38 protein-coding genes and 1 tRNA gene are annotated in these 52101 nt (G+C 44.8%); 21 read left to right on the forward strand and 18 right to left on the reverse strand.

What is annotated here, in order from left to right:
- Positions 1-75 precede the first annotated feature (75 nt).
- From KAH81_02295 to KAH81_02310, 4 genes are all read left to right on the forward strand, one after another.
- Positions 76-642 carry a uracil-DNA glycosylase gene (locus tag KAH81_02295; GenBank protein ID MCK5832476.1) on the forward strand — a complete coding sequence of 189 codons (567 nt, stop codon included), beginning with the start codon at positions 76-78 and terminating at the stop codon, positions 640-642.
- Between the two features lie 6 nt (positions 643-648).
- Positions 649-2058, forward strand: a complete 1410-nt coding sequence (dnaB, locus tag KAH81_02300; protein MCK5832477.1) for a replicative DNA helicase — start codon at positions 649-651, stop codon at positions 2056-2058.
- A complete protein-coding gene (locus KAH81_02305) occupies positions 2045-2584 on the forward strand; it encodes a hypothetical protein (protein ID MCK5832478.1) in 540 nt (179 codons plus the stop codon). Before dnaB ends, KAH81_02305 begins: the two co-directional genes overlap by 14 nt.
- Before the next feature lie 142 nt (positions 2585-2726).
- Positions 2727-4064, forward strand: a complete 1338-nt coding sequence (locus tag KAH81_02310) for a hypothetical protein (protein ID MCK5832479.1) — start codon at positions 2727-2729, stop codon at positions 4062-4064.
- 81 nt (positions 4065-4145) lie between these two features.
- Here KAH81_02310 and KAH81_02315 read toward each other — a convergent pair whose 3' ends face one another.
- Positions 4146-4715: a flavin reductase family protein gene (locus KAH81_02315; protein MCK5832480.1), complete on the reverse strand. Its 570-nt coding sequence runs from the start codon at positions 4713-4715 to the stop codon at positions 4146-4148.
- A 238-nt stretch (positions 4716-4953) separates the two neighbouring features.
- On the opposite strand from KAH81_02315, the gene KAH81_02320 reads away from it, so the two are divergent.
- On the forward strand, positions 4954-10380 hold the full coding sequence (locus KAH81_02320) for a T9SS type A sorting domain-containing protein (protein ID MCK5832481.1): 5427 nt from the start codon (positions 4954-4956) through the stop codon (positions 10378-10380).
- A gap of 88 nt (positions 10381-10468) precedes the next feature.
- Positions 10469-10780 (forward strand): DUF59 domain-containing protein, encoded by a 312-nt coding sequence (locus KAH81_02325; protein MCK5832482.1) that lies wholly within the window; start codon positions 10469-10471, stop codon positions 10778-10780.
- 306 nt (positions 10781-11086) lie between these two features.
- Here KAH81_02325 and sppA read toward each other — a convergent pair whose 3' ends face one another.
- Positions 11087-12826: a signal peptide peptidase SppA gene (sppA, locus tag KAH81_02330; GenBank protein ID MCK5832483.1), complete on the reverse strand. Its 1740-nt coding sequence runs from the start codon at positions 12824-12826 to the stop codon at positions 11087-11089.
- Between the two features lie 350 nt (positions 12827-13176).
- Here sppA and KAH81_02335 point away from each other — a divergent pair.
- Positions 13177-13249 (forward strand) — tRNA-Lys (locus KAH81_02335).
- 75 nt (positions 13250-13324) lie between these two features.
- On the opposite strand, the gene KAH81_02340 is transcribed toward KAH81_02335, so the two are convergent.
- Positions 13325-13609, reverse strand: a complete 285-nt coding sequence (locus tag KAH81_02340) for a hypothetical protein (GenBank protein MCK5832484.1) — start codon at positions 13607-13609, stop codon at positions 13325-13327.
- Positions 13610-13646: 37 nt separating this feature from the next.
- On the opposite strand from KAH81_02340, the gene KAH81_02345 reads away from it, so the two are divergent.
- Entirely contained in the window at positions 13647-13844 is a 198-nt protein-coding gene (locus KAH81_02345) for a hypothetical protein (protein ID MCK5832485.1), read from the forward strand.
- 77 nt (positions 13845-13921) lie between these two features.
- Complete coding sequence (locus KAH81_02350; protein MCK5832486.1) at positions 13922-16051, forward strand: T9SS type A sorting domain-containing protein; 2130 nt, start codon at positions 13922-13924, stop codon at positions 16049-16051.
- Positions 16052-16579: 528 nt separating this feature from the next.
- On the opposite strand, the gene KAH81_02355 is transcribed toward KAH81_02350, so the two are convergent.
- The 3 genes from KAH81_02355 to KAH81_02365 all read right to left on the reverse strand — a co-directional run bounded on the left by KAH81_02355 (position 16580) and on the right by KAH81_02365 (position 18995).
- On the reverse strand, positions 16580-17278 hold the full coding sequence (locus KAH81_02355) for a rubredoxin (GenBank protein MCK5832487.1): 699 nt from the start codon (positions 17276-17278) through the stop codon (positions 16580-16582).
- Positions 17279-17280: 2 nt separating this feature from the next.
- Positions 17281-17553 (reverse strand): tautomerase family protein, encoded by a 273-nt coding sequence (locus KAH81_02360; GenBank protein MCK5832488.1) that lies wholly within the window; start codon positions 17551-17553, stop codon positions 17281-17283.
- Between the two features lie 236 nt (positions 17554-17789).
- Positions 17790-18995, reverse strand: coding sequence for an FprA family A-type flavoprotein (locus KAH81_02365; protein MCK5832489.1), 1206 nt, complete (start codon positions 18993-18995; stop codon positions 17790-17792).
- 426 nt (positions 18996-19421) lie between these two features.
- On the opposite strand from KAH81_02365, the gene kbl reads away from it, so the two are divergent.
- The 5 genes from kbl to KAH81_02390 all read left to right on the forward strand — a co-directional run bounded on the left by kbl (position 19422) and on the right by KAH81_02390 (position 28551).
- On the forward strand, positions 19422-20615 hold the full coding sequence (gene kbl, locus KAH81_02370; protein MCK5832490.1) for a glycine C-acetyltransferase: 1194 nt from the start codon (positions 19422-19424) through the stop codon (positions 20613-20615).
- 60 nt (positions 20616-20675) lie between these two features.
- Positions 20676-23540: a S8 family serine peptidase gene (locus tag KAH81_02375; protein MCK5832491.1), complete on the forward strand. Its 2865-nt coding sequence runs from the start codon at positions 20676-20678 to the stop codon at positions 23538-23540.
- Positions 23541-23568: 28 nt separating this feature from the next.
- Entirely contained in the window at positions 23569-24153 is a 585-nt protein-coding gene (locus KAH81_02380) for an indolepyruvate oxidoreductase subunit beta (GenBank protein MCK5832492.1), read from the forward strand.
- A 202-nt stretch (positions 24154-24355) separates the two neighbouring features.
- Positions 24356-25552, forward strand: coding sequence for an exonuclease SbcCD subunit D (locus KAH81_02385; protein ID MCK5832493.1), 1197 nt, complete (start codon positions 24356-24358; stop codon positions 25550-25552).
- Entirely contained in the window at positions 25549-28551 is a 3003-nt protein-coding gene (locus KAH81_02390) for an SMC family ATPase (GenBank protein MCK5832494.1), read from the forward strand. Before KAH81_02385 ends, KAH81_02390 begins: the two co-directional genes overlap by 4 nt.
- Positions 28552-28625: 74 nt before the next feature.
- Here KAH81_02390 and KAH81_02395 read toward each other — a convergent pair whose 3' ends face one another.
- The 4 genes from KAH81_02395 to hypE form a co-directional block, all read right to left on the reverse strand.
- A complete protein-coding gene (locus tag KAH81_02395) occupies positions 28626-29021 on the reverse strand; it encodes a PTS sugar transporter subunit IIA (protein MCK5832495.1) in 396 nt (131 codons plus the stop codon).
- 136 nt (positions 29022-29157) lie between these two features.
- Complete coding sequence (locus KAH81_02400; GenBank protein ID MCK5832496.1) at positions 29158-30405, reverse strand: divergent polysaccharide deacetylase family protein; 1248 nt, start codon at positions 30403-30405, stop codon at positions 29158-29160.
- A 407-nt stretch (positions 30406-30812) separates the two neighbouring features.
- Positions 30813-31454, reverse strand: a complete 642-nt coding sequence (locus KAH81_02405) for a 4Fe-4S binding protein (protein MCK5832497.1) — start codon at positions 31452-31454, stop codon at positions 30813-30815.
- 110 nt (positions 31455-31564) lie between these two features.
- On the reverse strand, positions 31565-32569 hold the full coding sequence (gene hypE / locus KAH81_02410) for a hydrogenase expression/formation protein HypE (protein MCK5832498.1): 1005 nt from the start codon (positions 32567-32569) through the stop codon (positions 31565-31567).
- Between the two features lie 457 nt (positions 32570-33026).
- Between hypE and KAH81_02415 the strand changes: the two genes are divergently transcribed.
- The 7 genes from KAH81_02415 to KAH81_02445 all read left to right on the forward strand — a co-directional run bounded on the left by KAH81_02415 (position 33027) and on the right by KAH81_02445 (position 45954).
- A complete protein-coding gene (locus KAH81_02415; GenBank protein MCK5832499.1) occupies positions 33027-35042 on the forward strand; it encodes a hypothetical protein in 2016 nt (671 codons plus the stop codon).
- Positions 35026-35982, forward strand: a complete 957-nt coding sequence (dusB, locus tag KAH81_02420; GenBank protein MCK5832500.1) for a tRNA dihydrouridine synthase DusB — start codon at positions 35026-35028, stop codon at positions 35980-35982. The genes KAH81_02415 and dusB overlap by 17 nt, the downstream gene beginning before the upstream one ends.
- The gene (locus KAH81_02425; GenBank protein MCK5832501.1) at positions 35972-36742 is read left to right on the forward strand and encodes a dihydroorotate dehydrogenase electron transfer subunit; all 771 of its coding nucleotides are present in this window, start codon (positions 35972-35974) and stop codon (positions 36740-36742) included. Before dusB ends, KAH81_02425 begins: the two co-directional genes overlap by 11 nt.
- Complete coding sequence (locus tag KAH81_02430; protein MCK5832502.1) at positions 36726-37643, forward strand: dihydroorotate dehydrogenase; 918 nt, start codon at positions 36726-36728, stop codon at positions 37641-37643. The genes KAH81_02425 and KAH81_02430 overlap by 17 nt, the downstream gene beginning before the upstream one ends.
- Positions 37644-38072: a septal ring lytic transglycosylase RlpA family protein gene (locus KAH81_02435; GenBank protein ID MCK5832503.1), complete on the forward strand. Its 429-nt coding sequence runs from the start codon at positions 37644-37646 to the stop codon at positions 38070-38072.
- A gap of 165 nt (positions 38073-38237) precedes the next feature.
- On the forward strand, positions 38238-41255 hold the full coding sequence (locus KAH81_02440; protein ID MCK5832504.1) for a type IX secretion system membrane protein PorP/SprF: 3018 nt from the start codon (positions 38238-38240) through the stop codon (positions 41253-41255).
- Positions 41256-41484: 229 nt separating this feature from the next.
- Positions 41485-45954 (forward strand): T9SS type A sorting domain-containing protein, encoded by a 4470-nt coding sequence (locus tag KAH81_02445; GenBank protein ID MCK5832505.1) that lies wholly within the window; start codon positions 41485-41487, stop codon positions 45952-45954.
- A 397-nt stretch (positions 45955-46351) separates the two neighbouring features.
- On the opposite strand, the gene KAH81_02450 is transcribed toward KAH81_02445, so the two are convergent.
- From KAH81_02450 to trxA, 8 genes are all read right to left on the reverse strand, one after another.
- The gene (locus KAH81_02450; protein ID MCK5832506.1) at positions 46352-47200 is read right to left on the reverse strand and encodes a hypothetical protein; all 849 of its coding nucleotides are present in this window, start codon (positions 47198-47200) and stop codon (positions 46352-46354) included.
- 112 nt (positions 47201-47312) lie between these two features.
- Positions 47313-48089 (reverse strand): hypothetical protein, encoded by a 777-nt coding sequence (locus KAH81_02455; GenBank protein MCK5832507.1) that lies wholly within the window; start codon positions 48087-48089, stop codon positions 47313-47315.
- An 18-nt stretch (positions 48090-48107) separates the two neighbouring features.
- Positions 48108-48431: a hypothetical protein gene (locus KAH81_02460; GenBank protein ID MCK5832508.1), complete on the reverse strand. Its 324-nt coding sequence runs from the start codon at positions 48429-48431 to the stop codon at positions 48108-48110.
- Between the two features lie 80 nt (positions 48432-48511).
- The gene (locus tag KAH81_02465; protein MCK5832509.1) at positions 48512-49474 is read right to left on the reverse strand and encodes an aminopeptidase; all 963 of its coding nucleotides are present in this window, start codon (positions 49472-49474) and stop codon (positions 48512-48514) included.
- Positions 49475-49491: 17 nt separating this feature from the next.
- Positions 49492-50343 (reverse strand): prohibitin family protein, encoded by an 852-nt coding sequence (locus KAH81_02470; protein ID MCK5832510.1) that lies wholly within the window; start codon positions 50341-50343, stop codon positions 49492-49494.
- An 85-nt stretch (positions 50344-50428) separates the two neighbouring features.
- Entirely contained in the window at positions 50429-50881 is a 453-nt protein-coding gene (locus tag KAH81_02475; protein ID MCK5832511.1) for an OsmC family protein, read from the reverse strand.
- Positions 50882-50883: 2 nt separating this feature from the next.
- A complete protein-coding gene (locus tag KAH81_02480) occupies positions 50884-51564 on the reverse strand; it encodes a TlpA family protein disulfide reductase (protein ID MCK5832512.1) in 681 nt (226 codons plus the stop codon).
- A gap of 2 nt (positions 51565-51566) precedes the next feature.
- The gene (gene trxA, locus KAH81_02485; protein MCK5832513.1) at positions 51567-51890 is read right to left on the reverse strand and encodes a thioredoxin; all 324 of its coding nucleotides are present in this window, start codon (positions 51888-51890) and stop codon (positions 51567-51569) included.
- Positions 51891-52101 lie beyond the last annotated feature (211 nt).

The following is a 52101-nucleotide window of genomic DNA, read 5'->3' on the forward strand; positions in this document are numbered from 1 at the left end:
TATAGTCGAAAGAGCGAGAAGAGCTGCACTCCCGAAAGTTCTGGCGGCTCTAATAGCGCAATCGCTCTGGCCGAGATGAAGTCGAGAATGGCCGAATGTTCTCTGTGTAAACTTGCTTCTCAACGAAATAAGATTGTTTTTGGTGCCGGTGATCCATCTGCGCGTATTATTTTTATTGGTGAAGCACCCGGTGCCGATGAAGACCGTCTCGGCGAACCATTTGTTGGGAGAGCCGGGCAGCTTCTCGATAAAATTTTTGCAGCAATGGGGCTTTCGAGGGATAAAGGTATCTACATCGCCAATATACTGAAGTGCAGACCTCCTCGTAACCGCGACCCACAACCCGACGAGGTTGAGATGTGTATTCCTTTCCTGATGGAACAATTAAGGATAATTCGTCCGAAAGTGATATGTTGTCTCGGTAGAATCGCCGCTCAGAATCTTCTTAAAACAGATGCCACCCTCGGGAGATTGAGGGGGAGAACTCATTATTTTAAAATAGATGAGGAAACCGAAGATATCCCTATGATAGTGACCTATCATCCGGCATATCTTCTTCGAAATTCTGCCGGAAAAAAGCCTGTTTGGGAAGACATGAAACGACTTATGGAAATAGCTGAACTCGATATACCCAAGAAGTGAGGATAGATGGTCGAAGAGAGAATAGCACCACAGAATATTGAGGTTGAGATGGCGGTTTTAGGCGCGATGATGCTCGAGAGCGAGGCACTCGACCGCGGTCTCGAGATGTTGGATCAAAACGCGTTTTATCGCAACAGTCATCGATATATTTTCGAGGCGATGCACCGTCTCGCTGAAAACGATATGCCAGTCGATATAATGACTTTGTCAGAAGAATTGAATCGCACGAACGAGCTAGAGAAGGTTGGAGGACGAAGCTATATTACCTCATTGATGGCCTCGGTAGTGACATCGGGTAATCTCACATATCACGCAGAGATAATCCGTGAAAAGGCGATTATGAGAAGTCTAATCCATGCCGGAAGCGATATCGTTACGAGTGCCTATACAGAGAATCAGAATGTCGAGGAGCTTCTCGATTCAGTTGAACAGACCATATTTAATATCAGCGAAAAGCGCCTTAAAGGCGATTTTTCCTCGCTTGCCGATATAATTCCTCAAACCTATGATCATCTCGATGAATTACGAAAGAATAAGCATTCTGTTACCGGTTTAGCGACCGGATATTATAAACTCGATGAGCTTACCAGCGGAATGCATCCATCGGATTATATAATTATTGCCGCGCGGCCATCTGTGGGAAAAACAGCTCTCTCTTTAGGAATGGTTCTTAATGCGGCACTGGAGGAAAAAAAGGGCGTCGCGCTATTTTCTTTAGAAATGGCTAAAGATCAGCTTGTTATGCGTATTATGTCTAGCAAGTTCAAGGTTGATGCTCAGCGGCTCAGGACAGGCACGCTCAACAAAAAGGATTTCAAACGCATTGGAAATAGTCTCAATACTCTTTCCAGCGCTCAAATCTTCATAGATGACACCCCTAACCTCACGGTTTTGGATATGCGTGCGAAGGTCCGAAGGTTGATGCGTAGAACCGATATAGGTCTTATAGTTGTGGATTATCTTCAGCTTATAACCGCAGGTGGTCGCGGTGGTGAGAATAGACAACAGGAAATTTCCAAGATTTCTCGACAGCTTAAAGCGTTAGCTCGAGAGATGAGTGTTCCGCTTATAGCGCTTTCCCAGCTTTCACGGCAAGTCGAGTCCAGGGATAATAAAAGGCCTGTTCTCGCGGACCTCCGCGAGTCTGGTGCTATCGAGCAGGACGCCGATGTAGTGATGTTTATTTATCGTCCAGAGATGTATGGTTTTAAGCAAGTGAAAATTATGGGAACGGATTACCCAAGCTATGGAATAGCTCAGATTATTGTAGCGAAACAGCGAAACGGCCCTATCGATGATGTTTTCCTTAGCTTCAAACGAGAATATGTAGCATTTGAAAATCTCTCCCTCGAACATGTTGAACCTTATGCAGGAGAGGAAGCACCGTATGTAGATAAGGACTATGGTGGAACCTAGAAAGAACGGTGTAGGTCAATCCTTTAATGCTCCTTTCGATCAACCTGCACAAATAGCTACTATGTTAGCTATTGTTATAATGTTAGGGTCGGGAGTAGCTATTAATTCCATTTTGCCGGCTTCAATAATAAGTATCTCCGGTAAGATATATTTTTTAATCATGATTTTCTTCGTTGTTGTAGGATGGGGTTTAACAGTCCGTTCTTATGAATTCGAAGAAGACGAATTAGTTATATCGAGTTTGTTCGGAAAAACTTCGATAGAATACTCAAAAATAACCTCTTTCGAGCTTATTACTTCGCTTTCGCACGGTGATATCCATGGTCGCGCTGGCATATCGGGCGTTTTTGGTTATCGGGGAAAGCACAATACAGATACTCATGATGGAAGTTTTAAGGTGTTATGCAACCGCTTCGATCCTGGAGTGTTGATTTTATCGGTAGATGGGTCAGTTTTTATCTCGCCGGATAAGCCAGAGGAATTATGCGAGATGTTATCATCCTATCTGGCCGATTCCATAAATTGATGTTCCTATAGGGACACTCAATATACAATGCAGAACATCTTAAATATTTTTCAATAGTTAACTCATTGCAATTCAAAGAGATAGTTTTTGGCATTTATCCTGCAGCTATTCGAAGCGATAGAGTTTGTTTTGGAGGTATATTATGTTTAGTGGAAACTTAAAAAGGTTCGAAGATACAGTTTTCGGGATTGTATTTGCCTCGCTACCATTTTTGGTATTTTTTGGCTTGTTTTTTCTCGCTGGCTCGACCTTCGGGACGCCATCGGTTAATGTCGAATACGAGCTTAATCTCACAGATGAGATTATCATGCGTGTCGAAGAGAATATGCTTTCTGAGCCGCCGCAAATTATAATCGACAATATGAGTATCGTGACGGATATGCAGTCCGATGCATGGCACTCGTATGAAGATAATCAGCAAATGCTGGCGTTGAATATGACTCGTCAGGCCCGAGAGATAGCGTTGCGTGTCGAGAGGATGCCCCAATATCGCGCCGATGTTGACGAGGAAGATGATGGGCATGAAATAGTTTTGCGTGTTCTCGAGCAAAACACCGAGACTATCGAAGAGCTTGCTCCTGCGGTAGATGAATTTGGCGATGAGATAATTCGCGAGGATTTTGCTGCTGTAGTAGAGATGCAGAATCGAGCTTGGGAGATGTATTCATCCGAAAGCTATGTTATTTCGGGAGAATTAGCTCAATTAGTTCGCGACCGTCTTCAACAGATACGGCGCGCCACTATCGAGGCGGAACAACGCTTTGGTCCGGAAAGGCTGGATGCCGCAATCGAGCGAGCACGCGAGATGATATTTTATGCAGAGAACATGGTTTTCCCCGAGGCTATTGAGGCGGTTGAGTTATTATCTACGTCCATCGACATACTTGGAGAGGCTGAATTTTATTATTTGAATGGCAAACCACGTGAGGCGAAAAAGCTTATAGATGAAACAATCCAGCTTTCCCAGAGATCGATCGAGATTGCCCGCCATGGCGGGCTCGCAATCGAGCGAATGGAGGATGAGTTCTCGCGAACCGAGGAGCTTATTGCTTTTGCAGAGGAAAGTATTAATTCAAAAACACGACCCGAGGTTAAAGAAATGATCTCTCGGGCTACTGAGCTTTTAATTGAAGCTCAATCCTCTCTAGGCAATGGTTCTGTCGATAAGGCTCAGAAATTGGTTATTGAGGCACGTCGGATGGCCGATTTAGCGAAAAGGTCTGCTATAGAGTCTGGAGATATAAATAAATGGAATGTCGAGAAAGCTCTCGACAATACAGACAACATTATCGAGCATTCAAGAACTGCGATTGAGGATTCGAATTCTCCTGAAGCCATGGATTTATTGGAAAGAGCTATTGAGGTGCAAGCTAAAGCGCGCGAGCATTTCGAGGCGGAAGAATATAAGGAGGCGTTAAGTTCGAGCCGTGCCTCGGCAGATGTCGCCAATCAGGCTATGAAAACAGCTAAAATGGATTAAATCTCACCGGGGGAAAATAAAAAGATTGTGCTCCCCACAATCCCTCGGATTTAGCCCCCCTTCGAGGGGGGCTTTTTTTATTCACTTTTTTGAGAAGCCATACCGGCCCAGAGGGCTCTTATTCTCCAAGGCAAAATATTTTCCTATTTTTGGGATGTATGCCGGAGGAGAAAATAGTTCCATTTTTAGTGAGCCGTCGATAAATACATCTTCATTTACATGCGTGGCGACAACCTCTCCAATAAACAGTTCATGAGAGCCAAGAATTAGACTTTCGATTACCCTACACTCGAGATTAATCGGGAATTCTCTGATGATTGGGACCGAAATGATAGACGCACGGTCTTTTGTTAAGCCAGAAACGCTCCATTTGTCAATTTTGTTTCCGTGAAGCACGCCGCAAGAATCGACAGCGCGTGTATTTTCTTTCTGAGCAATATTGACTGTAAATTCGGGGTTTTCATGGATAATGTGATAGCTATGTCTATGATCACGCCGGATGGCAATGGAAATACAGGGTGGTTCGGAGCAGGCTACTCCTATCCATGCAAGCGTGATGAGATTATCTCCACTTTTTTCCGAACTCACTGCAATAACCGATGCTGGGATGGGTGCGATAAGAGGATATGGTTCGGCGAGAATAATTTTCATAAATAACCCTTTTTTTTTTCACTTTTCTAATTATCTTAGACAATATAAATGGATTCGCGTTTTTCAAGTAGCCTTGAAAACGCACATCATTATTCGGTTTTGTTAGGGAATCGAAGTTATTTGAATATTATATTGCTTTTCAAAAATGCCTTGACATTGATGGTAAGGCCAAGTATTTTTCTACAAATTGTAAAATATGGAGAATTAGTATTTTTAAAATCAAGAAGGAGGATTTAGAATGAAGCCTAAGGCTATGCTCTTTTTAGGGATGATGTTGCTTGCTCTGTGCGTTTTTGCGCAAACAGAGGTCGAGTTGTTCCCCTTTGAGACATTCGATTCATGGGTAACACCCGCCACTCCGCCTACCGCTTGGACTCGTATTGTCGGAGGCGATGAAGCAACGCCGCTTGAAAATGGTAACGATTGGCATCCCTTTTCAGGCGCCAGTGAAGGTGGGACCTGGTCAACGCTACCGGTTGCAAGGATTCACTGGAGTCCGGAAGAAGTGGCTGATGATTATCTCGTCACGCCGTCTTTCGATCCAACAACTGCAACATTTGATTCAGTAGTTCTAGAATATGAAACCGATTATTCATGGTGGGATGTTGATCCGGGAACTGGTGATAATTATGTGCTTCTATCGATTGATGGTGGGACAACCTGGCCGGAAAGTCTTTATACCTATGGTATATCTTCCGGAATAATCCACGAAACCCGCCGTATAGATATTACATCGCTAGTTGGTGGGCACGCCGATTGCAAAGTGGCTTTTTGGGAACGCAGAAACACAACCAACGAGGTATGGTGGTCGATAGATAATATAGTCGTTTATGGCTATGAAGCTCCTGCGGAACCAAGCCCTCCTTTGTTCTATTACACATGCGAAACTACTCTTCCGGGTGGGACTTCTTCACACACCTTCGAGGTTAACATTGATGATGTTACGGGTGTTAATCCAAGCACGGCGGAGTTCTGTTATAGTATAAATGGCACTGCGACTACTTGCGCTGTAATGACTTATGTTACAGGAGCTGGGGATGGTCTTGGAGATTACAGCTACAACCTTGCTGGACTTAACGACTGGGACCAAGTAGTCTATTATTTTCAGGCGACAGATACATATACTCCGTCAACGCCTGGAACCAGTGATCCTTGTACCGTTTCAGTTCTCGGAGATTATTACGTTTACGAAGATGGCACCGGACTTCCGATGAGCCCCGACCCAACTTGGATCGATTGCTCTTCCGGCTTCGAGCTTACCGCCTGGGAAGCCGACGACGTTTATGGTTCTGTTACCGGGATGGTTTTCAACCCTGTGTTCTATGGTGTTGAACACGCTATGGTTTGGCTTTCTTCAAATGGATGGATGCATCTCGGAACTACGAGCCCCGGTGGTTCGTATCGTACTCCCGAGGATATCCCGACAGCCGGAGGTTCCCTGGATGGAATGCTGGCTTTTCTTTGGAGTGACCTGATTGGTTCGGATGCAATTTCTGCTTGCTATTATGATGATGATCTAAGTGGTGATTATTTCTTGCTATCATTTGATAATTGGAGAGTTTTTGGATATACCGGAACTTATTTCAATGTTCAAATACAGGTTTGGCATCCAGATGTTATAGTTTGTCCGGGTGGCAATTGCGCTATAGATGTTCGTTTCAATGTTCTTCCACCGGTTCTCGATGAATTCTCGATGGGAGTCGAGAATTACGATGGCTCTGTTGGAGCGCCATATATGTATGTTGGTGGTGCAATGGCAAGTCCGGATTATTTCGGTCTTACAACAGCTACGAGGACTATCCGTTATTGCACAGTTCCGCCTCCTGAAGGTGGCGAGCTTTACGGTTATGTGACTCTTTCTGGAAGATCTGATCATTCAGGTGCCACAGTAGGAATTGTTGGAACAGGATTGTCCGGCACAACCGATGCTTCAGGCTATTATGAAGTTTCGCGTGTTCCTGAGGGCACGAATGATGTGTATTGCACGCATCCGGCTTTCTTCGAGGATACGGCATTTGGTCTTATTTTCGTCGAAGGATCGAGAACGCGCCAAGACTTCACGCTTGACCCGCGTCCGACCGGTTATATTGCCGGTTATGCCGACCTTACCGATACTCCGGGCGCCGATATTAACATCGCATGCGAGGGGCTAGGCACGGTTGTAAACGATCTAACCGATGTAACAGGCTTGTTTGTCCTCGATGGCGTCGATGTTGGCGATAATCAGGTTGTTGCTCAATATGCTGGATACGATATTGCATGGTCGCCGATGACCGCAGTTGCGCCCGGCGAAACAACTTGGATAGATACGATTTTCCTTAATCCCATACCGGTCGATAGCCTCGAAGATGATGGTGACGGCGGCGTTCCTGATCCGCTTGCAGGTGGATGGGAATGGGGAACACCTACTGTTGTTGGGCCAACTGCAGCTTATTCAGGTGCTAATTGTTGGGGAACCGATCTCGAAGCAGCATATGCAGTTAATGCTCACTGGAAGTTAGATGTAGAGATTCCTTTCCCATCTATGGAATTCAGTTGGTGGCAGTGGATTGACATGGAAGATGGGTTTTCTGTGGCTTATGACGGCGGAAATATGAAGGTTTCGACCGATGACGGACTTACCTGGACAATCGCCGCTCCGCTCGATACAGCTTATAACTTCCCATTCTCAATCCTTAATCCATATCTCTACGGCGAAGATTGCTGGTCTGATGACGATGGAGTTTGGGATGAATGGATTAAACAGAGTATCGCTTTAACCCCCAATGTTACTCATGTGAGATTCGATTTCGCTTCCGATGCTTCTCTATCGCGTGATGGTTGGTATGTGGATGATTTCTCATTTATGGTTTCACCGACAGGTATGTTGCAGGTCTTTGTCTATGATTGCAATACCTATGAGACTATCGAGGGAGCTTTAGTTTATGCTCCGGGCAATAGCGGTTATACCGGCCCTGATGGAAGTGTTATGTTGGATAATATTCAATATGGCGACGTAACCGTAAATGCAGGCATACCCGGCTACTGGCCCAACCACAAAGAGGCTTTAGTTTTCATAGATGAAGTTACGACGCTTCTTCTTCCTATTTGCCCGATCGATGTAGATGAGATTACTGGTCAACTCGATCAAACCGAGGAAGATTCGCTTTTATTCGAGCTTTGCAACCCGACGGAAGATACTGTATGGTATCACTTCACCGGGGTTCCCGGTTCGATTGGTGGTGCCCGCGCTCGTGTCGAGAGACCGATTGAAGAGGCAAAGCCTGGTTTTATCGAAGACTCGGCAGCTAAGTTTGCGATGAATTGTGCTACCAGCACTTCGATAGACCGTTCCGAGTCGAGAATGCGTCCTTCGGATGTTGGAGCTGTTATCGATTCTTACTCTATCCCTGAAACCAACCTCCCGTGGGGATTCGGTATCGAGGGAAGACTCAATATAGATAGAGTTTGGGTTAGTGAACGCCATGAAATTGGCGGGACGATCACTCAAGTTCAGAACATGGCATGGAATTACCCGGCTTGGGCTTATTCGGGTATAGTATGGGATATAGGTCGCATACATTGGCCTGATCTTGCTCCCGATATAGCCTGGTTTGTCGATATGGCTTGGGATGCTAATCGCAATGTGATGTGGCAAATTGAATCTGATACAACATATAAGATTTATGCTTGGGATCCCAATACTGGTGAAATTGTAGATTCTCTAGGAGGTCCTTGGGCAGCAAATTGGCAAAGAGGACTCGGCTATGATTTTGCACGCGATGTGTTCTACATTGGTAGTTGGTCAACTAATGTAATTTACGAAGTAATGGGTCCCTCATGGGATACTCCAGGCGAAATCCTCAATGTATTCGCTGCTCCTGCCTGTGGTGGAATAGCTTTCGATCCAGGTAGAAGGACTATCTGGTATGCTGATGCTGGAGCTGTTGGTCTTATTTATGAGATTGACCCTTCGACAGGTGATATAATCAATACTATTGCTGCTCCGCACTCCGAACTTGGCGGTCTTGCTGGTCTTGATATGGACTATCAAGGTAGGCTTTGGGTTATGAACTTTGCTATTCCTCGTATCTATGTTATCGAGGCTCCTGCAAGTGTTCTACCCGGTGGCATGTATGTCGATCCCATCAGCGGTTATATAGCGCCGGGCGAATGCCAGACATTTGCACTTGTTAATCCGGCTTATGCTAATCCTGCTGGTGACTATGATTTCGATGCTTATTTCTATCCAGATCCAAATCTTGAGCCTACTCTCATCCCGGTTAGTGTTCAGATTTTACCCAAGGCCCCGAGGGGTTGGAGTTTGATCTCTGTTCCGGTTATAGCTAATCCGAACGATCCGTTCATTCAGTTCATGGATGACATTACTCCGTTCGATGTTGACCACACCGTTTCCAATATCTGGGGATGGAATCAGGATGCTGGCATCTACGAGATGCCCACAGGATTCAATCGCGGGCGTGGTTATTATCTAAAGACATGGCTCGAGGGAACGTTCTGGGATGTTTACGGTGCTCCGTATGCTTCTGGAGATTTCACCTATCCGGTTTATTATCCGGAAGAAAGCCCCAGTTGGGGTTGGTGGCTAATTGGAAACCCGTATAATAAGCGTGTCGATTGGGATGCTGTTTATGCGGCTACCGACTTCACTTACATACACCCTGAATACTGGACCTGGTCACAGAAAGAGGGATTCAAGTCTTACAGCCCGATTCTTGGTGGCCACGGTGAGGATAATCTAATCGATTCTTGGGTTGGTTATTTCATCGATGTTCTTCCTGGAAATCCGATGACATATACAAACATCATTTATCCAGAAGACGGAACGATGGAGACCTTCACCGCTAAGATTCGTCCCACAGTAAAGAAGGTTAAGACAGCAAACCCGGAGGAATTTGCTCTCCGAGTCTCTGTCAGTGCAATTAATAGCTCCGACAGGCGCTATGACACATATAATTATATCAGTGTGAATAACCTTGCTATCGATGGTTATGGTGATTATGACATTCGCGAACCTTCTGTTGTCCCACCGAGTGGTGCGATAAAGGCTTTCTTCGAGAATAGCGGTCTCAGGCTCATGAGAAACACCAAAGAGAACTTTAACCTGGAGTTCAAAGACTGGGACTTCGTGGTTAGGGATCTTCCGGCGGGCATGACAGTTACACTGACATGGCCGAAGGATCGTGTTCCTTCCTCGGATGATGTTTCTTGTGGTGTCGATAATCTCGATAGAAGATGGAATCTTCAAATGACAGATATTTCTACCGGAACAACAATAGATATGCGAGAGGTATATTCTTACACCTTCACAAGCACGAGTGGTGCTCGTAGGTTTACGATGACTCTCGGCGATGTTCCGTTGAATATCGATGATGCTAAGCTTCCGACCGAATATGCGCTTTCGGCCAATAAGCCGAATCCGTTCAATGCTACGACTGAATTCACTGTTGCCCTTCCAGAGAAGGCCCATGTGAAGGTCGAGGTGTTTAATCTTCTCGGTAAGAAGGTTAACACTATAGTCGATAGCGAAAAGGAAGCGGGCTACCAGAGGGTTATCTGGAATGGCAGAGATGCTCAGGGTCGCGATGTCCCGAGTGGGCTTTACCTTTATAAGGTTTCCGCCGGTGATTTCCGTCAGACTCGCAAGATGACGCTCATCAAGTAGCTTAGAGTAAATGAGTGCCCCAAATGGGGTTTTAGAGGCCGGGGGATTAACTCCGGCCTCTTTTATAAAGAGGAGGAGGAGAGTTAGTATGGTGACAAAAGAACAGATTATCGAAGGTTTAAAAAATGTTTATGATCCCGAAATACCTGTAAATATTGTTGATCTGGGATTCATTTATGATGTTCGCATTGATGAGAATAGAGTAGAAGTTGATATGACATTGACAACTCCTGGATGTCCAATGCACCAGATACTAACTAAGATGGCCGAGGAGGCTATTTTGGCTGTAGAGGGGATAGAAGGTGCTAAAGTAAACCTCACTTTCGAGCCTAGATGGTCGGTTGAAAAGATTACTGAAGATGGTAAGATCAAGCTTAGAGGGTTAGGATATAATATTTAAGAGGGATAGATTGAGGGTAGAGGCGTAATAAGGAATTAGGTTGTGGCCTGAAGACGTTACTTTTTTACTTTCGTTTTGTCGCTGTCACGATTTTTGCTTTTCCGATAATTTAACTTTATTAGTATTTTGATATCGAGCAAAAATCTCGCTCCCCACCTTGTTGTCACGAAATTTGCAGAGGGGGCAAATTTCGCGCTATCGCCTTACCTGCGCCATCGGCGGAGATTTTGTATAAGACTGAAAATTAGATAGAAAAAAACCGGTGGTTTTGAAACCACCGGTTTTTTATTTAATTTTAATATATATTTAGTTTTCGCCTTCGATCACTCTAACAGGCATAAGCGTAAGCGGCTCCGGATATCTATATAAGGATACAAGGTCGATATATGGTTGGAAGGCGTTTTCGATTTCTTTTGGGAGTTCCAGTTTTCCGACGGCTGAGCCGGAATAAATCTCGAATGCCATTTTGAAAAAACTTTTTTCTTTAGGATACACGACGATTCCCAACTCTTCTTCCGGGATAGAAACCATATTTGCGGCGATATCAATAACTTCGGATAAGGAGGCTATTCTATCAGCGAGGTGGTTTGCTACAGCCTGGTTGCCTGTCCAGATTCGTCCTTCGGCGAGTTTAAGTAGAGAATCGAGTTCGAGGCCTCTGCCTGCTGCAGCCTTAGAGGTGAAATCGCTGTAGATCGCGAGTGTTGACCTTCGAAAAGCGTCGTAGGCTTCGGGGTCCATCGGTTTGTGCAGGGAGAAATCGTCAGCTAGCGAGCCTCGTGTGATTGTATCTACGGTAATGCCGACCTTTGTCATAAGTTCTTCAATATTAAATTTCATGAAAATGACACCGATAGAACCGGTTATTGTTCCTTCAGAACAGAAAATTGAATCTGCGGGCATACTAATGTAGTATCCACCGCTTGCGGCAACACCTCCCATACTGACCAATACGGGTTTTTTCTCCTTTGCATCGATAATGGATTTCCATAAGAAATCACTAGCGAGGGCGCTTCCTCCGGGCGAATTTACTCGAAGCACAATAGCTTCGATATTGTCGTCATCAGCAGCGTCATCGATAGCTTCCATAAAGGTTTCATCGCCGATAGAGAAATTGCTTTTAAAGGGATTGTCTTTTGATTCGCCGGAATGGATATTGCCGAGGCAATATATGACAGCGATTTTTTGTTTGCCGGACAGAAAGCTTTTTGAGGATTTATATCTGGATACTGACACTATTCTCTCGTCGTTATCCTCGACTAATGAAAGCATTTTATCTTTGTATTCCTGTGGGTAGAGGATTCCATCGATAAGTCCTATTTCGAATCCTTCTTCGGCTTCGAAGGTTCCTTTATCGACGATAGCTCTGAGTTGTTCTTGGGTAATATCTCTGCGTTGGGCGACTTTTACGATCCAATTTTGGTAAAGGTCATCGAGCAGAGATGTATAGTTTTCGCGAAGTGGTGGTGTAAAGCCTTTTTGAGTGAACATCTCTGCTGCGCCTTTATAGTCACCAATCTGGATTACATCGAAACCGACGCCGACTTTTTCTGCTGTTCCGGCATAGAACATCGGCATTATAGCCATTCCAAGTAAAATGAAATCGCTCGGAGGGGGCATGAATACGCTATCAGCAAGTGAAGAAGCAAGAAGGCCCTTCATTCCTGCAGATGGCATAAAGGCATAGACGGGTTTTCCACTGTCTTTAAACTCCTCGACCGCTTTTGAAAATTCATCGAGTTGAGACCTGGAGAGTGATACACCATTGATCTTGAGTGATAAAGCAATAATGTCCTCATCCTCGGCGGCAGTTTCTATGGTTTTTATCAGACTAAGAAAATTTGAGTCTTTCTTGAAGCTGAAACCTGAGAAGTTGTATGTGCTTCTTTCTGGATAGGGTTTAGAAAGGTTGACGCTTAATATTGAAGCCTTGTCAATCGATGCAGCGCTTTTTCCAGATATCCCAGAAAGGGTTTTAACCGCAAACAAAACTACCAAGAATAAAACAATCAAAACAACAGAAATAATTATAAGAGCTTTTTTCACTTTTCCTCCAACGGTTTGTTTAAAATACAATCTATATAAAAACCAGTCGGGTTTCAAGTTATAAGAGATGGCTTGGAGCTAGAACTATTTTCGGGGGGCGTCGGCCGTTGTGCCGATAGGCACAACGGAACAAGCAGGTCGCAAGGAATTTTGCTTCGATTTGACTATTTTAAAGCGACCTGCTTGTAAGCTTCTGCTCGAAAGGTCGAGGATATATTTTTGGGAGGAAAACTGTGCTCCTTTCGAGCAGGAGCTTACGACGTCCCCTTTTGGGTTAAACACGCAAGAATCCTTTTTCAATAAAAACCTTGACATAAACCTTTGCTATAGATATTTTAATCAGACTCTTCGAGGGTGTAGCTCAGTAGGTAGAGCACCGGCCTTTTAAGCCGGTTGTCGTGGGTTCGAAACCCCCCACCCTCATTGTTATATTTCCTAATAAGGATTAGTATAAAAAGGCGGCCTCTCGGCCGCCTTTGTTTTTATATGAATAATTTGCTATTTCATTAAGACTGCACGACGCACGAAGGTTTTATCTGTGTATGTTGCCTTGATGAAGTAGATTCCACTGGGGCTCGAGCTACAATCCCAAGTGAAGTTATGATTCCCTTTTTTTACAGTAGAATTATTTATTGTAGCGGTGATGCCATTGATGACAGAGCTTGTGGTATCAGTTACAAGGCAATTTATCGAGAAAGGATTTGGAGAATAGTTATTGCTAATAGAATCGACTATTAAAGTAAGGGGTGCAGTGATGTTAAGCGTTAGCTCGCCGGTTGCCACACTTACCGCACCGATACCATTATAGTGTTGCTAACTTATGGGTTGTCCATGGGGCGAGGTTTACTGGATTTCACCACAGAAGCACAGCCGAGTCGTCATAAGAACCGGTTCCGCTGCTGAAGAAACTACACTCAAAGCCAATAAAAACAGGATAATAGTTCTTTCATTTAATCTCTTTAGAGCAATGAATATTTGCAGAATTCATCGAGTTTGGATTTATCGTTATTTTGGATGATTGAAATTATTTTAAGAAACTTGCAATACTGTTGAGAATTCTTAAAATTGGAATGAGATTAAAATTAGGAGGTTTTTATGAAGAAAATAACAATCCTGTTTTTACTCACAGTCCTTTGTTTCAGTTCGTTTGCTGAAATAAATCTCCGCGAGATTCATCGAATAGATATTAATCCAGTGGGTGCGGTCGATGCCGATGGTCAGGTTGTTTATGCCGGAGTCGGTGGGGCATTGAATGTTTATAACATTTACCACAAGGATTTTCCTCAGTTCATATCCACGATTGACGATAGGTCAAGCTTGGTGAAAGCTATTCGGATCGAAGGGGATATTCTTTGGGTTATGTGGGAAAAAGAGGGTCTTCAGGCTTTCGATATTACGGATAGGTATTCGCCAAGGTTTATTGGTGAGCTCGAAGGTGGCCTCGATCAAAAATTCGGGAAATTCACTTCGATGGACATCGAAGGCGACCTTGCATTCGTTTCTGGAGAGAATTTTTTGGTTTCCGTTGATATTTCCGATCCTTTGAATCCCGAAGTGCTGAATTTTGCTACTCTCAACGGTGCTCCTTTGAGGATAGATTATTTTAATAATCGCCTTTATATTGCAGGAGGCAATTTAGGCCTCGCAGCGCTTTTTGTTCCAGACCCAAAGCAGTTTTTTCTCATTGGGACCCAGAAGGGCATTTATACTACTGTAAAAGCCTACGGCTCGAATGTTGTTTATGGCCGGCTTGATGAGCCTAAACCCAATGAAGAGAAGCTTTTCCGGGATCACCTTTTCACAATGCCCTTTCGTTCGCCGATGGTTGTCGATGTTTGCGGGGATTATCTTTTTGCCGGAGGCGCCGCAAATTTCTCGATTTATCAAATGCCACCGGTTGGAGGAAATCCGCGCTTAATTTGGGATCTTCCGGACATGCCAACTTACGACTGCGCGCTTCATGGCGATGTTGTCTATTTAGCCAATCTTCATAAGGGCCTGTCTGTCTTTGATATTCATACTCCCTCTCGCCCGAACGAAATCGGTCGCCTTGTAACGCATGATTTCCCTAGAAGGAGCCTGATCCACGATTATAAAATGTATGTTGCTGCTGGTGTTTCCGGAGTTCTGGTTTATGATATTGGAAATCCAGACTATCCGCGCCTTGTCGATACGCTTGCTTCAGATAAGCTCGAACTTGTATGGGATGTCGTGATCGAGGGCGATTATATTTATATTCTTGGCGCGCGGGAAAGTATATCTGACAATATCTTTATTGAGCAATACCACCTCGACGGCGAATTCTCCGCAGAATACCCCATCGAGCGCGTCGATAGACTTGACCCCATCGGCGAGATGGTTTTTGACAGCGGGCGTATTGCTATAAGTCTCGGTATAGGCGGAATTGCAGTTTGTGATTTTACAGATAATAGAATCAGCGTTCGCTATATGATAACTGATCGCTCGCGCCAGTTTTGTGATCTCGAGTTTGTGGGAAAAAACCTCATAGCCTCCGATTTTCACGGCGGATACCACATTTTCGCGCTAGATAGAGGCATACCTCCAACAATAGGCTATATCAAGACAAGCGATGAGGGCGGCAACGGCATCGCTGTTGTCAGCGATTATTTGCTTGGTGCCGACGGCCCAAACGGACTGGTTGTTATCGATATTAGTGATCCTGCGCGCCCGAGTCTTGTAGGTGGTTATTCAACAACTTGGGCTACGGATATCGCTATTGACGGTGATCTGGCTTATCTGGCCGATGGTCAGGGCGCACTTAAGATTTTCGATATCAGCAATTTACCCATTATCGACCTAGTTGCGGAGCTACCCTCCGGCGGTTATTGGACTGGGGTCATGCTTGATGATGGTTATCTTTTTGGCATCGATCGCTATATTGGCATCCATGTTTATGAGATTCAGAAAACAGTTATCGCTAAAGGCCCGGCTGAGAAACCCCTCGAAGCGGCCTTTATTGACGTTTTTCCGAACCCGTTCAACTCGCGAGTCTCAATATCAATCGATATTCCGAAACGCACCGAAGTGGATCTTGCGATTTACGACATTTCTGGGCGCAAGGTCACAACTATAATTGACGATGTGCTTCCTGCAGGGCGTTACAATCTTGCTTGGCGTGCCGACGATCAGGCCTCGGGAACCTATTTCGCGGTTCTCCGCGCCAGCGGAAGAGAGCTTAAGAAGAAGCTTTTACTTGTTAAGTAGGTTTTCAGTTTTAGGTTTTATATAGGGCGGTTTTTTGACCGCCCTTTTTTTTGGTAATTGCTGAGGGTTAAGTGAATGAAGTGGGTGTATTGTCTATGTGCCTTTTGTTGATACATTTTCCCGCCTACCGGCCGTCACGCTCCGTGCGAGTGTCCAACCGAGCTGGGCATAGCCATTTTCTTGTGCACGGACTCCCCCGGAGCCCCGCCATTCCACCCTCGCGCCGGCCTAAGCCGACGTCAATCAAATGGGAGCGCTGGCGCGTGTGCATCTTCAGGGCTGGAGGGTTTAAGTCTAAATCCCGTTCGGTTTCGAACAGGCAATCATTCGCGTTTCATGCACAGGCGACAGCTTTTTTATGGCGGGCAAGCTTTTACTTGAGCATGATGGAGTGATATGAGGGGTCAATCACATATCGGATATTCAATCGGAAGTGCATTTGGTTTTCTCTTCACAGTGGAAGAAAAAGGTTCACCAGTGAGCTAGTTGTTGCGAAGTAGGGGCGATCCGCTTGATCGCCCGATGCAATCATGCTGGGGTAAACTGGTCTTTGGTCGCACCGCAGACCGGGCATGTCCAGTCGTCCGGAATATCCTCGAATGCAGTTCCTGCGGCAACGCCGTTGTCAGGATCGCCGGTCTCGGGGTCGTATTCCCAGCTGCAGATATCACATACATATTTCATCTTATTCTCCTTCGGTTTTTCTTTTTGATCGCCTCTAAAGGTCGGTGCGTTGGCCTGTGCTTTGCCTTTGAGGACAGTGTGGTAATATTTGTAAGTCATTGGTTTTTTGTTAGAAAGCACCTTCCCTCCGATAATCTCGGCGATGAAAATCGTGTGCGTGCCGACATCGAGGGAGTCCACAACTTTGCCCTCGATAGTTGAGACTGTGTGGTCGGTGACCACTGGGCAACCGTTGTTCCCTAGGCGATGGATGCACTGCGACATCTTGTCGGTGTCCCTTCCGGATCGGAAACCGAAGAGGCCGATCATAGTCATCGGTGTTTCCTCGTCGAGGATAGATATCGAAAGCAGGTGCGATTTATCGATGAACGAGTGAGTTAGGGTATTTTTATTAAGTGCTACCGCGATTTTCGGTGGTTCGGCGGTCACCTGAATGATCGCGTTGGCTATCTGGCCGTTATTACGCGTCCCATCGGTCGAGGAAACCACATAAAGGCCATAGGACAGATTCCAAAGGGCGCTCAAGTCTAGTGCATTAGTCATAGTTATTCTCCGAAGGTTTTTGAGTTCCAGCCCCAGTTATCCCGGTCATATTCGGCGAAAGTAACATAGATTCTATCCGCGCTTATGTCAGTGATTTCTGTGACTAGACAGGTTATTTGGGATGTTATTTCGTTTTTTTGTTTTTTAGATAACTCGCCAAGCAATCGAATATCGCAGAATGTGCAATTTCCTTTATTCCCACCGAAGAAGAGGTTTTCGCCGCAGGAGATGTCTATCATCACATATTTTTTGCTTTTACCAGCCGTTTCTTCCATTATCTTTTCGAAACCACTCTTTAACCTCGAACAATCTTCTTCAACCAAAATCTTCGAAATTCGGCAATCAATAAAGGGCATCCTTATCCTTTCGGTTGTTAAATACTTCAAAACTTTTTACTACAATGCCCTGCGTCGCAGTTTATATTGGACCGCATTGAGGTCTTTCAAACGCGGAGCGGTTGAGGCCACGTTCCGACAGGGAACCTTGGGATAAAAATTAAAATAACAGCGCACTACTCGATTTTCTCGGCCATATCGGCAGCAACCTTAAGGCCTAATTCACGGCACTTCATAAGGTCGCTGTTAGTGGGGACATATTTAATCTTTATGCTTTCCTGAGTTCGCCCGACCTTCATCTCGTCGAGGTTTTTCTCCAAAATGCCCACCGACTCACCACTCCAGCCGTAGCTCCCGAATGCTGTGCCGATAAGGTTTTGCGGCTTTAAGCCCTTTATATATGTCATCACATCGGCAACAGTAGGGAAAATGCCGTTGTTAAGGGTCGGCGAGCCGACCAACAGCGCACCAGCATCAAGGAGTTCTGTGGCAACCTCGCTTCGTGGACTCTGGTGAAGGTTGATAATCTTCACCGAGGCGTTGCCAGCAATAAGCCCCTCGGCAATCGAGCGCGCCAATATCTCCGTGCTTCCCCACATAGTATCGTAAATCACGACAGCTTTCATGGTCGGTTTCTGATCGACATACTCGCTATACCAGCCAATGATTTTCTCTACCCACTCTTTGCCGCGCCAGATAGGGCCGTGGTCTGGGCATATAAGCTCTATGTCAAGACCGAGGCCAGCGAGGTCCTTTAGAACCTTTTTTACTATCAGCGAATATGGCAAGACAATATTAGAATAATATTTGTCCGATTCGTTGCGTAGAAGAGCCTCATCGAACTGCTCGGCGAAACGCTCACCAGTCGCGAGATGCATCCCAAAAGCATCCTGAGAGATAAGTGCTTTTTCCTCTGGGATATAGGTTACCATAGAGTCCGGCCAGTGTATCATGCGCGTCTCGATGAAATCTAACGTAACGCCTCCGAGGTCGAGCGAGTCACCACTGGAAACGGCTTCGACTTCGATGCCATAATGAGAAAAAAGCGCCTTTTTCCCCATCTTAGAGGCAAGAACTTTCTTTGGTTTAATTTCACTTATCACTGACTTAAGGCAACCGGTGTGGTCAGGTTCGGAGTGGTTAGAGACTATGTAATCTATATCCTGTGGATCGACCACCGAGGCTATCCGCGATAATAATTCTGCTTTGAACGGTGCTTTCACTGTATCTAAAAGAACAATTTTTTCGCCCATCACAAGATATGCATTGTATGTGGAGCCTCGAGGCGTGTCGTAACCGTGGAAATCTCGAATCTTCCAGTCTATCGCTCCAACCCAGTATATGCGGTCTGTAATTTTAATAGCCTTAAATACTTCAGACATAATAGCCTTTCGCAAAAGTCCATCTTTATCTAAAAGTATAAATTAAAATTGTGTTTTGGCAAGAACGAACTATAAGATTAAAATAATGAATTTAATATGCAAAAAATAATGATAATTGAAAACAATAACAAAGACCGCTGGCGCGGGTGTGGGCAAAGGGATTTTTGCGCGAGGAAATTTAGCTATTATTAGTAATGGTTAAAATAGCAAAAATCGTGACAGCGGTTTTCGGCGAGAAAAGAGATAATTGAGATAGGTGTTCATCTGTTCTAACTTGTTGTAAGGCAATAAATAATACGAAAAAAGTAAAAAGAATACTTCTATAGTCTTGAAATTCTCAAGACAAATCATATAATAACTCGTTAATATTCGGGACATACAAAAGTAGCCTCGACTGTGCCACTCCTTAGGTGATTTGGAGAAAAAATGTCTTATCAATTCCTGAAAAAAAGAATCGAAGAAGAACTCCACCAAATTAAAGATGATGGCTTCTGGAAAACCGAACGCATAATAACATCGGGCCAGGGGAGCGAAATAACAATCAGTGGTGGGCGCAAGGTGTTGAATTTCTGTTCTAATAACTATCTAGGTCTCGCAAATCACCCACGCATAAAAAAAGCAGCGATAGAGAGTATTGAAAAATATTCCTATGGCCTATCCTCTGTAAGATTCATTTGTGGAACCCTCGATATTCACCGAGAACTCGAGCGTCGCCTATCTGAATTTTTAGGAATGGAAGATACAATTCTATATGTTGCCTGCTTCGATGCCAATGGAGGCCTATTTGTTCCTTTTTATAACTCTGATGACTCAGCCATCATTACTGACACTCTGAATCATGCTAGTATTATCGATGGCATTCGCCTCACTCGCGGGGGCAAACGATTCATCTTCGAGCATGGCAATATGGAAGACCTCGAAAAAAAACTTAAACAGGCCGAATGTTACCGCAATAAAATCATTATCACCGATGGTGTCTTCTCAATGGATGGCGATATAGCTAAACTCGATGAAATCGCGCCATTGGCTGAGAAATATGGTGCTCTATTTGCTGTTGACGATTCGCATGCTACCGGCGTTATAGGAAAAACAGGAAGAGGCACACCCGAATATCGCGGTGTCAAGGTCGATGTTATTACATCGACGCTGGGCAAAGCGCTTGGGGGCGGTAACGGAGGTTTCATCAGTGGGCCCAAGGAGCTAGTAGAGCTTCTCAGGCAGAGATCGAGACCATACCTTTTCTCGAATTCGATTGCTCCTGCCACAGTCGGCGCAAGCTTGGCAGTCCTCGACATAATCACAGAAACCACCGAATTTGTCGATAGACTCACCGAAAATACTAAATATTTTAGGAATAAAATTTCCAGCCTGGGCCTCGATGTTAAACCGGGTAATCATCCAATTACACCTATAATGCTACCCGAAGACCGTCTCGCTAATCAGTTCGCCGATGCTCTCCTCGAAGAAGGTATTTATGCCGTCGGGTTTTATTACCCTGTAGTTCCTAAAGGCAAAGCTCGCGTTCGGGTGCAAATTTCCGCATCTCATACAAAAGAACATCTTGACTTCGCTATAGAAGCCTTTGGTAAGGTTGGTAAGAAACTCGGCATTTGCGTTTGACAAATCCAACCCTCTCAAATATATTCTTATAATTTACAACCCAATTGTCATGGAGAAGTAATGCGAATTTCAATCCTCCCGATAATTGCAGTGATAGCTTTAGCCTTTTCTGCGATATCTGAAGACGACCCAACCCGCTGGGCGCCCGGTATGGTTCTCATCGAAGTCGAGCAAAACGAATTCGGAGACCCAATAATTGATAATGATGGTTTTGTTACAACGGGATGGCCGGAACTCGATCTTATCTGTAGAGACCTTGGAATCGAGCAATGGCAACGAATAATCCCTATAGCGCCGAACCCGGAATATCGCCGCCGTTGGCACTGGGTTGAGAGATGGTTCCAGTTCTATTTCGATCCCGACGTCACAGATGTTCCCACGGCAGTCGAAGCCTTAAGGGACGTCAAGGGTGTTAAGATAGTCGAGCCGAACTTTCGCGGTTCGCATTGCGCAACTCCCAACGATATGTTCTATTTAGGACACCAATGGTATGTCCGTAAGGTCGGCGCGGATAGGGTCTGGGATTTCACGCAGGGCGACACGACGATCATTCTTTCTGCGGTAGATTCGGGCGTCGATTATATCCATGAAGATCTGACGAATCTGATCTGGCAAAATTTGGGCGAAGACCTCGACGGCGACGGCATCGTTTTCATCCCCGGCGAGGGATTCGATCCCGACGATATTCAACAACTGCCGGACTCGTTCCCGGATTCGACATGGGACACCGACGGCAACGGCTATATCGACGATTTCATCGGCTACGATTTCGTTACTGGAGTTTATACCGACGCTTATCGCCATCCAACAGACCCATTAATTAAAGAGGACGGCCTCGATTACGATAATGATCCTAACGATTTCCGTTATAACGGCCACGGAACGCACTGCACCGGCACGATGGCCGCCGAGGCGAATAACCATATCGGTATCGCCGGAATTACATGGCATACGCAGATCATGTGTCTCCGCGCCGGTTATTACTCTCGCGATTGCAACGGCTACAACCAAAACGACGCCGTCCTTCGCGGCCTTCAATACGGCGTTTCTATGGGTTGTAGGATTTTCAATTTCAGCTATGGCGGCGACGACTCGAGCCATTTTGTCCACGCGATCATCGACACCATAGTCAACGACTGGGGTGCACTGATAACGGCGGCCGCCGGCAACGACGACACCGATTTAACACATTATCCTTCGGCATATCCGGAGGTTATCGCTATCGCGGCAACAAATCAATCGGACCAAAAGACCTATTTTTCAAATTATAGCCCGACGGTGGACATCTCCTCGCCGGGAATTGACATCGGCGCGACCGTGCCGACGTTTTATGAATGCCCTCCGGCGCCATGCGATATGGGATGGTCATCTAACTTCGCCTCGGGGTATGCAGATTTCCAGGGGACGAGCATGGCGGCACCGGTCGTCGCGGGTTGCGCGGCACTGCTCTGGAGTTTCTTCCCCGACAGTTCGAACCACTGGATTCGTAACCGTCTCGAAGATTACACCGACTACATTTACGACGTCCACGGAAATGGCTCTTTCGAGGCCGATTCGCAACTCGGCACCGGGCGGATCAATGTTTTCAAGGCTCTTGCCGCAGGTATATTCCCGTCGCTAACCCTCACCGAAGTTGCTTTCGACGATGAAAACGCCAATGGACGCCCCGAACCTGATGAAGAAGTGGTAGTCACTCTAACATACGAAAACAGCAACGACCCTACGTGGGCTGCCGCTGTTGGTGTCGAGTTGACTGTCACTACCGAAGACACCCTAATCATTATGCTCGACAGCATGGCAACAATTGGCACAATCCCACGCGGAAGCAATGGTTCAAACGATACCGATCCGATTGTTTTCAAGATGGACCCTGCATATCGTTATGGGCACTATGTCAATTTCGATGTTAAACTCACAACACCTGACCGTTACATTCTTATGTCGACGTTCCGGGTTATGGTAGGTTACCCCGAGCTTCTCGTAGCCTCGGTAGATACCACCTTTACATATATCAATAAAGTCATGGGCTCGCTTCGTTGGGGTGGAGTGCCTTATGATAGTGTTTATATCCCCGAAGGTCTTTCTACGGAGATTATGAACCGCCATCGTGCTATAATTTATCTCACCGGCGATGTTTCTGGTATGGATGTCCTCCCCGGATCAATCGAATCCGATCTTGAAACCTGGCTTACCGCTGAGGGGGGCAGGTTTCTCATGTTGACCGGGCAAGATCTTCCTGAGATGGCTACGCCTTCATGGCTTACGAGCAATTTTGGTGCTCAACATGAAGTCGATGTTGTGGCGTTATCTCTCGTTATGAACCTCAAAGGTGTCGATGGAGACATTATCGGTGATGGCATCGAGGATAACATAGCATTCGGCGGCGGTAGCGCAGTGAATCAACGATTTATGGGAAGCTGTAGCGCTATTGGCGATGGAATCCCCATGATGTATTATGATGCCGGCGATCTTGCGGATTCTACCTGCGCAGTGAGATATGAATCCCCAACTGGTTGGAAATCCATGCTTCTCGAGTTTGGAATTGAGGGTTTAAGCGATAGTATTCGTTGTACCTTCCTCGACAGAGCATTGAACTGGGCTAATATTTCATATATTTGGGATGTTCCCGAGCAACCGATTAAGCCTTATACTCTAAAACTTATGCCTCCGTTTCCGAATCCATTCAACAGCGCAGTGGCTATAGGTTTCGATATTCCCGAGCCAGCTAAGGTGGACATCGATATCTTCGACCTAAGTGGCAGGCTTGTGCGTAATTTCTCTATCCCAGAGGCCCAGTCCGGGCCAAATATTATTCGTTGGGATGCCAAACTTGAAAACGGCGACCGCCTTCCCACAGGGACTTACCTTTATCGGGTATCTGCGTTGGGCAAACATGCTAGTAGTAAGATTATATATGTCAAATAAATAGTATTTAAGTTCACAAAGGGGGAACATGAATAGCGTTCAAGGCGTTTTTATCACCGGAGTCGGTGGTCAAGGTATCCTACTCGCGAGTGAGCTTCTCAGTGAAACCGCGCGTCTGACTGGAATGGATGTTAAAAAAAGCGAGGTTCATGGGATGGCCCAGCGTGGCGGAAGTGTTGTCGGCCATGTTAAGTTTGGCGATAAGGTTCATTCGCCCATTATTAATAAGGGCGAGGCCGATGTTCTTCTTTCTTTCGAGAAACTCGAAGCCTTGAGATATATCAACTTTGTTAAGCCCGGCGGTATGGTTATCGTTAATAATCAGGAGATAGCCCCCGCGCCAGTTGCTGCAGGTGTTATGGATTATCCAGCCGATGCTTGGGATAGAATACACGCTGCGATCCCAAATGCGCTTCTCATCTCGGGTATGGATATAGCAAAAGAGGCCGGTAACACTAGGGCCACTAATGTAGTCCTTCTGGGTGCTTTGAGTTCCTTTTTGCCTTTCGAGATGGATCTATGGAAACAAGCCATCGAAAACGGAGTTCCACCAAAGTTCGTCGAGATGAATCTTAAGGCCTTCGATTTAGGAAGAAAGGCTGCAGGTAAATAATGTCCTGCGACCGAGAAGCAATTAACCTTCGCGAATGCAATTGCACATATCCATGCGAAAAAAAGGGTAAATGTTGTGAGTGCATTGCCTATCACAGAAAAAGGAATGAGCTTCCGGCCTGCTATTTTAATAAAGAGCAGGAGAAGACCTATGACCGCTCGATAGAATATTTCGTGCGAACCCACATAGCCTGAGGGCTGAATTGACACTGCGAATTCTTCATATCGCCGATGTTCACATCGGAGATCGTCGCTATGGGCGCTGGGATCCCACGCGCTCGGTTAACTCACGCCTTGACGATCAGCGCAAATGCCTTAGTTACCTCTCGAATAAGGCTATTGAAGAAAAAGCACACGCAGTAGTTATTGCAGGAGATATCTACCACACAAAATCGCCTACTCCTTCCGAGGAGGATGTTTTTGCAGAATTCATCGCCCAACTCTCGGAAAATGGCATTCATATTTTTGCCATAGCTGGTAATCACGAGCGCCCCACATCGCCAGGGCGTGCTTCACCGCTCACTCATATCGATACGCTGAAGATACCATTTTTTCACCTATTCACATCTGCTGGGGTTAAATCAATAGATATTGGGGACGAGACCATTTCGGTTGTGGGTATTCCATGGCCGTTGCGTAGTGAAATGGAGGCTGCGGGCTTCCCGATTAAGGACCTATCTGCCAATTCGCTTGTTTGGGATAAATACATATCTGATCTTCTTAATCGTCTTGTTGCTGAAATACCGGAGAATTCGATTCCTATTCTAACTGCGCATCTTTGGACAGCAAATATAGCAGGTTGCGGAAGATATAATATTCGCGGCGAGCCGGTTTGCCGTGCCGAGACTCTTGTTAGAGTTCCTTTCCGATATATAGCGCTAGGTCATGTTCATTCTCACAATATTGTATGGAATTCCCCACTCGCGCTTTACTCTGGAAGTATAGATAGAACCGACTTTACAGAATCTAAAGAAAAAAAAGGCGCGATTTTGGTCGAAATTGACGGTGATTTGACCTCATGGACTTTTATCGAGACGCCTGCGAGACCTTTTATTTCAATAGAGATGGACCTTTCCGGTTTTCCGAAACCAACGGAATCGGTTCTCGAGCGTGTGAGGTCTCTCGATCTCGAGGGAGCGATACTTAGGATATTGATTACTCAACAAAAAGGCGATCCGCCCATCGATGGACGAAACATTCGGCCAAAATTGACCAAACCTTTTCATATTCAGGTTCTACGTAAAGTTGTTTCCGAGGATGATAAATCGTTGTTATTCAAGGCTTTTACTCCTTTTTCCGCTCTCGAGGAATATATGAAGAGAACACCTGAATATTTACCATATAAAGACAAGCTAATGGAGCTTGCAAGGCTAATAGCTGAGGAGGTTTCGGAGAGGTGACGCCCGTTTGTCTAACTATCGAGGGTTTCAGGAGTTATCGCGAAGCGGTTGTTCTCGATTTTTCCGGTATTCGAAGGGCATGTGTTATCGGCCCGAATGGTTCCGGTAAGTCCTCCATTGTAATGGCGCTTTTATGGGCACTTTTCGGTAAATCCAGTGCGAGGAATAACCCCAGTCTAATCAATTCAAAATCTGCTGGTGCCCGCGTCGAACTTATTTTTGATTCCGACAACAAGCGTTTCAGGCTAATCAGGGAGCTAAAAGGTTCTCGCAGGACTGCTTCGGCGGAACTTGCCATTTTAGACAACGGCTCGCCGGAGATAATCGCAGAGGGTGTTCGTGATGTCGATAACGCAATTTCACGAATTCTTCATATGGGTTATGATGATTTCATTTCTGCAAGTATTTTTGTTCAAGGCGAAGCGAGTCGTTTCTCGACAATGTCTCCAGCCCATCGAAAGGCCTTTTTTTCCAAGATTCTTGGTATCTCTCTTTGTGAGGAGATATCACGTATTGCGCGCAGTCGTGTCCGAGAAATGGAATCGGAAAAACGGGCTCGCCAAGAGGAGATTGAAAGGCTCGAAGCTGAGATTGAATCATTCGAGCCCTCTGTAGAACGCCTCGATGAATGCCGATTAAATTATTCGATCCTGAAAAAAAGCAGCGAGAAAGCAAAGAGCGAACTCGAAATCATCAATCGTAGGAAAAAGGAAATAGACCATCTCAAATACAAGATAACCTCCGGTGAAACGGCCATCGAGGCTATAGAAAATGAAATACGAGGTCTAATCGAGGAGATAGCCTCCGATGATAGGCGTCTCGAAGATATTCTGGTGAAAATCAAAGACAAACAGGCCATTTTGTCTAAACTCGATGACCTTAAAGACAAGGAAAAGCGATTTGCTGAGCTCGAGATTGCCTTTGTTTCCACGGCCGAATTTCGCCAAGATTTAACACGCGAAGAGCAGATAATCGCTGAATGGAAAAGTGATCATAGAAACCGTATCGCCCTTCTCGAAACGAAAGCGGGAGGTTTTCGCGGCGAGATCAATAAATTACAGCGGATTCTATCGAGAGAGATTGATTTGACTGAGAAGCACCAAGAGTTCGTTGCTGTTACAAAGACTGTCGAATCGTTGAGAAGGGTGAAAAAAGAGGCTGATCATCTTAAAAACCGCATTATTGAACTTACAGCGAATATTTCCGCTGAAAAAAGAAGGCTCGATGATACTGCCAATAACTATCGAAAGAGAATAGAGGATATTCAAAAGGATATTCTTTCTCATAAACCCGATGAACTCATCGTCGAGATTGATGTTTTAGGGAAAGAGATTATCGGCTTACGAGACCTGGAAGTGGAACTTGAAAGCACTCGTGCCCTTTGGACAGAAAAAAGCAGCGCCAAAGCGGCAATCGAAGCGGAAATTGGAAGACTCGAAACTCAAATCGAGGAGGAATCTAATAAAGTTTCGTTGATAGAAACATCGGGATCCAGTGAATGTCCTCTTTGCGGCCAGCCACTCGATGACAAGCATCGTGGCAAGGTTTTTATCGATCTACTTGCAATACTCGATAGTAATAAACGAGTTCTTATCTTAAAGAAAAAAGAACTTAATAAAATTGCTCTCGCTCTCGATGAAATTAAGTCTCGTGGCGAAAGATTAAAGGCAAAATCTTCAAGCCTTTCTGAACTAAGCGATAAACTTCTCCAAAAAAAGGCCACACTATATTCTCTCCAAAAGAAGCAAAAAGAAAAGACCGATTTTGAAGACAGCCTTAATACTGTCGAGCAAGCTCTTGCGGATTCGGATTTTCTTCCCGAGGAACGGGAAGCACTTGAAAGCCTGCAAGAACAATATACTAGAAAGGCCGTTTCGGAGGAGTTTATCACAAGTTCCTTTGAGAAGCTCGATTCCCTCCGCGAAAGCGAATACGAATTCCTTAGACTTCCCGAGTTTAAAAAGGAGGCTGAAAATCTTCAAGTCAAGTTTGATAAAATAAAGTTATCTCTTAAAAAAGAACGCGATAATTTCGAATCTTGCTCGGAGGTTTTGATAAACATATCGAAAGTTGACGAATTGAAACATCGCCTTGCCGAGATAGCATATGATAAAAATGAGCATAAAGCCTTGAAGGATAAGCTTTCCGCTGTTAAATCTCTTATCGAGAGACTTCACTCCATAGAGATGGTCGAAAATACCGCGATGGAGATAGAGAAAAGGGCAATTAGAACTCGGGAAAAGCTTCATTCCATGCAAATTCGCAAAAAAGAAGCCGAGAAAAAGAACGAAATACTCATGTCGCAAATGCCAGATTCCACCAAATTTTTGCACGAAATCGAATTAGTGGAACAAAAGAACGCCACTATCGCAAAGGATTTTACAGCTTGCGTTATTGAGCTATCGAAAGCGGAGCTAGAGGTCAAAACCCTCGAGTCAATTAAAAAAAGACTTATTACTACCGATGGAAAATTAACTGAGCTCCTCGATAAAGAGCGAATTCACCGCCTTTTAGCAACAGCAATGGGTAAAGATGGCGTTCCGGCATTCGTAATTTCGCATTCGCTTCCGGAGATAGAGCGAGAAGCAGACGAGCTACTTGCTCTTCTTTCCAGCGAAGAGATGGCGGTGCATCTTTCACCCGAAGAGGATAAAGACGATCTTCGTTTGCGAATCTCCGACTCCGATGGCGAGCGCCCTTACGAAAGTTATTCTGGTGGCGAGAGTTTTCGCGTCGATTTCGCATTGCGTCTGGCGCTTTCACGTTTCCTTGCAAAGCGAAGCAGCGCCGAGCTTTCCATGCTAATAATCGATGAGGGTTTTGGCACTCAGGATAGCGAAGGGCTCGCGCTGTTAATCGAGGCGCTTCGTTCGGTGGAAAATGAGTTTTCATTGATACTCGTGGTTACACATCTTGAAAGCTTGAAAGAGGAATTCGACCAGATAGTCGAGGTCAGGAAGACCACGAAAAGAGGAAGCTATCTGAATATTTATGTTTAGCCACCACAGAGGTTTGAATCGGTCTAAATACGCCTTATGAAATGTGAATAGATAGATTAAATCCCTATTTAGGGCTATTCGGCTGAACGGAGTATTCGGATTATCTCGCCGGGATTTTCGGCTTCGCGCAGCTCTTTGCGTATCTCCGCAGAATACAAGATACTCGCGAGTTTCGATTCAATTCTAAGGTAGATTTTGTCATCGTAAGGCGGAGAAACCATCACGAAAAAAAGGTCCACCGGTTTGCCATCGTTAGAATCCCAGTCGATCGGGTAACTCGTTTTCGCGAAACCTAAGGTGAGATCGCGAGCGTGTATAGTGCGAACATGTGGAATTGCTATGCCGTGGTCTATCGCGGTGGATGCTTTGCGTTCGCGGTTAATAAGGTCGATTAGAATCTTGCGCTTATGTTGAATGTTACCCGATGGGCAGATGATTTCGACCAGTTCTTCGATGACCTGTTCGCGCATTTGCACCACAGAAGGAAGTCCCGGCTCATCTTCATCTGCTTCGACTGATATCTCGTGCCATTCTTGTGGCTTCTCGAGCTCGAGTCGGATTGTCTCCGTGGTCAGGAGTCTGGATATTTTCGCTTCTTTTGCCGTGTTATTCCTCTATCGATCTATGTGATACCATCTCGCTCGCAGATACGAATTCTATTCCCCATTTATCTAGGCTTGGTAAGATTCTTTTGATTGCTATTATAGTATTTGGGCGCGCGTGGCCGACTATTAACATACCATCTTTGGTTTCCCTGCTTCTTAATGCCAAATCGATGAATTTACGCGCAATAGCCGAGGTGTCGTCCACGACATCTATATTGCCATCCTGTGAAGTTACTGGTATTCCGCACTTTCCGATTTCCTCTTCGGCGCATGTGTAAACCGAGGTTCGGCTATCGATATAAAAAAGCCCACTATTTTTAAGCGCTTTTCCAACAATACACATGGTTTTTTTGTCCGCAGTAGCCCTGCTTCCCATGTGGTTGTTAATACCGACTGCTTTTGGAAGGTTGGCTATAGCTGTTTCGATGCGTTTTATAATTTCTTTCTCGGGTAAATCGACGAAAATAGCCTTTTCCCCGGGATCTACTTTTGGATAAGCATCCGGTTCCATCGGCATATGGACTATTATCTCGATCTCCTTTGCAACAAGTGCTGCATAAACCTCCGGTGTAAATTCTTCGAAAGGCATAACGCTGGCAGTATATGGAATTCCCAGGTCGAGAAATCCCTTTATTTTATTGAGAGGAAGCGCTCCAAAGTCGTCTATAACTAAGCACACCTTGCCTTTAAGGGGTTCTTTTTGTTCTCTTGAGACTTTTATTCGCCGTGTGATTATGCCTCCGAAACCTGCTTGAATTGTTATTTGGCGCCCGAGTTTATTTTCAATACAGTCGATTATTTCTCCTCCGGCACTTCTCCACGATGATTGGATAAGGTGATTGGCCATAGACATTGGGAATGCGCGCGAGATTTCCGCGCGTATTTCAATAAGGTCTCTGCCTAAACCCTCAATTTGGCCGGCTTTGCGAATATGCAGCTCACTTTTGGGTGCACCAAGTTTGGCTAAGGCATTAAAGAGTGCCTCATCTAGGTTATCTTCGGTGGTCGGTTGTTTACTGCCATTTTTAACTGTGTATTCGGCTATCGATTCATTTGCTTCGTCGTTGGAGTTTATTGTATCGATTACAGGAGAAGGTGAGGTTTCGGAAGTCTTTTGGTGAAATACTGAGTAAAGAAGAAACACAAGCGCAGTGATAATTATTGTGCCAAGGGCGATTCCAACAACGAGCCGCCATACCTTAGATGGAGGTTTCTTACTACGTTTTTTTCTGTGGTAAATTTGTGCCATTAATCAACCTTGAAATAAAAATCGTGCCGAAGATGGCTCTTTAAAACATATTTTAAAATTAGTTTTAGCATTGTGTTAATTATCTCTGAATCCAGTGCAATGACAACAACATTCAAACCGCGTGATCGAAAATAAGAAGTGTTTTGCATTACACCTATTACAAATAACCATAAATTTCCAGCAACATCCTCAATTTCTACAAGTTCGGTAATTCCAACAGATTCCAATTTGTTTTTTTAATATAATGAAAATGTTTCCTCTTCTGCAATAAAAACCGTAGCCACAGGTGATTTTTTTTACGATTTTATAATATTCTTTTTTCGAATGCGTTTTTATCGGCGAATAAATCCCATGTTCTTAACGCCGAAGGCTAGCATGGAATAAATTATTTTTTACAAATCCTGCCATTATTCATTTTTTGGCATGGAAAGGGCCTCGGTTGGGCATCTCTTAACGCATTTGCCACAGAGAATACACTTGCCTGAATCTATCACCGGTTTACCATCGATGAGTTTTATGGCATCAGTTGGACACACTCGGGCGCAGATTCCGCAGGATATACACTTTGCTGAATCAAGAAGAGGTTTATTCGATGGAGTTTTTTCTGTTTCTAATTCATCGGATTTTTCTTCTTTTTCAGACACAGGTTTAGAGTATTCAGTCTCTTCATATTCAGTTATTTCTTCTGTTTTTGGAATACTGTCATAGGTATTCTGAGCGGCTATTGTCGGTTCGACCAAACTGGATGGCTCGATATTTTTTGACATTACTTCGCTATTATCCTCGATAATCTTCGAAGCTTGTGCTGTTGTATCTCTATAAATTGCTGAGATCGGGCATGTTTGCGAACACAAACCGCAGGAAATGCATTTTGATGGGTCAATCACTGCGCGCCCTTTTTCCATAGATATTGCGTCTATTGGGCAAATAGGAACACATTGAGCACAACCGATACATTTATCCGAATCGACTTTATATTTATTTTCTATTCCCTGGGATAGTATAGTAAAAGCAAATAAAGCAATCAATGTTACATATTTTTTATACATAAGAATTACCCTTTAAAATAAGAAACTCGGGCGCGAAAGACTCGAATAAATTCCGCTTATGATTATTACTTTGTTTCTTGAACAAACGAGTATGATTTTTTATGAAAAACTTAACATATTCTGGGAAGTGGTGCACCTTCCGGTTCGATTAAGAGCCTTTTACCGCCCGAAGGAGTTCTTAATACCACACCCTCGCCTTTTTCCACATGGCCTATTATCGCGGAATTTGTGCCTTCGGCATGCGACTTAAGCACATTGATTAAATCCGAAGCATATTCACTTTGGACGATAAAGAGCATTCTTCCCTCACAGGCCATGAAAAGCGGTTCATATCCAAAAAGTTCGCACATGTTATAGATTTGCGGTAGAATTGGAATATCGCTTTCATTTACTACAAATCTATTCCCGGATTGAGATGCTAATTCGTTTAGAATACCCCCTAAACCGCCGCGTGTGGGATCTCTCATAGCGTGTATCTGAGGAACCTTATCAACAGCTTCTTTCACCATGTTCCAAAGTGGCGCACAGTCGCTCTCTATTGGAGGATCTCCGAGAAGCCCTTCGCGAGCGGCGACCACGGATGCAGCGTGCCGCGCAATATCACCGCTTATCACCAGAGAATCGCCGGGTTGAATCAAAGCGGGCATCCGCGGAAAATCTTTTATAAGACCCACACCGCTAGTTGTGATATAGATTTTATCCCCCTTGCCTTTAGGGACAACCTTAGTATCTCCGGCCACAATATTCACACCTGATTTCTTGGCAGCAAGCGCCATACTATCGACATAGTGCTCCAGGTCGATTAGGGCTAGGCCTTCTTCGAGTATAAACGCTGCAGCAATCATTATAGGTTTGGCTCCGAGGGCAGCAAGGTCATTAACAGTGCCGCAGATAGAGAGTTTGCCTATATCGCCTCCCGGGAATTTTGAGGGATCAACCACAAATGCATCGGTGGTGAAAGAGATTTTTTCCCGGCCTAATTCCATTGAAGCTGAATCGCAAAGCTCTGAGAGAATGGGATTATTAAATCTGTGGATGAATAGCTCTTTAATAAGCCGAGTTGTGGCTCTTCCGCCTTCGCCATCTATGAGTCTTATATGCTTCTTAAATTCCATAGTCTTGTAGAATAGATATTAATGTTGTAAAGTCAACGAAGTCTTGATATACCATATTAAGTAAATCGCAAAAGAATAAATGAAAATCGGCTTTTTAGTGGTTTGAGGCAGTTAGGTTTTGGCGAATAATATTCTCCAGTTCATAGGAATCGAGCGCTTTTGTTCTGGATTTCTCCTGCGAATGGATGAAATAAGGTTTTTCTTGCTTGGTGTGAAGACTCAGGGCGAGATCATTTTTACCTCGATTTTATTCTGTAATCAATATTCCGGGCACAGGAACAAATTTTGGCACATGAAATAAGAAGAATGAAAAAAATATTACTAGAAGGGAAAAATGAATGTAGTTATGTAAGCTTGAAGGATAAAATTGAAATTCTTTTAACAAACGGAAAGGACAAAACCTTGACAAATAACAATAAATTATTTACTTTTAATAAAATTATACCTTGGTTTTAATATGAACGATGAACAAGTAATCACCGTCTTTTCAGTGCTAGTAGCAGAAAATCCAGGCGATCCGCGTTTTGCCCGGCTAGGTGATACTTATATCAAAAAAGGGAATCTGCGCAAAGCCCTCGAGGTTCTCACTGCGGGCGTTGGGGCTAATCCTACGTATTCTACTGGCCAGCAAGTGCTGGCACGTGCGCTATTGAAAGCTGGTTATTTAAAAGAAGCACGCGATAGATTCGAGATCGTTCTTCGTATAGACCCGGGGAATGCTGTAGCACTGTGGGAAATCGCCAGAATAGATTTTAAGCAAGGTAATACAGAGGATGGTATAGAACGCCTCAAGGGGCTTCTTTGCATAGATCCTTTCGATGAAAAGGCGAAACGGGAGTTAAATAACCTCAATGTCGAGGTTGATGATATAGAGGCACCACCGCCACCGCAGGAAAAAAAGGCTGAGATTGCTTCAGCGCAGGTGCCCATTTCACCACCCACAACGCGCCTCGAATTAGATACCCCAAAGGTCAGCTCGGGACCGTCCTTAAACGAAATAGCCTCGGTCGAGAAGGAACTCGAAGAGCTACTCAAGATGGACATCTCCAGTAGCGATGAAGCCAAGGGATTGGGGCTAGAGGAATTCCCTTCTCTGGGGGAGGGATTTCTCGAACGAGAAAGTAGTCTTGAGCCTGCAAAGGGTGGCGAAGAAGAATTTACACCCAAAACAGCCAAAGCACCTGAAACACCGCATGCTGCTGTGGTTCCCACGAAAACGGATAATTTCCTCAACGTGCAAAAGATGGTCCAGAATTCACTCGAGGAGGCCGTTTCTTCTATCGAGGATTCAATGCCAGCCTTCGATCTTGGAGAGATGGAGACTTCTGTATCCGAGCAGCCAGAACCGGCGCCCCCTCAAGAAACACAGGCCCCGGCATTCGATGTAGGATCGGACGATATGCCATCATTAGGTATGGATGAAGCGCCAACATCGCACACAGCAGCCGAGGAAACGGTCAAGATTGAGGAACAAACTGCGTTCGAGCATGGAGTTATTGAAGAGGAGATGCCATCATTTGATGCGGAGGCTCCTGCCAAGAAATTTGATTTCACCCCCCCCTCTCAAGAAGGGGCACAAGAAACTTCTGCTGTTGCTGGGTTGCAGGATATTACAGAAGATAAGGAAGAGGCCGAGGAAATCGGTGCAGGTTTCAATTTCACGTCTCCACCCGAGGAGACACCGGTATCCCACAAAGAATCACAAGAAGCCGAAGAAAATTCTTCGGAGGATTTCTTTGATTTTACTCCACCAGAAAAGCAAAAATCAGCTCCTATTAAGCACTCCAGTATTGAGGATGCTCTCAAGCAGATCGAGGTAGTTAGCGAGCCAGAGGAAATCGAAGAAGTCGAAGAATCCGAAGAAGCCTTTTCGGAAGACGTTTCAGAACCAATTTCGCAAAATGACGAAAGTGAAAATGTAACTGATGACGATTTGCCTGTTTTCGACATGGGTTCGTCAGAACCCGAGCAAGAGCAAAGTATTACGGGTATTGGAGGATATCAATTTACTGAGACTATCTCGGATAGCCCGACCTCGGACTCCGATGAAGAGGTTTTTGAATTTCGTCATGAGTTTCAACCAGCAGATGAGCCAATCGAACTCGAGGGTTTTGAAGGGCCGACCGAGTTTAATCCACCAAGCAATAAACCTGGCGGGCCGGAGTTCGCCGAACTCGATTTTGCGGATGAACTCGATGGAATAGCTCCAAGGGAAGAATCCGTCGAAACACCACAGGAAAATCCCGTTGTGGTTGAAGAGGCTGATGATTCCGATCTTTCCGACGAGCCTGAGATGCAGACGGTTACTATGGCGGAGATTTATGCCGGTCAAGGCGAGATAAAAAAGGCCATTTTGGTTTACAAAGCTATTCTTAATAGGACTACAGAGCCAAGCGAAATTGACCGCGTCGAAAAGAGGGTCGAACATTTGCAAAAACTTCTATTGTCCGGCTCAGATGCTGGTTCTTCCTGATAATAAAACAATATCGGCTCCTCTTGCAGGAATTTCCGACACCGTATTTTGTTCATGGGCATTGAAATATGGCGCGGGTTTGGTTTTTAGTGGAATGATCAGCGCTGAGGGAGTTCGCAGAAAAACCCAGAAAACTTTATTTCTTCTCGATATTGCTCGGAAAGTCAAACCGATAGGTATTCAGCTTTTTGACGATAAACCTTCAGCAATAGCCGAAGCAGCTCCAATCATTGAAGACCTTGGTGTTGAGTGTATCGATATAAATTTTGGTTGTCCTGCAAGAAAGGTCATTAAAAAAGGCGCCGGTGTTTCCTTAATGGCGGATCTAAGCAAAATGGAGAGCATTATGAGCGCTGCGGTTAAGTCTGTTTCCATTCCCGTTAGCGCAAAGATTCGCACTGGACTGGATGACGAGTCATTATTCAAAGAGGCTATTCTTCGTCTTTCGGATGCCGGAGCCGCTTTTATTACTCTCCATGCTCGAAGCCGTAAACAGGGTTTCTCTGGCCATGCCGATTGGAGCAAAATAGCCGAAGCCGTCGAATTATCGCCGGTCCCGATTATTGGAAATGGTGATGTAAATTCAGCGGAGAGCGCGGTTAGGATGATAAAGGAAACCGGTTGTTCGGCGGTTATGATAGGAAGAGCCGCATTGGGTAATCCTTGGATATTTTCTCAGGTATCGAGTGCGCTCACTGGAGGCGAAATACCACCCGAGCCTTCTTTGGATGAAAGGCTTGCAGCCTGTTCAGAATTCATTTTAGATATGGGTGAATATTTTGGTGATCTGCTGGCAGGCAAGTTGGTTAAAAAACATGTGGGTTGGTTCACAAAAGGGATGCCGGAGGGGAGAGCAATTCGGAGCGAAGCCTATAAATTCGATAAAGCAAGTGATATAGCTGAATTTCTAAAAAAAGAAAGAGGGAAAAGTGCCAGTTGATGTTATCGGTCGTGTAACAGAAAAGCGTATAGTAGCGCGCGATACATTGAGACTTGTTGTCGATGCTCCTAGTATTGCCGAGGTTGCCGTGCCGGGGCAATTTGTGATGTTAGGGCAATCAGTTCCAACTTCCGACCCTTTTCTTCGCAGACCGTTCGCTATAGCTGGTGCGGGATGGGGGAGGATCGAACTTTTAATTCGAGTTGTTGGTTTGGGTTCAGCTTTATTGGCCAGTGTCGATGATAATGATCAAATAAAGATATTGGGGCCTCTGGGTAATGGTTTTCCGACTCCATCGGGTGAAGTTTTTTTGGTTGCCGGCGGAATAGGCTTAGCCCCCCTTCTTTTTGCTGAAAGAAAATGGCCAAAATCCCGGCTTCTCTATGGTGAATCGAACAGGGATTGGTTATGCGATCTTTCTCGTGAAAAGACCTGTTTTTGGGAGGTTTCAACCGATGACGGTAGCGAGGGGTTTCGATGTACTGTAGTCGATCTATTAAAAGCAAAACTCGAGACTGAGAAAGCTCCGGTTTATGCTTGTGGCCCAGAGGCTATGCTTTCAGCGGTAGCTGAATTGTGCAAGAGCGTCGGTGTTGAGTGCTATGTTTCTCTCGAAGAGCGAATGGCTTGTGGAGTTGGTGCGTGTCAGGGATGTGTAATTTATACCGAAGACGGATATAAGCGTGTTTGCAAAGATGGCCCTGTTTTTTCAGCTCAAAAGGTCAATTGGGAGGCTTTAAATGATAGATCTGGCCGTTAATGTTGGTTCGCTAAAACTCAAGAATCCTGTTCTTGTCGCGAGCGGTTGTTTTGGTGTAGGCCGTGAATATGCCGAGGTTTTCGACCTATCGATTCTCGGGGGTCTGGTTACGAAAACAGTTACGTTAGAACCGCGCGAGGGTAATCGACCACCGAGAGTCTGGGAAACCCCCTCGGGAATGCTTAACTCAATCGGTCTTGCTAATCCAGGAATAGACGCTTTTATTAAACAGGAAATACCGTTCTTGAAGAAGCTGAATTGTGCTTGCGTTGTAAGTATAGCGGGAAAGAAATTTGAGGACTTTTCTGCCCTTGTTAAGAAGCTCGATCCTATAGCTTGTGTTGATGCTATCGAGATAAACATAAGTTGTCCTAATGTCAAAGAAGGAGGTCTTGCCTTCGGGACATCGCTAAAAGTAGTCAATGATCTTATTATGCTTGTTCGCCCACTGACGGAAAAACCACTATGGGTAAAGCTTACTCCGAATGTTACAGATATAGTGCAGATTGGTAAAGCAGCTGTCGAGGCGGGCGCAGACGCTTTGTCTGCAATTAATACTTTGCAAGCCATGGAGATCGATATAGGTAAGAGAGTGCCTCGAATAGGTAATGTTTTCGCCGGTCTTTCCGGGCCTGCTATAAGGCCTGTAGCTTTAGCTAAGGTTTTCACGTTACATAGCGCACTTCCGGGGGTTCCTATCGTTGGAATAGGCGGTATTTCCGAGGCGAGTGATGCCATCGCTCACATGCTTGCCGGCGCGAGTGCTTTCCAAATAGGCTCGGGTATTTTCAGAACACCAGTTTTGCCAGTTGAAGTTATACAGGGGATAATAGAATATTGTGATTTTTATGATGTCAGTAAGGTTTCGGATTTAACCGGGGGTCTGAAAACCGAGGGATAAATGAGAAAGAGAAGTTTAGGCGCATTATTTCTTGCTGTTTCACTGTTTTTTTGCAGTTGTATTGCTGCACCCCGGTATATTGCCAGAAGGCCTGTGCGTGGTCATCCCGGGGAGTTTGAATTTAATGAACAGGTTGGTATTGCAAGTTATTATGCAGATCAATTTCATGGAAGACCAACTTCGAGTGGTCAAATTTTTGATATGAATGCCCTTACTGCGGCTCATCGCACTCTTCCGCTCGGGACTATAGTAATAGTGACTTTATTGGAAACGGGCAAATCCGTTGAAGTCCTTGTTAACGACCGGGGTCCCTTTGCGAAGGCTAGGGTTTTGGACCTTTCTAAGGCAGCGGCTGAGAAAATCGGTCTTTTCGATAGAGGAACAGGATTAGTGAGCATTAGGATAATCGATTCGATTGATAGAGACTGAGTTATGTGAATTTATAAGTCCAAGAAAGATTTAAAAGTAACTCTAAAAGAATAGGTTATTATATTATTTAAATTAAAAAGCTCTTGCGCATGTAAAAACGTTTATTTATACTTATTGAACGAGTGTTAATTATGGATTATTATTCCCTCATTTGGGAGGTTAGTTATGAGAACAATGTTCAAGTTTTTGGTGTTCTTTATTATTCTGGCCGCAACTCCCGCTTTGTTTGCACAGGATGTCGAGGATAATCTCGGTGCGAGGCCCCTCGGAATGGGCCGTTCCTTTGTTGCTATTGCAGATGACGGAAATGCGGCGCTATGGAATCCCGCTGGTATGAGTTTTTACAAAGAGCGAATCATCAGCGGTATGTTTTCAAGATTGTATTGGGGTATTGACAATGACGCTATAGGCGAAGGTCAGCTCGGTTATATACATCATTTCCGTAGATCTGGCGATGTGGGCGTTAATGCTGTCATGCTCTTTTCCAACATCTGGCGTGAATCGCGTGTTACGCTCAGTTATTCGCACGGTATAGGGAAGAAATTCAGCTTCGGTGTGAATGGAAGATTGCTTCGGAACGAGGTTGTTCAGAATAATATCACGTTTTCTTCTGGTTCGCCAGCCCCTCCCGGGATGAGCATTGTTGATCCTCGTGACGACCCTTTCTTCAATGATGGTTGGAGCAAGTTGGGTTTCACTGGTGATGTTGGTTTTATGTATCATCCTAACCGTAGGCTTTCTGTCGGTCTAATGGCCGCTAATCTTACTCAACCCGATATGAGTTTCAAGGGTGTTGGTGAAGATGGTGTTATACCCATGACAGTCCGTGCCGGTGCGAGTTATTGGATTCAAGACGCACTGCTTCCTGCTATGGATATTCAGTATATTATGGACGAGGTTAATGGTGGCAATGAAATCCATCATTATAATGGTATAGAGTGGTGGTTCCCCGGCAAGACAATCGCACTTCGTGGTGGCTATAATGCTAGTCTTGGAGGCGATGGTTACGATCCGACCGAGGCCAGTTTTGGATTTACTTATCGCAGCAAAAAGGCTCTTGATCTTCAGGTCGATTACGCGTTTGTTTATCCCCTTTCCGAGGTTCGTGAGACCGGTGCCACAAGCCATAAGATATCAGCGAGTCTTCGCTTTCTTCCGCCTCCTGAAAGGCTGTTTGATCTTGCGCTCAGAAGTAGCAATATGACCGTTTATCCTCGTGATGCTCAGATCGGGGAAGTAATCACGGTTAAAGCTAAGGTCGAAAATTTGGGCGAGAGGCCGGTTAAGAGTTATTATGTTAGTCTCTATTACGATGATCCTTCGCAGGGATGGATTCGGGCTACCCAGCCTATTCGTGTGGACGAAAAACTTGATGAGGGTGACTCGAAGGAACTTGAATTTAAATGGACAGCACCCGATCGTGGCCACTTTCAACTTTATGCTAGCGTCGATGATGATGGGACTATTCTTCCTGCCTTGAGAGACTATATTAGCGAGTTTGACGAGGAGAATAATACAGGTATTATCGAGGTTGACGTATTCGGTCTTCCTAAGGGAACTGTTACGCCTATAGAGAATACGTTGGATATAAGCCAGGTTACCCTTGTTCGCGAGGAGGAGCCGGTTGTGCCTATTTTCTTTTTTGCGCCCGGTAACGAACGTATCAACGAGAGATTCCATCATCTTCAGGATATTCTCGGGCAAAGGCTTCGCACCAATCCGGACATTGATATAGATGTTTATGGTTTTTATGATCCTGAATCTGATGGTGTAACGCCCGTTCTCGGTGATAGACTTGCTGAAAATAGAGCTAAGGCTGCACGCAGCGTATTCATGCGTTTCGAGCAAATTGCTACAGATAGAATCCATGTTGTCGATCCTCTTACATATAACACTTCCCGACCACGCGCCGGACTTCCGGTCGAGCATATGCCTAAGGATGTTCCGCTATCGATGGCCGAAAACCGTAGAACGCAGATGGTAACCCGAGTTAAGGGTTTTGAGGACTGGAGACCAGTTATCTATTTCGATAAAGGTTCGGATAGAGTTGAGACTGCGAGCCTTAACGGGTTGCGTAAGAAAGCTGAAGAGATTCGTAGTGTCATGGAAAGAAATCCTGAGGTTATTTTCCAGATGGAAGGTTTTGTTGGATCCGATGAAGTTTCCAATACCGGCCAGTGGGTTAAGCTTTCCTTTGACCGCGCATTTCAGGTTAAGCAGAAGGTTGGCGAGATACTTGGAGACGATTTTGTTCAAAGGTTCGGAAAGCGGCTATTTATTCGCGGTAACACCGACGAATATGCAGATCGCGGCAAGGTTGAGGTTGTTATCGATGGTGAGGGTTTGATATATCGTCCGCTCGAAGGAACGATGGCCGCCAAGGGTTACGAGCTTAATCAGGAACAGGTGAACTTCGTTCATATTACCAGCGATGTCGAGGCAGGCGTTGATACCTTTACCGTGTCAATTGTAGATTCCAAGGATAAGAGTTTCCGCATTCTCGCTGCTGGTAGTGGTAAGATACCTGAGGGTGCTCCATGGGACTGGAAAGATAAGGATGGGAATTTAATCAATCCTACTGAAGAGTATTTTTGCAAGCTCGAGATTCGCGACCGTCTTGGCCAGACATTTACTACCAAATCTGATCCAATTGCGGTCGAGGTTACCAAGCGTCAGCAACAGATGGAAACTCTTGTTATCGTTGAGTTTACGTTCGATGAGAAGATTTCCGAGTCTGGATTCCTCGAGAGCAGGGTTGAATATGTTGCGAGACGTTTCATAGAAAAAGCACTGGAGCCTAAAGATAAACTTACTGCTATTGTATCCGGCCATACCGATATTATAGGAATGGAGCACCGTAATCGTGAGTTATCAATTCAACGCGCCAGAAAAGAGGAAGAGAATTTAAGAAGATATCTTATATATATTCTCGGTCTCGCAGATAACACCGAGCTTTCGGCATGGCTTCGTGCTCATAATACCACTCTTACTTACAAAGGCTATTCTAATAATGATCCTTACGAAATTACCAAGTGGGTGGATAACAAGCTTGTAGAAGAAAAGATTGGAGATAACGAATTGCCTGAAGGTAGGACTATTAACCGTCGTGTTGTTATTGATTTCTTGATGGAGAAGGAAGGAACCGGCGGGGAAGAAGTCTCTCCTCAGTCTAAGGCTGAATAGGGCATATATTGAATTAACAAAATGGCCCTCGGTAACGGGGGTCTTTTTTTAATGATGCAAAATTAATGCATCAAGAAATTTTATTTATATAGCTTAAGGCGAGATTTTGTTCTTGACATATAAGGTATTGAGATTTAACTTATCCCGAAGTCTTGCGGAAGGTATAACTATATCCGTAAAACGTAATTAACAGTAATTAATAACCCAAAAAACGAATGGAGGGTATGCGATGCGTAAGCACGCTACAGCAATTATTTTAATGTTGCTCCTTGTTGGTGGTTTGTTAGCCCAGGGAGTCGCGATTACCCAACCCATCGACGGTCTCACCACGGCCGATGAAGACCAGCTTGTTTCTTATGTCTTCAGTGCGCCGGAGGATATCGACCAAGCTACGGTCGTATTGAGTGTCGATGGAACCGATTACACTATTGGTGCGGGCCTCGAATGGACGATAGTCAACTTGATTTATGACATTGTCCCGGGAGTCTGGACTGAAGGTGTTCACACGCTTAGCCTTTCTGCTCTTGACTTGGTTGGTGACCCAGTTATTGGGACACCTTTAGAAACTGAGTTTAATGTCGATTTGTCCGCTCCTTATATGAGCGCGCGCACACCTGGCGTTATCGATGAGACAGAACCTATTCTTACAACCGATGTTTTGGAACCTATTTCAGTCACCATCACCGACGATTTTGGCGTTATAGATCCCGCCTCGATAGTCGTCGAGATTAAGGATATTCCTTATACTATGGCTTCTGTGGGTGTTACGCTCACTGCAGTCGATGGTGGTTATCTCTTTGAATTCGATCCCGCCACGGCTGGAATCGCTTGGGAAGAGAACGATTGGGTGACAGTCGAACTCATGGCAGCTCAGGATGCTCCTCATTATGGTGCTTCTAATGTTGCTGTTCCGGGGCCTGAATTCGGGTTCTTTGTCGATGCTGATGGTCCTGAGTGCTTCCCAGTCGAGCCGATTCCTTTTGTCCGCGATATTATCTGGACGGGATGTTCTGACCTTCAGCTCACATGGCGCATTATCGATGAAAACGGTCTTGATCTTTCCTCATTCTACATCATGGTTAATGATGTAAGGTATAACTGGGGTAACTATCGTATGGTTGTGGATACTCTCGATTCATACGAAGTTTACACGGTTATCGATTCGGTTACGACTGATACAACCGAGATCGTTAATGAGGTTGTTTTCACATTCTCGCCGAACCCACAATGGTATGAAGGGGTTGTTTTTACAGTCTTTTCGCCGGTTATAAATGATATTTATGGCAATCCGGCTACCGATTGGGATTGGGGTGCATATTCGTGGACATCGTGGAAGCTTCGTTTCGATAACACCGGCCCGGCTATCTCGAACCCTGTTCCTGTTCCGAGCTATGTTACCAGAGACTTAGAAGAGTCGATCAGCTGGGATATGACCGATACATGGGGCGCTGTCGATCCTTCGACGGTTCACTTCATTATCGAGACATCTGGCGGCGAATATATTGAATACGATGCATGGAACGCCGTTACAACCAGAGAGATCACTTATGATGGTTTAACGATGACCTATTATCCCAATATGGGCGGTATCGCCTGGTTACAGGGTGACACAATCACCGTAACCATCTGGGATGTTATGGATTCAACGGAATTCTGTGATGCTAATCATCTTTCGCATCCTTCTTTCAGCTGGACTTTCTATGTTGCTGATGGTCCAATGGCTGACAATTTAATCCCGGGAGTTGCCGAGTTTACAAGTTGTCAAGCTCCTCAGATAAGTTTCGAACTTATTGATCCCGATGGAATTAACCCGACCTCGGTTCTTTTCCAGGTTGAGGATGTTATCTTTGATGTTAATTACGACATAACCGTTATCGAAACTGTTGCGATTATTGGTGGTCATGTGATTACCGAAACGACTGAAGTATTCCCGTTCTATCAGGATATTTCGCTTCCTTCTCGCTTCCTTCTCGATATGGCGCTTGTTCCGCCGAGTTTGATTAATTTCACCGATGCCATGGAGGTTAACTGCACGATTCTCGAAGCTATGGATTGGCTTGCCAATCCGCTTTGGGGAGGTCCTCACAGCTGGCGTTTCTGGGTGGATTACTCTGGTCCGTTCGCGGGCTCGACAATGCCCGCCGATGGTGGTATCGCTGGTGGCCCGTATCCGGTTTTCTCTATCGATGTTTTGGATGCGGTTTGCGGGATGGTAGATCCTAACGGCGTGAGCGTTCAGCTTCGCGGTGTTAACTTTAATCCGCTTATCGATCCCGGTGTTTTCTGGGAAGATATTTTTGGTGGTGGAAGAATCACAATCGATACTGAGATCGAAGGTTTCTACTACGATCATGGTTCTGTTGTTAATGTTTGTCTCAACGAGGCATACGATAATCCAAATCACCGTTGTGGGATTTGGGGCAACATTGCTCTCGATCTTCCCTACTGCTGGAGCTTCACTGTCGATAATCATGTTCCGGCTGTTGAAGTCGTCGAGCCTCTCAATATGACAGTATCGGCTTGTCCAATGCAGCCAATCGTTATCGAAATCACCGATGATTATGGCGTCGATCCTACAATGTTTAGAATGACAGTTAACCATGTAGTTATCGACTGGGGCGACCCAAGACTCACTTGGGATGGAACTTACCTTTCATTTACACCGACTGAGGATTATCCTGAGGGTTTGGTTACCTGGGCTCTTAACAGGCTTTCCGATGTTGCTGGTAATATAGACGATGAAACGCCGCTTTCCGGTGGATTCTATGCGGACTACACCGCTCCTGCCATTACTTTGACCGATCCGCTCGATGGCAGCACAGCTATCGTTGTGCCTGAGTTCCTAAAGATCGGAACCGATGATATGGCTGGACTCGATCCGCTGTTCACGCAGTTTGTTATAGATGTTTACACCGATGAAACTACCTTCGTCACATATATAGTAGATGAAGCGACCTTCCCCGGCGTGTTCATCTGGGATGCCGACTTAAATGAGCTTTGGCTCGATATGGCGGTTGCCGGTATTACATTTGATTTCGAGGTATATCGTGTTATGGTTAGCATTGCTACTGCAGATGCTCCTGAATATGCTTGCCCCGATCCGAATATTCTTGGCCTCTATCAATATGAGTTCTTCGTGAATCCAGGTTGGATGGTCGATCTTGAATATTGGTGTGACGAATCGACTATGGTGGATGTTTATGGATTCGGTGCTTTCTTTGGTGGAACCGAAGAATACGACGCTGGTCTCGATGAGCTACTTCCGCCGTTCCCACCGACCGAGACGCCGCTTTCGTTCTTAACTCCAGGCGCTGGAACTCCGCTCAGGCAAGACTATCTTGGCCTGGACTCCGACACCTGGGAGTGGACTATGTATACTGGTTCTCAGAGTGGTTGTATTCACTGGGATCCCACTGCACTTCCAGCTCTCGGCAGCTTTGTTATCAACGGAACTGTTGACATGCTCGGAACCGGTGAATATTGCTTTGAACCTGGCGAGGTTATTCTAATAAATGTGACTCGTCGTGTGATGATGGTAGCTGGAGGCTGGAATTTGATTTCAGTTCCGGTTGCGCCAGTTGACCCGAGTATCGAGGCTGTTTTCCCGATGGTAAACCCTGCTGATATTTGGGAATACACAGGCGGAACACCGCCTTATGTTCATCCGGCTATAGTTCATCCGGGACGTGCTTATATGGTTCTTTATACACCTGGCCCTGAAGACCCGGATCCCTGTTATTTCACGGTTCCCGGGATTCCTATTACCGAATATACTGTCGATCTGATAAAGGGTTGGAACACTATTGGTAGTGTTTATGACTTCGGTGGAGTTTCATTCCTCGATCCTGATGACACACCTGATGGTAGCTGTGAGCCGATCGTTTACTATCTCGATCCGGCAGCAGGTTCTTATGCCTTCTCCGATGTTATTGTTGCTGGGATGGGCTATTGGAATCTCGTCGATCCTCCGGCTCCTTTCTTAACCTGTGAGCTTACTGTTTCCGCGAGCTATGCCCGTGGCGCGAAAGCTCTACCTGGTTTCGAAGGCGAACCTGAGTGGACAACCACGATGAATTTCGCTGGTGATGCGGTTCGTGAAATAACCATCGGTGGGCATGCCGAGGCTACCGCCGAATACGAACGCGGTCTCGATATACCGATACCGCCGGCCCTTCCGGGTGCCACATTCGATGTCTATATTGAGGGAACCAAATATGGTCGCCTAATTAAGGACATTCGCAATAGCGACGGTTGGACGATCGTTGTGAATTCTCAGACACCGGTCGAGTTTACCTGGACAGGAAATGCTCCAGAGGGACTCATTCTAGAGGGAATGGGCCAAGAAATCGACCTTAACGTCGATGGAAGAGCGATTCTCGATCCAGGCACTTACACAGCGAAACGTCGTGTTGAAGTTCCGAGCGATTATGCACTTAAGGGCGCAGCTCCGAACCCATTCAATGCTGCTTGTGGCATAACATTCGACATTCCGAGTGATTCAAAAGTGACACTCGAAGTGTTCGATATGATGGGACGCAAGATAAGCACCGTTGCCGATGGCGATTTCGCTCCGGGCACACACCGTGTTATCTGGAACGGAAACGACGATTATGATCGTGAAGTTTCCAGTGGAGTCTATTTCTATAGAATGAATGCTGGAGATTTTAAAGCATCTGGCAGAATGGTTCTTATTCGCTAAATTCTGAATGAAAACCACGATAATAAAAAGCCCGCCGAAAGGTGGGCTTTTTTTTACACCAATATTTAAATTTATTTTCACGTGTGGAGAAAATAAAAGAAATAAATTATATTAAAATTGATGTTAGAATGTGTTCTTTATTGTTCTACTAAATTAAGGGGGGTGTCGAGCGTTGCACATAAATGGGCAACGAAGCGGCAGGCCGGAGGAAAATAATGGTTTGTAAGCCAATTTATTCCGGCCTCCGGCCTGACGCTAATTCTATGGGTCTTTGGAAAACGAGCTTTCCAAAGACCCATAGAATATCGACGCCTCCCCGGATGTATCTAGATAATCTAATTAAGAAAAAGGCGGCTGAGTAGCCGCCTTTAAAGAAAGTAGATATTAATAGATCAATTTAGAAATGATCGTAATCCTCGACTTCTTGATAAGCCGCTTGGAAATAAATACCTCTGTCTGGATAGGCTCCACCGACAAAATTCACAAAATAAAACTTTGTGTAGTGGCTACCAATTTTAATTGCAAATGTAGTTCCAGGTTGTGTAAGGGTCTGAGATCTTGCCGTGCCAATAGTTCCAGAAGATCCGAAAGACGAAAGACCGGCGGTGGCTATACCAAGGCGTTTGACAGAAGCCTCCCTAGTAGCCCATTCAGTCCCGAAAAGGGAGGGAGATTTAAGCGTAAGATAATTAGAATCGTCAACACCGAGGTAGAGATCGATAAATGTTAAATAGGCAAGGTTCATAGGATAAACGACCTGAGCATCGAAATCGACGGAGGAGAAAGCGCTATCGCCTCCGGTGGATTCCCAAAGTGTGTCAGAAAACCAAATGGTTGGTGAAGTATCTACAGTATTTGAATTAGAAGATAGCGTCGTATCATCGCCTTCGATCTTGATAGAACGGGCAGTAAAATAGTGTTTGCTTACACTACTCAAACCGGAAATAACGATTTCTGTGTTGTTGACGATAATACCCATATAGTGCGTTTCCATCTCTTCAGATGTAAGACCTGAAAAATCGGCATTAACACGATGGTAAATTTTGTATCCTGTGAATCCGGTTTCACCTTCATCGGGCGAAGGATTCCAGGTGAGCTTAACTGAATCTTGATAGGTAACATAAACCATACCAGTAGGCGGATCGAAAACCTCTGGTTCAGGCTCCGGGTCGGTGGATTTTTCACATCCAAATACAACAAGCATAATTATCGCACAAAACGATAATAGAAATAAAGTTTTTCTCATATGTCCTCCTTAAAGTTTTTATAAATATAGTAAAATTAATTATTAATCGCAAACGAAAACAAAAAAAGAGACCGAACAAGTTCAGTCTCTTTTAAAAAGGGTAAATGCTCGATTAATCGAGAAGCCTCCACTTAGCAATAGTTTGGATTGTCCAACTGAAAGTGATTTTATGAGCTGTCATGTCCCAATCCGTGATCTCCATTTTTCCATAGTAGCCATAAGCCATTTGCTTTTTGATATAAACACAATAGCTATAATTTGCACCAATGTCCTCGAAATTGTTATAAGACACGTCGTCAATATAAGGCGCAGTCGAAATGCTCGAATATGTAGTTGGAGAAGTGTAGATACCAGTAACATTGACGAAATCTCCACCATACCCGCTACAACTATTGATTGTTTCGTCATTATCATACCAGATATCAATCTCACCGGCATTAGCGGTTGTGAAGTTTTTGTTAGCACCGCTGCCATTAGAAAGATCCCAGCCATAAGCGGAAGGTTGACCCGAAACATCAAAACGATATATCTCAGCACCGGTGGACATGTGAACATAATCCTCAGTGTCGAAGGTCAAAGGATCGGATTCATCGTCGTCCATGTAAGCCACGATCTCGTAGGTTCCGAGTGTTGGACTTGAATGGGTGAAAGATGTGCCCATGCCTTCCCAAAGGGGTTCAGTTGCACCAGCAAAATAAACCCTGTAACCGTCGATGTCACTCGTTGAGCTGGGTGACCAGCTAATAATTAAATCTAGATGATTCGATGCGTCGCCAACAAGAGTAGCGGCATTAGGCGCATCGATAGCGTCTGTTGGCTCGTCACAATCAGAGCCCATCATAACTAATGCTAAGGGGATTGCGAGCAATAATAGAAATAGTTTCTTCATGCTGTGTCCTTTCATTGATTAATTAACCCGCGCAGCCTTTTTCTTTCCCGCAGCGCTCTTTTTCTTCTCGGGCTCGGCTTTCTTTGCTTCGGTTGTGGTTTCTTTTTCCTCTTCCTTCACTTCTTCTTTAACCTCTTCGCCCTCTTCCATCTCTTCGGCGGTTTCGCCAGCTTCGAACTCGGTTATTTTGGTCTCGAGTTCGGCAACTTTTCCTTTAAGCTCCATGTTTTCAGTTTGAAGCTCTTGTAATTTTTTCTCATAATCCGCATTTGGTTGCGTACAACCGGAAATAAAAATTGTTGCGGCTAACGCGATAATCAAGATTACCAATCCCTTTTTCATGTGACCCTCCTAAGGTTGTTGTTTTCGAAAAGGATTCATTATTGCAAAAATAATACAAATTGACTTATTTGTCAAATGCTTTATTTTACCACGATCTTACCGTCGTGCATTATCTCTTTAGTATCAAAAAAGACTGTCGGACAAAGCAGTATTCCATCGAGATGCGAGGCCACACGGATACTCCCGCCCATGGAACGGTTGTCTCCCATTGCGATATGGACTGTGCCAAGAACCTTTTCATCTTCGAGGACACTACCGATAAGTTTGGCTTTGTAATTGGTTCCAATTCCGAGCTCGGCAATATTATAGGCCTCTTTGCCGTATGGTTTCATTATGGATTTTAAATATTCTGCGGATTTTCCTCCGGATATCTCTATCGCATAACCGTCTTTAACCTGAATTGTTATATAATTTTCCGGGGTTAAAATTCCAGTATCGGCTATGGCTCCATCAATAACAAAAACGCCATTTGCCGTGCCTTCGATTGGTGCAGTATATGCCTCTCCCGCAGGAAGATTTGTGAAACCTCCGGGATTATGGACGAGGCCGGTGTCTGCGATACCAGCTCTACCCTCTAAAGAGAAAGTTAAATCGGTGCCTGCAGGAGTTGTTATCCGGACATTTTTCGCCGGAGTCATAAGCTCTGCGAGTTTGATAGATAAATCAGAGATTCTTTGGTAGTCGGCATTCATGGCTCGTTCCATGGTCTCTTGCATGATATTAGGCAAAGTTGCACATCTTGCCCCGGCCTTGCATGCATTGCGACGCGCTTCTGTGTGGCTCATGCTCCTATACGTAGGAATAATAAGGACATCATAATGCTTCATCATCTCGGCAACTTCGGGCGGAGGTTCCTCTCCGTGGCTTTTTCGAGGTTGTATAACAACCATTGTAGAATCAGCTATTTCGCTTGCTGCTTCGAGAAAAACCTCACCGATCTCTAAAAGCTTTGTATCGGTTATCACCAGCACCCGTTCGTTGCTCTGTATTGTCAGACATTCCCTGACTGCAACCTCGGCGGAGGTCTTTAGTGTATTATCCATTTTAATCCTTCTAAAATTTATTTTGTGTTTAAGATTAAAGGCGGTGACCCTTCGAGATTATCAGGTATCATTATTATTGTATTGTTCGGTGAGTTCACCAATTGCTTAAGCATCTCGATGCGATACCACTGTAAATAACTAGTTGTAAGCCCTTGTGCGATGATATGGTTAGCCTCGCGGATACCCTCGGCCTCGATTATCTTGCGCTCTTTCTCAAGATGCTCTTTCTGAAGGACGAATTCCATCTTCTTGGCATCTTGTTCGGCGGCGAGTTTGGCGTCGATAGCGTCGCTGATTTTTTGTGGGAGAATTATATTCCGAAGGAGTATCCGCTCGATAGAAACACCCTTGTTCGAACTTAATTCCTCAGCTCGGCTTTGGATACTGGCCACAACTGAATCTCGCTTTGTCGAATAAATATCTTCGGCAGTAAATTTAACGACAATATCGCGAATTGCAGTTCTCAGCGTAGGGCGTATTATCTTCTGGTCATAGTCCGCACCGATTGTGTTATATATCGTTGGAGCTTGGCTTGGCTCGATCCGGAACCACGCCGTCAAATCGAGTCGAACTGTTAAACCCTCCGAAGTTAATGCGTCGATAGCGTCGTCACCCTGACGGATACCCTCTCCATGAGCTATGGACATAGTGTATTCGCGCAGGCGGGTTTCCATTTTTATTGTATTCGCAAGCGGATTCACTAAGTGTAATCCCGGTTGTAAAGGCTCGGGCCTGACCTTACCGAAAAGGACTACTATCGAAACATGGCCAGCAGGCACCACGGTTATCGCAGCGATAAGAAAAATCGCTATAATAACGATAAGTATAGATAGTAAGGCTAATCTGAGACTTACTTTTTTTTGGTCCATCTTCCCCTCCTTAAAATAAAAGCGACATAAACGCGCAGTGAGATACTACGAGTTGTTGATTATCCAAAAAAATATAATATTTTTTTTATGAAAAGTCCAACGGATTTCTTGCTTTTGCTTCATTCCTATTTATTATCTCGAAACTCGTTTCTATAGGGGCTGCTTTGGAGATCATAGCGGATACAGAGCAATATTTATTCTGTGAAAGCTGTATTGCCCTTTCGACAGCATCCGGTGGGACATTATCGCCAATAATGGTATAATGGACGTTTATTTTGGTTGCCACCTTAGGATGGTCTTCGGCTCTTTCAGCTTCGACCTTGATCCAGATATCGTCAAAAGCTATTCTCTTTTTGCGCAACACATGAACCACATCATAGCCCGTGCATCCAGCAAGAGAAGCAAAGAGGGTTTCAAAGGGAAATATTGCACCGGGATTTTTGCCAGCATCCATTAGAACCCAGTGTCCGGATTTGGAGCGCGCCATAAAACCCGATTCTCCAGCCTTACGAGCGAACAAAGTAAGTTTGTCAGCCATAATTATGTATCCTTGGAGTTGTTCGAGGGTTGGGCGATTTTGACTTGAAGAAGTGGTTTGATATATTTTTCCAGTTGATCCTTTGAGTGGTAACCGATAAGTTTTTCTTTAATACAACCGTTGCGGTCAATAATAAAGGTAGTTGGGATCGATGCAACATTACCGTATGCTGTCACAATATGCTGATCACCGAAAACAATTGGATAATTAATACCTGTTTTTTTAGCATATCCTGGAACGGTCGAGTGGTTCCTGTCGAGTGATACACCCAAAATAACAAGACCTTCAGATTTGTATTTGTTTTGTAGTTCAATGAATCCCGGGATTTCCATTCTACAAGGACCACACCATACAGCCCAAAAATCCAAGATTACGACTTTCCCTGCATAGTCTGAAAGGGATATTTTATTGCCCTCTAAATCGACAAGGGTGAAATTTGGGGCCGGATTGTCGCATGCCACCCTTTTTATTTCTTTAGCTTCTTCTATTTTGGGAGCAGAGGGGAGTTCAGTATCAGCCTCAGGAGTTTCATTATCTTGCGTGACTGTCATTGGTTCTTCATTCACATCGACTTTGACTTCTGAGACCTCTTTCGGTATTTTTTGCTCAGCTTCTTTGGTGCAACCAACAATAAATATCGATATAAGGAGTACTGTAAATAGTGAGATTTTAATTTTCGACATTATTATTCACCAAGTAGCTTAACGGTTTTTTCTTTCAAAGCCTCGAATGGAACGGCACCCAGAACTGACTCGATAATCTTGCCATCTTTAAACCACATAACAGTGGGTATGCTCATGACTCTGAATTTAGCAGCTGTCACTCGATTTTCATCCACATTAAGCTTATAGATTTTCATTTTATCTGCCATCTCTTCGGAAAGTTTTTCAATTTCCGGACCCAATATACGACATGGTCCGCACCACGGTGCCCAAAAATCTACCAGCACAAGGCCATTGTGATTAGTAACTTTTTCTTCAAAATCAGCATCGGTAATATGCTCTGCCACGTTTCCTCCCTTGAATTATTTTTCTTACTTCGAGGAATATAAGTCCGATGTTTCTAAAGTCAAGCTAAAATATAACTAATAATTTATATATATAGATATTTGAATATTATTATGATATTTGCCTTCAGTAAAGCTTAGAAGGCTAATAAAAAGGTATTTTTTTACCAGCCGTTGAAGGTAATCGCTATAGATTTTGTTGCGAGAAAACAGA

The organism is bacterium (assembly GCA_023145965.1).
Lineage (GTDB): Bacteria > UBP14 > UBA6098 > UBA6098 > UBA6098 > UBA6098.

Coding starts and splice junctions, on each gene's coding strand:
- KAH81_02365 (MCK5832489.1), bottom strand. CDS start 18,995: ATGTCTGAAGTATTTAAGGCTATTAAAATTACAGACCGCATATACTGG.
- KAH81_02315 (MCK5832480.1), bottom strand. CDS start 4,715: ATGAAAATTATTCTCGCCGAACCATATCCTCTTATCGCACCCATCCCA.
- KAH81_02415 (MCK5832499.1), top strand. CDS start 33,027: ATGAACGATGAACAAGTAATCACCGTCTTTTCAGTGCTAGTAGCAGAA.
- KAH81_02295 (MCK5832476.1), top strand. CDS start 76: ATGAAGTCGAGAATGGCCGAATGTTCTCTGTGTAAACTTGCTTCTCAA.
- KAH81_02480 (MCK5832512.1), bottom strand. CDS start 51,564: ATGTCGAAAATTAAAATCTCACTATTTACAGTACTCCTTATATCGATA.
- dnaB (MCK5832477.1), top strand. CDS start 649: ATGGTCGAAGAGAGAATAGCACCACAGAATATTGAGGTTGAGATGGCG.
- KAH81_02440 (MCK5832504.1), top strand. CDS start 38,238: ATGAGAACAATGTTCAAGTTTTTGGTGTTCTTTATTATTCTGGCCGCA.
- KAH81_02345 (MCK5832485.1), top strand. CDS start 13,647: ATGGGTTGTCCATGGGGCGAGGTTTACTGGATTTCACCACAGAAGCAC.
- KAH81_02460 (MCK5832508.1), bottom strand. CDS start 48,431: ATGAAAAAGGGATTGGTAATCTTGATTATCGCGTTAGCCGCAACAATT.
- KAH81_02360 (MCK5832488.1), bottom strand. CDS start 17,553: ATGGAAGAAACGGCTGGTAAAAGCAAAAAATATGTGATGATAGACATC.
- KAH81_02470 (MCK5832510.1), bottom strand. CDS start 50,343: ATGGACCAAAAAAAAGTAAGTCTCAGATTAGCCTTACTATCTATACTT.
- KAH81_02325 (MCK5832482.1), top strand. CDS start 10,469: ATGGTGACAAAAGAACAGATTATCGAAGGTTTAAAAAATGTTTATGAT.
- KAH81_02455 (MCK5832507.1), bottom strand. CDS start 48,089: ATGAAGAAACTATTTCTATTATTGCTCGCAATCCCCTTAGCATTAGTT.
- KAH81_02355 (MCK5832487.1), bottom strand. CDS start 17,278: ATGACTAATGCACTAGACTTGAGCGCCCTTTGGAATCTGTCCTATGGC.
- KAH81_02395 (MCK5832495.1), bottom strand. CDS start 29,021: ATGCGCGAACAGGTCATCGAAGAACTGGTCGAAATCATCTGCCCATCG.
- KAH81_02450 (MCK5832506.1), bottom strand. CDS start 47,200: ATGAGAAAAACTTTATTTCTATTATCGTTTTGTGCGATAATTATGCTT.
- hypE (MCK5832498.1), bottom strand. CDS start 32,569: ATGGAATTTAAGAAGCATATAAGACTCATAGATGGCGAAGGCGGAAGA.
- KAH81_02400 (MCK5832496.1), bottom strand. CDS start 30,405: ATGGCACAAATTTACCACAGAAAAAAACGTAGTAAGAAACCTCCATCT.
- KAH81_02405 (MCK5832497.1), bottom strand. CDS start 31,454: ATGTATAAAAAATATGTAACATTGATTGCTTTATTTGCTTTTACTATA.
- KAH81_02435 (MCK5832503.1), top strand. CDS start 37,644: ATGAGAAAGAGAAGTTTAGGCGCATTATTTCTTGCTGTTTCACTGTTT.
- KAH81_02445 (MCK5832505.1), top strand. CDS start 41,485: ATGCGTAAGCACGCTACAGCAATTATTTTAATGTTGCTCCTTGTTGGT.
- KAH81_02465 (MCK5832509.1), bottom strand. CDS start 49,474: ATGGATAATACACTAAAGACCTCCGCCGAGGTTGCAGTCAGGGAATGT.
- KAH81_02350 (MCK5832486.1), top strand. CDS start 13,922: ATGAAGAAAATAACAATCCTGTTTTTACTCACAGTCCTTTGTTTCAGT.
- KAH81_02475 (MCK5832511.1), bottom strand. CDS start 50,881: ATGGCTGACAAACTTACTTTGTTCGCTCGTAAGGCTGGAGAATCGGGT.
- KAH81_02310 (MCK5832479.1), top strand. CDS start 2,727: ATGTTTAGTGGAAACTTAAAAAGGTTCGAAGATACAGTTTTCGGGATT.
- KAH81_02375 (MCK5832491.1), top strand. CDS start 20,676: ATGCGAATTTCAATCCTCCCGATAATTGCAGTGATAGCTTTAGCCTTT.
- dusB (MCK5832500.1), top strand. CDS start 35,026: ATGCTGGTTCTTCCTGATAATAAAACAATATCGGCTCCTCTTGCAGGA.
- KAH81_02380 (MCK5832492.1), top strand. CDS start 23,569: ATGAATAGCGTTCAAGGCGTTTTTATCACCGGAGTCGGTGGTCAAGGT.
- kbl (MCK5832490.1), top strand. CDS start 19,422: ATGTCTTATCAATTCCTGAAAAAAAGAATCGAAGAAGAACTCCACCAA.
- KAH81_02305 (MCK5832478.1), top strand. CDS start 2,045: ATGGTGGAACCTAGAAAGAACGGTGTAGGTCAATCCTTTAATGCTCCT.
- KAH81_02320 (MCK5832481.1), top strand. CDS start 4,954: ATGAAGCCTAAGGCTATGCTCTTTTTAGGGATGATGTTGCTTGCTCTG.